Source organism: Desulfosalsimonas sp. (assembly GCF_055149105.1).
The window spans coordinates 1-57671 of sequence record NZ_JBSRLA010000011.1 but is presented as its reverse complement, the minus strand read 5'-3'; the positions used below and the strand labels follow the sequence as shown (position 1 = coordinate 57671).

The window sequence follows — 57671 nt, the reverse complement described above, 5'->3', positions numbered from 1 at the left end:
GCAGCAGTTAAACTGCCTGATATCTGCCAGTTCCACTCCGAATTTTTTTAAAACAGCCCTGGCGGCTGTTTCATACTGGGGCACCCGTGAAGGAATCTGACAGCCGATAAAAAAACTGTAGCGCATCATAATTATCTTAAACCTCCGGCCTGATCATGATTTTGCCTTCCCTCATCCACACCGGCCACTGCCATGTATTTCAGCTCATAGAGGATGTCGGTGACTTTCACATTTTGCGGGCAATGCTCCTGGCACTGGTAGCATGTCAGGCAATCCCATATCATTTTTGCGCCCATGGCTGTTTCGGTCAGTCCCAGTCCGAGGCTGCACATGATCTGGTGGGGCAGCAGTCCGAGCTGCACCTGGGGATCTTCGTAATTGCCCACCACCGGGCATACAGTGGAGCAGTTCTGGCATCCGAAACAATAGGAAAACGTATTTTCAAAGCCGCTGGCCTGCTGCCGGTCGGCCGCAGGCGGGGTCAGGTCAATGGAGCGCTCCGGATCCAGCAGGGGCCGGTATTTTACAGAAACCGCATTGTCGGCTTTTTCCAGCGGCAGGGGATAACTGTCAGCCGGGGTCTTTTTACGGTTCAGCCCCCTGACAAATGAAAGCTGGGAAAGCACCAGCGGTTCTGCAGGGCCCTGCTGCAGCAGTTTTTCCCTGGCATTGAGCCACAGCTGCCGCAGGTTGATGCCCGAGGGGCAGACCACGGTGCACCGGTCGCAGTTGGTGCACAGATAAATGCCTTCCAAAATGGCCCGGGTTTCGGCTTCATCCAGGTCCCTGCCGGCTGCCAGGGCCTTTAGAGGCGCAATTTTTTCTGATGGCAGAATATAGGTGTTCTGCCTTGCTTCATAGCCCATCATGGCAGAGCAGTACAGGCTGCAGGTGCAGCAGTGGGTGCAGGCGTCCAGTTCTATGATCTGCCGGGTGGCCACATTTTCCGGTTTTGATTTTTTTTCATCCATCACCGCATTGGCCATGATGGTGACGGGCGTTGAAAAAATATGCAGCATTTTGCTGAAAGGCAGGTATGCCAGCCCGATAAAACAGGACAGAAAATGAATATACCACAATATGCCCACAAAGCCGGCCCGGTCCATGGCGCCGGCGGCCGGACTGAGGACCTTTCCGGTGGAATAGCTTGCAAAGGCCGATTGCGCCGGAGCATGGCAGTAAGCACAATAGCTTTCATGGGCCTGTTTGCCCTGCTGCAATACATCGGCTTCAAACGGCCGGGTCACATCCGAAGACACAAGCCCGTGATCGCTTACCCAGTAGCTTTCCAGGGCCTGGAGTTCTTCGTCGCTGAGCCAGCCGGCGTATTCATCCGCCATATTGGAAAATTCAGTTTTGGATGTAATTTTTAACCCTGCCAGCAAAAACCCCGACAGGATGATCACTGCCAGGATACCGATGGCATACTTGTCCATGCTGTTTGTCATCAGTCTCGGTATCTTGAGGAAAAAACGCCGGATCACGGCAACAACGACCCCGGCAAGAACCATGAGGCCAAACATGTCCCGAAGAAAGAAATAGGGATTCAGGGTGGGTTCATAATTGCTGAAAAGCGCATCTGTGACAATGCGGCCCAGGGCGTGCATGAACAAAAGCAGGATAAAACCCCAGAAGATGAGCATGTGCATGGCCCACCGAAGGACGCTTTCCTTTAAGATCTTTCGCTGGAGCAGCACATCAAGGACAAACGCCTGAAGCAGCCTGACAATCTTTGCGCTGAAGATAACCGCGAGCATTGACTTCAGCGCTGAAAAAAATCTTTCCGAAGCGCTCATCTTCTGCCCGTAAAACCCGGCCTCCCGTTGAAACCAGGTACCGCCCCTGTATATAAGCCCCAAAAAAAATATGATTAAAGAGGCATATAGGGATACCGTGAAAACCATACCAGAACCTCCGCAATGACATGTTAATCAAAAATTTGTATTCAGACCGGCTAACCTATATCGATTGTCGGAACAAGTCAAGCATAAGCTCACAACAACAGCCGTTGCCGGTGAAAGATTGCTGAAGTAAATGGGCTGGTTTTCCGCTATGGTCAGGGCGGTTTTATGTTCATCTTGTCCAGGCGCTTTTATCTGTTTAGCAGGATTTTGAGATGGGCTATGGGTTTATGTCGGAGCTCTCCCGCACGATCAAGGACCGTCTAAAGGTGAAAAACATCCGGTATCTGAATATTTAGAAGTAACGCCGCAGCCGGGAAAACCTGGCAGAAGCCGGTTAAAACGTCTTGCCGATGCCCACCCCGAAGTGGAAACGGGGAAAACTGTTTTCCCTGGGTTCAAACACCCAGAAATCACCTTTGACAACCGGGTGCGCGTACTCATATTCTCCGATCATGCGCTTTTCAGCGCCGGCAAGGCGGCCTGCGGCCGTCACCAGTTTGCCGGGCGAATAAATTTCCGGATCAATAAAGGCCTTGGATCGGATCAGAAACCGCCCGCCTGAGGGCTTTTCCGGCTGCGGGCGGTTTGAAGCATCCAGGGGAAACTGCAGCACCGTGATTTCTGATTTGTCCGGGAAATTTTTCGTGGTGATAATCCTGCCGCCAACCATCACAAACTCTCCGGCATGGGTTTCGGCCTCGGCCTGCAGGGTTTTAAAATCCCCGGTCCAGGTGACCTGCCGGGCAACTTCCCGGGGCACTTTCTGCCCGCATCCGCAGCCCAGCATTACCGGCAAAATCAATGCACACAAAAATATAAAAAACCGTTTGACTGACACGACACAGCTCCTGTTTTCCGGCCGGGGCCTTGAAACAATCCCGACCCGTGTATATTTTCAATATAACATGAATATTTATTTTGAAAAGGAAAACAGTCTTCTCCGCCATCCTGACGAACAGACTGTTTTCCGGCAATCTTTTGAAAATCCGGATACGGCAATGACAACAAATTATCGACCTTCAGCCAAAATCATTGCAATTTTGTTCTCCGCCTTGCTGGTGCTGTTTTTTTCCGGATGTTCGGTTGTTTCCAGAGACGTCCGCACCAGTGCCGCAACAGGGGTAGACTTTGCAGCCCTGAAACAAAATCCGGGCGCACACATTGACAAAACCGTGATTCTGGGCGGCTATATCCTGGAAACCCGCAACCTGGCCGATCAAACCAGGCTTATAATACTTCAGGCGCCTCTGGATTTTGTTGATGAGCCCAAATCCAGAGACTTGTCGTGCGGCCGTTTTATACTGATTCATGAGGGTTTTCTGGATCCTGAAATTTATGAAAAAGACCGAAAAATCACCGTGGCCGGCCGGGTTACAGGATCAGAAAAAACCCGAATCAGCAAACATGACTACACCCTGCCCGTGATCCGTGCCGTGGAAATCCATCTCTGGCAAAAACCCCGGCAGCGGAGAGATCTCTATTACCATGACCCGTTTTACGACCCGTTCTATGACCCCTTTTACCCGTGGTACGGCCCAAGGCTTCGTTACTGGTATCATCCCTATTATTACCGGTAGGCTCACGCTTACCCGTAGTGGACAGCCAGCCAGATGGTTTCAACGCCCGGATCCGTCCATGTCACCTTATGCCGGGTGCGGGCTGAAAAGATCAATCCGGTCAACCCGCCGCATGCAGGGCTCATTCCGGGTTGCCAGATTTTGCGCTTTATGCTAAACACAGCCAAAACAGGTAACCGAAAAAAACCACCCGAATATGATCATCAGATAACAAAATGCATCTTTTTGATACAGATATTTCAGTTGCCGCAAACCCGCAGGACGGTTTTCAGGCTGCGGTTTCAGAAAACTGGTCAATCAACGGCAACCCCAACGGCGGATATCTGCTGGCCATTCTGGCCAGCGCCATGATCGGCTGCAGTGACAAATCCGCCACCCCGATACTTACGGTCAACTATATGTCAAAAACGGTTCCGGGCCCGGCAGAAATTGCCGTTGAAACAATGAACCGCTCCAGGCAGTTTACCCGCCTCCAGGCCCGGCTCATCCAATCGGGAACCGAAACCGCCCGGGCCTTTGGCACTTTTGCCGTGGCCCCGGAAGAATGCGACATCCGGCGATATGAGACCGGCCCTCCGGAATTTGCCCCGCCGGAGCGCTGCATCCGGATTCCCGCAATGCCCGGATACACTGTATATGAGCACATGGATATCCGCCTGGATCCCCGCTGTGCCGGATGGATGGAAAACCGGCTCTCAGAGCGCTCAGAGCAAAAGGGCTGGCTGCGGTTTGAAGACAAACGCCCGTTTGACGTTTTTGCAGCCGCCCTGGCAGCAGACGCCTTTCCCCCGGCCGTGCTGGCCAGCCAGGGCATGGTGGCATGGGTGCCCACCCTTGAATTGAGTGTCAGTATCCGCAATACAGCCGAAACCCAATGGCTCAAATGCCGGTTCTCCACCCGGTTTATCAATTGCGGCCTGCTTGAGGAAGACGGTGAGATCTGGGATGAAAACAACGAACTAATCGCCGTATCCCGCCAGATCGCCCAGTTCAGAAACCTTTCCCCATAGCCCCGGGACCGGCTGTTCCGGGGTTTCTCATCACCCTATTAAAAACTGCCGTTATTTTTACTGCAAATTGCAATTCCCACAGATGCCGTTACCTTTTCCTGCAAAGATCCGGCCTTTTATGCCAGGCGGGCTTTATTCAAATCCATTGCAGGAAAGGAGATTGGAAATGAAAAAACTGATTTTACCGGCCGTGTTGCTGTTTTTGGCAATGGCATCCATTGGATCCGTGCGGGCGCAGGCCAGTGGCTGGCAGATTGACAAGGCGCATTCCAACATTTATTTCGACATCCGGCACACCTTTGCCACAGTCCGGGGACAGTTTGACGATTTTACCACCACCATCGACTTTGATCCCCAAAACATCAAAGACGGCCGGGTTGAATTCAAAGTGGATGTGACAAGCATCAACACCAACATTGTCAAGCGTGATGCGCATCTGCGCACGGCGGATTTTTTCGATGCGGAAAAATTCGCGTTCATGACGTTTAAAAGCAGCCAAATCCGGCATGTCAACGACGATGCGTACATCCTTGAAGGTGAACTGACCATAAAGGACGTATCAAAGCAGGTTGAAATACCGTTTGCCTATCTGGGCATGCGGGAAAACCCCATGGAACAAAATCAGATGGTGGCCGGCTTTGAAGCGGATTTTCACATCAACCGCCTGGATTACAAGGTGGGCTCAGGCAAGTTTGCCGACATGGGGGTTGTGGGCAAAACCGTGGATATCACCGTCACCATAGAGATGCTAAAGGACAAATAACCAAAAAAACGGCTGCCGGCCGGCTTATTATAAGCCGGCCAGGGGATCGTGTTTGAAAAACGGCTTTAGCATATAAATGATATCGCTCTCCCGGGTGGGATACGGGGCCATGACATGCTCCCAGTAAAGCTGGCCGACATCCTGGTGATGAATCATGGCCTGTTTGAAAATATTGATCAGGCCGGCGGCATTATCGGAAATAATATGCGCCCCGGCAATCCGGTTGTTGTGATCCACCAGCACCTTGTAAGCGGCATGCTTCATCCCGGTGCGCCGGTAGGTGGGCCAGGACAGGTTGGTGGCCATTGCCCTGGAATACCGGATGCCTTCTGACTTCAGGGCCTCTTCTGTGGCTCCTACCATGGCGTACTGGGGCAGGGTAAACAAAACCGAAGGCACGGCCCGATAGTCCATGACAGCTTCCTGTCCGCCGCGGAGTTCGGCCAGGATGTTTTTTGCCGCCACAAAGGCCTCATAGTCGGCCACCCGCGCCAGCTGAACCGTATCCGCGCAGTCGCCCACGGCAAAGACCCGGGCATTGGCGGTGCGCATTTTTTCATCCACAACAATGCCGCGGCGGGTAAAATCCACAGCGCCCTTTTCCAGCTCCAGATCCGTGATGGCAGGTGCGCGCCCGGCGCCGTGAACCACCATGTCCGCGTAAAGATCCTTTTTGCCCGGGGTTTTGACCACATACCCGCGTTTGTTTTTCTCAATACCGGTGATTTCCGTATCCGTATGAATATCAATACCCTCTGCCCGGGAAGCATCCATGAGATGGGCCGTCATTTCTCCATCAAAAGGGCCCAGGGGGCGGGGGCCGGCTTCAAGAATATGAATCTGCCGGGCCGGACCCAGACGCGCGGCAAAATGGGCAAACTCAAAAGAGATAAACCCGCCGCCCACAAAGGCGATTCTGGGCGGAAGCCCGCCGAGTTCCAGAAACTGGCTGCTGCTGACCAGGTACCGGGCGCCTTCAAACGGCAAAGGGGCCGGACGGGCGCCGGTTGCCAGAACAATAAATTTTGCCTGTACCGGCTGTCCGTCCACTGTCAGGGTTTCAGGATCGCGGAATGCTGCAGTACCGACGATAAAATCAATGCCTGCGGCGTCAAGGCTTTTTCGGGTGGAATCCGGGACAGCGCCGGTAAAGGCCCGTTTTTGATCCCGAACCGATTTCCAGTCCATCTCCGGGAGCGCAACCACGCCTTTTCCAGACAGGTCACGGGCCCGGGCCATTGTTTCTGAAGCCTCATAATACCATTTCTTGGCCTGGCAACCGGCCAGGGCGCAAACCCCGCCGGGCGTGGAACTGTTTTCCACCACAGCAACAGAAACTCCGTATTGGCTCAGGCTATGGGCTGCGGTCTGCCCGCCGGTGCCGGAACCCACAACCACCACATCATATGATTTCACCCCGCACCTCCTTTGCCGATTTTTGCTCCAGGATCATTTTTATTGAGCCGTTTAAGGTCATTATTACCATTTCCCCCTGCAGTTGCAAATATCCCGGCAACAACAGAAATAAACGGTTTTTGAAAACACTCAAAAAATCAATTAAAATTCAAATTCTATAATAACTATAATAATTATAAAAAATAAAAAGAAACTTTAAATCTTAATTCTTAAATAAAAATTTAAACCTATAAATAAAGCATGTTAAAATTTTTTTAAAAAAATTTAATTTTTTTCTTGACACGCCTAAATTCTATAATTAATATAAAACTTAAAAAGTCAACCCTTTTTCCCAAGGGAGGAGGCCCGCCATGGACGAAGTTTTCACCGTATTCAAAGCCAGCAAACACTGCAACGTCTCTCCCAAAACCATTATCAACTGGATTGACGCCGGCCACATAAAGGCCTACCGCACCCCCGGCGGCCACCGCCGCATCAACCGCAGGGATCTCGAAGAATTCATGCGCAAGCAGGGAATACCCATCCCGGAAACCGTGGAGGAAGACGACCGCAGACGGATCCTGGTGGTCGATGATGACCCCATCATTGTTGAAAGCATTGTTCAGTCCCTTGAAGAAGACGAGCATGACTACGAGGTCATATCCGCGGCAGACGGCTTTGAAGCCGGTCTTCAGGTCAACCACTTCAAACCCCACCTGCTGATTCTCGACATCATGATGCCGGATATCAAAGGATATGATGTCTGCCAGAAACTCAAAAGCAGCAGGGAAACCAGTGATACCAAGATCATTGTGCTTTCAGCTTACCTGGATGAGGAAAAATTCCAGCAGATGAAAGAATACGGTGCGGATGCCTGCTTTTCCAAGCCGCTTCCCCTCTCCCAGCTCAAGGAGGAAGTGGCGCGGCTGCTGGGCCCTGCATAAATCCGGCGCTCTGCCGCCGGAACCCCTAATTTCAAGGAGGCATTCATGAAATTAAAACAAGCCCTTGAAAAAAAACAATTTGCAGTCACCACCGAAGTTCAGGCACCCATTGAACAAGAACCCGAGGATCTGGTCAAAAGCTTAAACCTCATCCGGGGGCGGGTCGACGGGGTGTCGCTTTCTGAAGTGGAATTCCAGGGCATCGTGGGCGATACCATCAAAACCTGCCAGACCCTCAAGGAAAACCGCTTTGAATCCATCTACCAGACCACCACCCGGGACAAAAACCGGATCCAGCTCCAGAAGGACCTGATCAACGCACATCATGCCGGCATTGAAAACCTGCTGGTATTTACCGAGGACTATCGGATCACCGGCGACAGTCTCCAGGAAATGATGTTTTTCCATGTGGATGCCGGAAAACTCCAGTCCGTGCTCGAGCATTTCAGAGACGGCCGCAGTGTTGACGGCCAGGAGATCGAGGTGCAGCCCAACTTCTGCCTTGGCTCCGGGGTGGAAGCCTCCTGGGGCAAAAACGTGCCCGACCTGGAGTTAAAGGAAATGGAGGAGATGACAAAGATGGGGGCCGGTTATTTTCTGACCACCCCGGTCTTTGATGTGGAGCGGTTTGACAAATTTATGTCGCGCACCAACACATTCGGCGTGCCTGTAATTGCAGAGGTGCTGATTTTACGGACTGCCGGAATGGCCCGCTTTTTAAACCGGCATCTCAAATCCGGCCTGGTGCCTGACTGGGCCATCCAGAAACTGGCCAAGGCCACAGACAAGGACAGAGCCAGCATCGAGCTGTTTGCCGATACCGTCAAGGGTCTCAAGGATCTGTGCGACGGCATCCATATCATCACCATCGGAGGCGAGGACAAACTCCGGCATTACCTGGATGCCGCCAAGCTCAGGTAAGGCGTTGCCGGCCGGCGTGTAAATACGGCGATGCTTTTTCAACGGCCCTTTCAAAACATCAGAAGCAAAAGGAGCCGCCCCGTGGAATCAATTGCCCTGACCATCAACGGAAAAAAGGTGACCTGCCGCACAGGCGAAACCCTTCTTTCTGTTGCGGAAAAAAACAACATCTTTATCCCCACCCTGTGCCATCACCCGGAATTAAAGCCCTACGGCGCCTGCCGCATGTGCCTGGTGGAAGATGAAAAATCCGGCCGCCTCATGGCCGCCTGCGTCACCCCGGCGGCAAAGGACATGGCCGTGCTCACTGACACCGAGCGAATCATTGATCACCGGAAAAACATCGTGCGCCTGATGATGGCCGAGCATCCGGAATCGTGCATTGTCTGTTCCAAGGGCAACCGGTGCGAGCTGCGGGCACTGGCCGCACGCCTCGGCATTGCCGAAACCCGCCTCTATCCCATGCCCAACTACAAGCCCTATGAGGAATTAAACCCCTTTATCGTACGGGATCTGAGCAAATGCATTTTATGCGGCAAATGCATCCGCGCCGACCACGAACTGGTGGCCACAGGAGCCATTGACTACAATGACCGGGGCTTTTGCTCCAGGCCGGCCACCCTCATGGAAAGGCCCCTGGAAGACTCCATCTGCACATTTTGCGGTACCTGCGTGTCCATGTGCCCCACAGGAGCCCTTTCTGCCAAGCATGCGGGCTATGTCGGCACCCCGGAAAAGCAAAAGGACTCTATCTGCGGTTTCTGCGGGGCCGGCTGCAGCCTGGCCATGGGCACCTCCGGCGGCCGGGTGGTTGAGGTCAATCCATTAAAACTCAGGGGCAGCGTCAATGGTTCCACCCTTTGCGTGCGCGGCCATTTTGCCCATGATTTTTTAAACAATGCCGGCCGGCTGCACCAGCCCTTGATCCGCACCCGGGACGAAAACGGTGATGAAAAATTTGAACCTGCGGAATGGAACAAGGCGGTTTCCCGGGCCGCAGAATCTTTGGCGGAAATCAAGCGCACTCACGGACCCGGAAGCATTGCCTTTATCGGCTCGCCCAAGTGCAGTACAGAAGAAAATTATCTTTTCCAGAAAATCGCACGGGTGATGTTCGGCACCAACAACGTCACCAGCACCGGCACGATCAACGGCCAGGCGCTGTTGCGCCGCATGGAGGAAAAAACCATGGGTGCAGCCCGCACCATGCCCTTGTCCGAACTGGAAAAGGCAGAGGCCATTGTAACTGTATGCTTTGACCCGGACAACACCGTGCCGGTTGCCGGCTATCACGTCAAGCGGGCCGCCCGGGCGGGCACGCCCCTGGTGACAATCGATGCCCGCAAAACGCGCCTTGCCGGATTTGCCGGAGCGCGAATCCGGCCGGAATCCGGAATGGAGCCAAACGCGCGAATCCCGGCACTCATATACGCCCTTGCCGACAAAATCGCTGATCCCGGGGCAAGCAGCAGCGATTTTATACAACAATACACCAGCGGCTGGGAGGAGTGCAAAGCCGCCATTGATTCCCTTTTGTCCGCTCAGCCCCTTTCAGCCGCAGAGGAAAGGGAGATAAAACGGGCGGCTCAAATGCTTTCAGGCCGCAAAATCGGCCTTGTTCTGGGCGCGGATGTGATGGAACAGGCTCACGGCACACAGATCGCTGATGCCGCCTTTGACCTGATCCTTGCAGCGGGCAGCATCGGCGCCTCCAACGCCGGCATTTTCATCCCGGCTCCGGAAAGCAACACCGTCGGCGCCATGGACATGGGAATGGCCCCGGATCTGCTGCCCGGCAGACATCCCCTTTCCGACCCGGACGCCAGAAAGCACCTGGAGCGGCTCTGGAACACCAAACTATCCCCGGATCCGGGACTGGATCTTTGCGGCATTGTCGAAGCCGCGGAATCCGGCCACTTAAAGGGCCTCTACATCATGGGCGAAAACCTGGTGCGCACCCTGCCCGATCCGGAGCGGGTAAGCAAGGCCTTGAAAAAACTTGATTTTATAGCAACACAGGACCTTTTTGAAAACCGCACCACCCGGCTTGCCCACGTGGTACTGCCAGGTTCCGCCTTTGCCGAGAAAGCCGGATCATTTACCAACATGGAAGGCCGGATTCAATCCTTTTCCCAGGCAGCGGCCCCGCCCGGACAAGCCCTTGCCGACTGGCGCATTCTCGGTCTGCTGGCCCAGAACATGGGATATCCCGAACAATACACCACCATTGAAAAAATCCGCCAGGAAATCAGAAAAACCGTGCCCATGTATGCAGCCATCGGCAACCACCGCCAGGAATGGATCAAAAATGCGGATGCAGACACGCCTTTTTCCGGAAACAGCCACAGGTTCACATTTGCGGCCGTTGAACCACCGCCGCAGACAAGCGGCCAAAAAGGCTTTACAGCCGTACTCGGCCCCCTGCGCTGGCACCTGGCCGGCGGCACCCGCACCAGCCGGTCGGCCCGGATCAGCTCCTGGAACCGTGACAATCTTGCCCGGTTGTCTGCCGCTGACATCGGGTCCCTGGCCATACCAGAAGGCGGAAAAATCCGCATTGTATCGGATCACGGCGCCATTGAACGCCGCTTTGTGGCCGATCCGGCAGTGTTGCCCGGACAGGTGTTTGTTCCCACGGGATTTTCCGGAAACGAAGCCGCCGCCCTGGCCGGCATAGAGGCAATCCGGACGCCGGCACCGGCATGGCGCACCTGCAGGGTCAGCATTGAGAAAATTTAGATGCCAAGGAGCAAAAGCCAATGGATCCCACGCAATTTGACCGAAGCAGACTCCATGAAATCATCGAGGATTACCGGGACCGCAAATGGGCCTTAATCCCCCTTCTTCAGGAAATCCAGGAAGAATTCGGATTTATCCCCCCCGAATCCATCGAGCCCGTTGCCGAGGCCCTCAACATGTTTGCCTCACAGGTTCAGGGGGTGATCACGTTTTATTCCGGTTTTTCCTTAAAACCCAAGGGCCGCTGCGTGCTGCGGGTCTGCCGGGGTACGGCATGCCATGTCAAGGGAAGCCGGAGCATTCTGCGGCTGGTCAAAAAGGAACTGGAGCTCGAGGAAGGCGAGACCAGCTCCGACTACCAGTTCACCCTGGAAACCGTGGCATGCCTGGGAGCCTGCTTTCTGGCGCCGACCATGATGGTCAACAAGGACTACTTCGGCAGGCTCAACCCCACCAAGGTGGTCAGCGTGCTGGGCGAATACCGGAAAGACAAGGAGGATGATTGAGCGCCATGAAAAAACTCACATCCATCGGACAGATCGAATGGCTCAGAAACAAGATTCTTGCGGATTCTGGCAAAAAAAAGACCGAAGTCCATGTCTGCATGACCGGATGCCGGGCCTACGGGGCTGCAGCCGTTCGTGACGCCCTGGCTGACGCTGTCACCCGCCAGGGACTGGACAAGGAAGTGGAAATCCGCTCCACCGGATGCCACGGGTTCTGCGCCAAGGCCCCGGTGGTGGCAATTGAACCGCTGGGCGTCCAGTACCAGGAAGTGGATCCGGAAGATGCCGCGGAAATTGTGGACAAAACCATCAAGGACCAGCAGTTAATCGAACGCCTTGCCTACCAGGACCCAAGAACCGGCCGGTTTGTTTACTACAGAAACCAGATCCCCTTTTACCAGAAACAGGTGCGCCGGGTGCTGGCCAACTGCGGCCGGATCGACCCGACCCAAATCGAGCACTACATTGCCGCAGGCGGTTACAGGGCGTTTGTCAAGGCCTTGTCCAAAATGACCCCGGAGACGGTCATTGAAGAAGTGGTTTCCGCAAAACTGCGGGGACGCGGCGGCGCGGGCTTTCCCACGGGCATCAAGTGGCGGTTTGCCAGACAGTCGCCCACCACGCCCAAGTACGTGGTCTGCAATGCAGACGAAGGCGATCCCGGGGCTTTCATGGACCGGGCCCTTCTGGAAGGCGATCCCCATGCGGTGATCGAAGGCATGATGATCGGCGGCTATGCCATGGGCGCGGAATACGGCATCATTTACGTGCGCGAGGAATATCCCATTGCAGTGGAGCATCTGACTTTGGCCATTGAGCAGGGAAAACAGCTGGGCCTTCTGGGCGAAAACATCCTGGGTACCGGCTTTAATTTTGATCTTTCCCTGAAAATGGGTGCCGGCGCCTTTGTCTGCGGCGAGGAAACCGCCCTGATGGCCTCCATTGAGGGCAAACGGGGCATGCCCCGGCCCAGGCCCCCCTTTCCGGCCCAGGCCGGAATTGACCAAAAGCCCACAAACATCAACAACGTTGAAACCCTGGCCAACATTCCGCTGATCATCAAAAACGGCGCTGAATGGTACGGTGAAATGGGAACCGATTCATCCAAGGGAACCAAAATTTTTTCCCTGGCCGGAAAGGTCAACAACACCGGCCTTGTGGAAGTGCCCATCGGTACCACCATCCGGGAGGTGGTCTATGATATCGGCGGCGGCATTCCCAAGGGAAGGCAGTTTAAGGCCGTGCAGATGGGCGGGCCGGCGGGCGGATGCGTACCGGCCAGATTTTTAAACCTGCCCATTGACTATGACACCATCCAGCGCATCGGCGCCATCATGGGTTCGGGCGGTCTTGTGGTTCTGGATGAAAACAACTGCATGGTGGAAATCGCCCGGTTCTTTTTAAATTTCACCCAGTCCGAGTCCTGCGGCAAATGCGCCCCGTGCCGGCTTGGCACCACCCAGCTGTTGGAGACCTTAACCCGCATCACCCTGGGCCAGGGCCACATCCAGGACATTGACACCATCAAATCCATCGGCCACACCATGGCCGATGCCTCGCTGTGCGGCCTGGGCCAGGCCAGCCCCAAGCCGGCCCTGTCCACCCTGCGCTATTTTGAGCAGGAATACCGCGATCATATCCACGAGCACAGATGCGCCGGTGCAGTGTGCGATTCCATGGTGATATCGGCCTGCCAGCATGCCTGCCCTGCCGGCATTGACGTGCCCAATTACGTGGCGGCAATCGGCAGCGGCAACTACGAGGATGCAGTGGAGATCATCCGGGAGAAAAATCCCTTTCCGGCCGTGTGCGGCCGGGTCTGCATCAATCCCTGCGAATACAAGTGCCGCCGGGGCGAGCTCGACGAACCCGTGGCCATCCGGACCCTGAAACGGTTTGCATCGGATTATTACTATGAAAAATACGGTGCCGAGCGCGAACCCTTCCCGGTGACCCGGTCTGAAAAAGTGGCCATTGTGGGCGCCGGGCCCGCGGGCCTGACCTGCGCCTATTTTCTGGCCAAGCTCGGCTACGAGACCAAGGTGTTTGAAGCCCAGCCCGTTGGCGGGGGAATGTTAAACATCGCACTGCCCGAGTTCCGTCTGCCCAGAAATGTCATTGACATGGAAATCAAGTGGATCGAAAACGCCGGGGTGACAATCGAGTACAATTCGCCCATTGACGCCAACCACACCCTCACCGACCTGAAAAAGGAAGGATTTGATGCGGTGTTTTTGTCCGCCGGTGCCCAGGCCAGCAAGCGCATCGGACTTCCAGGCGAGGAAGAAGGCCTGGAGGGGCTTTACTACGGCTTAAACTTTCTGCGCGACGTGCGCCTTGGCCACGATATGAAACTTTCGGGCAAAACCGTGGTCATCGGCGGAGGCAATGTGGCCATGGACGTGGCCCGCACCGCCCTTCGCGCCGGTTCCGACGATGTTCAGGTCTTCTGCCTGGAAACCCGGGAAGAGATGCCGGCCTGGGACAAGGACGTGGAGGAAACCGAGGATGAAGGCGCCATTTTAAATCTGCAGTGGTCGCCGGAGCAAATCTTTGAGGAAAACGGAAAAGTCAAGGGAATCAGTTTCTCCCGCTGCCTTGCGGTATTTGACCAGGAGGGCAACTTCCGGCCGGAATGCGACATGTCCGATACCCAGTACATCGAAGCCGACAATATCATCATCTCCATCGGTCAGGCGCCGGACACCTCGTTTCTACCTGAAGACTCCCAGCTGGAGCGGGCCTTGTGGGGTTCTCTGGCAGTGGATGAAAACACCCTGGCCACCAATGTTCCCGGGGTGTTTGCCGGCGGCGATTTCACCACCGGCCCGACCTTTGTGATCCGGGCCATTGCCTCGGGCCGGCGTGCGGCTTTGGCCATCCACAAATACCTTTCAGGCGATCAGACCCCGATTTTCATGCCGGATGAAAAGACCCGCCTGGCCCAGGAAACCGGACTGGCCCTGGAATCGGAAAGCACAGAGGATCAGCCGCGGGTTCAAATCGAAATCGAAAAACCCGAGGACCGCGTCTGCGACTTCAGGGAAGTTGAAAGGGGCTTTACCGCCGAACAGGCCCATTTTGAAGCCAGGCGGTGCCTCAGGTGCGATCTTGAAAAAGAGAGGAGCTAACCACCATGATTCGATCCATTACCCAGCAGAAACCAATGGAGGAAATCGAGCACCTGCTCGAAGGCATGGACAGGATATTTGTCATCGGATGCGGCACCTGCACCACCCTGACCCGGACCGGCGGCGTGGAACAGGTGGCGGCCATGGCCGAAGACCTGTCTGCCAGGGGCAAGGTGATCACCGGCACCACAGTGGTCCCAGTGGCTTGTGACAATCTCGCCGCCGATATCCTCTCGGAGTTCGGCGCGCGCATGAACCAGGCAGACGCGCTACTGGTGATGTCATGCGCCTATGGTGTGCAGACCATGGCCAGCCAGCTCGGCCAGATGGTGGTGCCGGCCCAGAACACCCTGTTTATCGGCAAGGAAAACACCGCCGGCCAGTTCAACGAAATCTGCACCCAGTGCGGCACCTGCGTAATCGGCGAAACCGGCGGCATCTGCCCGGTGACCACCTGCCACAAGGGGCTTGTCAACGGCCCCTGCGGGGGTACCAACAACGGCAAATGCGAAATCGATTCCAACAAGGACTGCGCCTGGACCATGATCTACAACCGTCTAAAGGAGCTGGACCGGCTCGATTCCATGCGCACCTACAAAAAGCCGCGCAATCACCTGGGCGAACCCAGCCCGGGCAAGTTCAACATCCCGGCGGAGTGATAAACCATAAGGCATCACCACTGAACACTTAACACTTAACACTTAACACTTAACACTATTTATAAGGATACTTCCCATGCCATCCGCATTTAAAAAAGCCCTTGATTCCGGAAAATTCGTGGTCACCTCCGAGGTCGCCCCCTCCAAGGGGACCAACCTGGAAAAAATGGCACACCACGTGGAATTGTTAAAAGACAAGGTGGATGCCATGAATGTCACCGATCACCAGAGCTCTGTGATGCGCTTTCCATCCCTGGGCGGCGCGCTTCTGGTCAAAGAAAACGGCGGTGAGCCGATTCTGCAGATGACCTGCCGGGACCGAAACCGCCTGGCCCTGCAGGCCGATCTCATGTTTGCCGCCAGCCGGGGGATCAACAATGTGCTGTGTTTAACCGGTGATTCAGTGATGCTCGGCGATCACAAGGAGGCCAAGGCCGTGTTTGATCTCGATTCCAGCCAGCTTGTGGCCGCGGTGCGCACCATGGAGCGGGGAAAGGACATGGCCGGAAACGAGCTGGACGGTGCCGTCAAGTTCTGCGCCGGGGCTATTGTCACTCCCGAGGCCAACCCCATCGAGCCCCAGCTGATCAAATTTGAGAAAAAAATCGAGGCCGGCGCGGAATTCATCCAGACCCAGGCGGTCTATGACATGGACAATTTCAAAAAATTCATGGATTACGCCCGGCAATTTGACGTCAAGATCCTGGCCGGGGTGATCCTGCTGACATCTGCGGGCATGGCCCGGTTCATGAACAAAAACGTGGCCGGCGTCATGGTGCCCCAGAACCTGATTGATGAAATGGCGGCCGCCCCCAAGGGCGGAGCCCTGAAAAAGGGCATCGAGATTGCCGGCCGCATGATCGCGCAGATCAAGGAAGAACAAATCTGCGACGGGGTCCACATCATGGCCATCGGCAAGGAGGAGGTGGTCCCGGACATCATGTCCGCAGCCGGGCTGTTGTAGGGATTATCCCGACCATAGAATGGAGCTGTCCACGGACCGCACCGAGGCCGTGCCGGTGAGCACCATGGTCTGAACCAACTCCCGGCGAATTTGGGCCAGGTAGGCGGATGCCCCGTCTTTGCCCCCGCCGAGCACGGCAACCGAAAACGGCCGGCCGATCATCACCGCATCCGCGCCCAGGGCCAGCATGCGAAGCACATCTCCGCCGGAGCGCACCCCGCCGTCGGCCAGCACAGCGATCTGGCCCTGAACGGCTGCGGCCACATCGCGCAGTACCCGCGCGGTTCCGGGCACGCCGTCTAACACCCTTCCGCCGTGGTTGGACACCACAATCCCGGCAGCACCGGCATCCACACACATTTTTGCCTCGTCTGCGGTCATCACCCCCTTGACCACGAATCTGGCCGGTATTCGTTCAATGATCTCAGCAAGCCTTGCCGCCGGCTTGGGCGATACCGGCCGGCCCATCTTGCGCAGGGTTACCAGGCCGGCTGCATCCACATCCATGCCGATTACCGAAGCACCGGCTTCCAGGGCCTTTTCCGCCTTGGAAAACAACTCCTGGTCCTCCCATGGCTTGATAAACGGAATGCCCCGGCCATCGAGTTCTTTGACGGCGGCAAACCCGCTTTCGTGGATGAAATCCGGCACGCCGTCGCCGGTGCATCCAAGGCAGCCCTCATCTGCGCATGCCGAAAGCTTGGCCAGGATATAGTCCTGCTCCTGCATGCCGCCGCCCATGTTAAACGACACCCCGCCAATGGGGGCGGCGATCACCGGCATGGACAGGTCAAAGCCCAGCAGGGAAAGATCCGTGTCCGGCTCTGCGGCATCATGGAGACAGCGCATGTTAAACCGGATTTCAGAAAGCGCCCGGACATTGTCCTGAAAGCCTGACCCCGTGCCCAGACCGCCCATTCCCGGCACCTGGCCGGCACAGGCCCGGCCGTCGCACACCGGGCAGACCCGGCAGTATCCCTTCATCAGGGTGCGTGCTTTTTCGCGTATTTCCTCCATTGATTTATTCCTTTCACCGTTTGCCCGTCAGATTAAAAAAAATACCTTGTGCCCGTCAACCCGACAAAGTTATTGTGCAATTATAGTAAATTGCCGGATAATGTTCAACCCCGCTGCCTGCTTCGCTTTTTCGGTCAGGGACAGACGGATCCCGGAATGGAAAAAAACCCGGCAAACACCTGATTGCCACCGCATGCAGATGCCACGGTGTTATCACGCCGGTATTTGCGAAGGCATAACAGGCCGCAGATTTTTTTTATATCCCGCCTGTGGCGGCAAATTTGTCCATAACCAGCCAGGTTTTCACATCCACCTTTAGATCCGGATCAGCGCACAGATCTGCGGCCTCTTTTGGGGACAAAAAAACGGTTTCAATGTCTTCTGCGCTTCCGGTATTGCTGTCAGACGGCCGGCCCTCACAGTCGAGATACACCATGACAATGGATTCGTCTGTAAGGCCTGATGAGACATATATGGGCGGGCTGGTGCGGCGGATGCCGGTGGCCTTGAGGCCGGTTTCCTCCTCGAGTTCCCGGACTGCACTTTGCTCCGGGCTTTCCCCCGGATCCACAAGCCCGGCGGGAAATCCGTACTGGTAGTCGTTTAACGGCATGCGGAACTCCCGGATCACAACCAGCTTGCCGCTGGGCACGTGCCAGGCCACGATAATCACCGCATCCACAATATCAAATCCGCCGGATTCAATCTTGGGGGGGTTCTGCCGGGAGACAAAATCCCAGCGCCTTTCATTGCCGTTTTTGTCCGAATACCGGATTTCAAACAGGTTGACAAACCTGCGGTCTGTCAAAGCGGTCTGGCCGAAAATCCGGATTTTTTGATTGCCTGCACTCATTATTGATCCTTGTTTAGGGTGACAGCAAAAAACGGAAATAAGGCCAAAAACATTACGCTGCTGTTTAGGAAACAGGTTGCCGGACTGAATACAGGCTTTTATTTTGATCACGCTGCCGGCGGTTATGATAAACTTTTACAAATGCAACAACAGCCTTTGTATGTTGTTCTTCAGAGCCTTTGAATTCAATCCCGGTTAAATGGCAGCCCGGCGTATCCGATTTCCGGGTATTTGCCACCCGGCCTTTGACTTTTACCTTTTTTCCATTCAAATCAAGGGTGATCAGCATAATGCAGGAGCCATTCAATGGTTTTTCTGTTTCCAAAAGTATGGCCGTTTTGACTCAGGTCCAGGGCTTTTGCCCTGCCTTGATCCGCTACTTCCCTGTTGGCATCAAAAAGAATGTAGCCGACATCGTTTTCGGTCTGTATCCGAGTGCTTTTTCGTCTGTCCGCAATCGTTTTTGCGTTTTGTTGGTTATCCATTTAATGCACTTTTACACTGAATTCCAGGGATATAAAAAAATTTGATAAATTTTGGTTGAACTCAATATCATTTAATTTAACCCTGTTCAAGCATTATGATCATTTTTTCAACAACAGGCAGGCGGCACAGGCGGTTTCGCTAAACGCTGACCGAAGAGCTCTGGCTTCCAAGCGCTATTCCCATGTGCAGGGCCTTGAGGTTGGCTTCCCGGAATCGTTCATCAAAGCGGCCGGCCACGGCTGATTCCAGGCTGGGGATGGAAACGATTTGGGTCAGGGCGGCCACGGCACCGAGCACGCAGATATTCAGACCCCGGGTATTGCCCATCTCCTGTTTGACCTGATCCTGAAACGCCAGCTGCGCCAGACGGGCTTCAGCGCTTTTGTCCACTTTTACCAGGGCGGTATCAGTGATCAGCAGGCCGCCGGGGCGGATGGTGGGATGGTATTTGTTGTATGCGGTCTGGGTCAGGCAGACCAGGACATTGGGCTGGACCACCTTGGGGTAGTAAACGGGCTTGTCCCAGATGATCACATCGCTTCGGGCAGCCCCGCCCCGGGCCTGGGCCCCGTAGCTCTGGGACTGGACCGCATTTAACCCTTCGTGGAGGACAGCGGCTTCTGCCAGCAGGATCGCCGCGGTGATGACGCCCTGCCCCCCGGAACCGGAAAAAACCAGCCTGCACTTTTCCATCATGCCTTCTTTTACGTCTGCTTTTGTTGGTTTTTTTCGATGACTTTTTCATACTCCCGGCAATATTCCGGAAGCTCTTTTTTCACAAACACGCCCCGCTCGATCAGATCCGGGTCCTGGTTCTTTTTTTCAGAACCCACGGCAACAGTGCGGTTCTTATAGGTCTCCATCATTTCCGGGGCATCCCCGGCCCGGTTGTAGCGTCCAAAATACGTGGGACACTGGGTGAGCACCTCAAGCACGGAAAATCCTTCATGCAAAATGGCATCCCGGATCAGCCGGGAAAGTTCATGAACATGATAGGTTGTGGTCCGGGCCACGAACGTCGCCCCTGCCGCCTCGGAGAGCTTTGCAATGTCAAAGCCGTGGTCAATGTTGCCATAGGGCGCAGTGGAGGCCGCAGCCGCATAACCCGACAGCGGGGAGAACTGCCCGCCGGTCATCCCGTAAATCCGGTTGTTCATGACAATGGCCGTCATTTCGATATTGCGCCGGGCGGCATGCAGAAAATGATTGCCCCCGATGGCCAGCGCATCTCCGTCGCCCATGGGAACGATCACATTTAGCTCCGGCCGGCTCATCTTGATGCCCGTGGCAAAAGCCAGGGCCCGGCCGTGGATGGTGTGCATGGAGTGGAAATCCACATACCCGGAAATCCGCGCCGAACAGCCGATGCCCGAAACCATGACGATTTCGTTTTTGCTCATGCCCAGCGATTCAATGGCCCGGATCATGGCGTTTAACACCACCCCGTGGCCGCAGCCCGGACACCACATGTGCGGGAAAAACCGTTCGCGGATATAGTCTTTGACAGACATCAAATCACCTTAAAATTATACGCCTTTGCCATGCAGCAGCCGCAGGATGTTCTGGATATCCGTGGGGGAAATCAACTGGCCGTCAATGCGGTTGGCCAGATACACCCGCTCGGGCCGGTCCACGGCCAGTTTTACCTCCCGGATCACCTGGCCGGCGTTTAATTCCACCACCACGATGTAATCGGCATTTTTGCAAACCTTGCGAACCACATCCCCGGGAAACGGCCAAAGCGTCTGCAGTTCCAGCAGACCCAGCCTTTCGCCGCGCTTGCGGCGGTTTTCCACCAGATGCCGGGCCGAGCGGGCGGCCGCACCGTAGGAAACCAGAACCGTGTGGGCATCTTCGATGTGATCCTGCCGAAAAAAAGTCATGTTGCCGGCATAATTCTGGATTTTATCCATGAGGTGCCGGATCAGGCCATAGACAATTTTGGGGTCATCTGAAGGAAAGCCCCACATATCATGATACAACCCGGTGACATTGTAGCGGTGCACCCCGCCGAAATCCGACATGGGCAGCCGCCCGTCTTCCCGGGGCAGATAGGGGTGATAGTCCACCCCGCTTTCAACAGATGTCCTGAGCCGCTCCACCAGTGCGATTTCACCCTTTTCGGGAATCACCACCTTTTCGCGCATGTGGCCGGTGACCTCGTCAAACAGCAGAATCACCGGGGTGCGGAAAGTCTCGGCAATATTGAAGGCCTCCACGGTGATGGCAAACATGTCCTGGTGATTGGAGGCGGTCAGGGCGACAATTGCATGATCGCCATGGGTGCCGTAGCGGGCCTGATTGACATCGCCCTGCCCCACATGGGTGGGAAGACCGGTGGACGGACCCCCGCGCTGCACATCCACGATCACGCAGGGAATTTCGGTCATCACGGCATAGCCAAGGGCTTCCTGCATCAGGGAAAAACCGGGGCCGCTGGTGGCGGTCATGGCCTTGCGGCCGGTCAAGGAGGCCCCGATAATGGCGCAGATGGAGGCAATCTCGTCTTCCATCTGCAAAAACCGGCCCCCGATCTGCGGCAGGCGGGCGGACATGGCTTCGGCAATCTCGGTGGAGGGCGTGATGGGATAGCCGGCAAAAAACGCCAGGCCCGCATAAAGGGCAGCCTCCACGCAGACCTCGTTTCCCTGGATGAATTTCACTTTGCCCTGCATCAGTTCAAGTCTCCTGACATTCGACTTCAATGGCGAGGTCCGGGCACCTGTATTCGCACATGCGGCAGCAGATACAGGCTTCCGGATCGGCAGGATAGGCAATGTTGTGCTCATCGAGCGCCAGTACCTGCTTGGGGCAGAAATGCACGCAAATTCCGCACCCCTTGCACCAGGTGCGTTCAATGTGATGGGCTTTTAATTTCTTTTTTGCCATTTTCCAAGCTCCGCGATTCATGAAACTGCATTGTGCCTGTGTCAGCCCGAAAAATCAAGCCTGATTTCACCGCCTGTCATACCGGGACTCGGTCATCCCCCCACGCTTCCCTTGTTTGACGCAGATGCCGCAGATTTGGCTCAGATATATCATTTTCATAAAATATATCATTTTTATGAACTATTTTTATTGACAAAACTATCTTGATGTTGTCAACTGGTTTCAAACACGCTTTCAGAAAAAGGCAGGGCAATGATTCAGGATCTTTTTACAAACATCGCCAGATTAAGCATCAAAATGCGCATTTACCGGGCCATTGAGGCTGCGGGAAGCGAGGCCGGAGAGCTCAAGGACCGGGAAATGCTGATTCTTGAAATCCTCAGCACCCAGGGCCCCATGAGCATGAGCGACCTGCTGCGCTTTTTTCCCGGAGTCAGGCAGAGCACCCTGTCCACGGATGTCAAACGGCTCAGATCAGAACTGGAAATGGTGGACATGAAAGTGGACCGAAACGACATGCGGGTGCACTTAATTGAGCTGTCGCAGAAAGGCCGTGAAAAGGTTGCGGAGATCAAGGCCCGGCAGGCCAGAAGCTATAAGCCCCTGGCCGCCGCTATTGGCGATGAGCCGGACGAAATTGCCGTACTGCAGCGTGTGGTGGACCGGGCAATCGAACTGGTGGACCGGGAAATCACCCGGCACGCGGAATCCCGGGATTAACCGGCACCACATCCCGCGTGGACTGAAAGCACGAAAAAAAGGAGGCAAAAAATGAAAAAGATATTGACTGTACTTCTCGTTGCGGTCTGCCTGGTGGCTTTTGCCGGCACATCCGCATCTGCCGGAGACAAACAGCGCCACCGGTGGGAAGGCGTTGCCATCGGGGTGGGCGCGGCCATTGTCGGCCATGCCATTATCAGCAGCTACAACAACAGCGGCCCGGACCATGTCACGGTGATCCACCAAAACCGGGGTTACCGGGCATACCCGCCGCCGCGCTACAGCCGGAGTCACTCAAGGGCCCGGGGCCACTGGAAGGCCCGGAGCCACAGCCGTTACCAGAAAAAAGGCCCGGTTTATTATGAAGAAAGACACGTGAAGATCATCCGGAAGGGTTTCGGTCAACAGAGATCCCGAGCTTCTGCATACGGTGCCTCAAGGTACTGTAATGAAGGCCCAAAATCTCGGCGGCACCACCGGGACCGCTGATCTTGCCGTTTGTGGCCTTCAGCACCCTACGGATATGTTCGGCCATCACCTCATCTAAAGTCGGCATCGGGCCGAATTCCCGCACTTCGTCCGTATCCTGCAAAAACGACGAATTTTTCCGGAAAAATCCGGAAAAGGAAATCCGGCCCCCCTGGTATTGAATCAGGGCCCTTTCCACGAGATTTTCCAGTTCCCGCACATTGCCGGGCCAGTCATGGGCCAGCAGCTGGCGCAAAGCCCCGCCCTGCAGTTCAGGAGGCTGCTTGATTTTCAACTCCTGTGCTTTTTTTTGCATGAAAAAATTCACCAGCTCGGGGATATCTTCCTTTCGCTCGCGCAGGGGCGGGATGGAAATGGGAAACACATTGAGCCGGAACCACAAATCCTGCCGGAAGCGTCCGTCTGCCACCATGTCCTGAAGGTTTCGGTGGGTGGCGGATAAAATGCGGACATTGACGGCAATCTCCCTGGATCCGCCTACCCTTTCAATGACTTTTTCCTGCAGCACCCGCAGCAGCCGAACCTGTGCCTGGGGGGAAAGCTCTCCGATTTCATCCAGAAAAATGGTGCCCCGGTCAGCCCTTTCAAAGCGTCCTTTTTTTCTTTCAACAGCACCGGTAAACGCCCCTTTTTCATGCCCGAACAATTCACTGTCCATGAGGCCTTCTGCAATAGCCCCGCAGTTGACCTTGATTAACGGTCCGTTTCGCCTGTGGGAATGGTCATGAATAAAATTGGCGATCACTTCCTTGCCCACCCCGGTTTCGCCCAGAATCAAAACCGGGCTGTCCAGCCCGGCCACCTGCCGGGCCATTTCCGTAACCTGATGCAATCCCTGGTCTGCACCAATGATTTCAGTGTCCGTCTTTTCATGCAGCCGCGCGTGAAGATGGCGGATATCATCTGTGAGCTGCCGGTTTAACTCCAGCACCTCCCGGTGCTGGAGCACATTGGACATGGCAATGGCCACGGGCTCATGGATAATCTGCAGCAATTCCGCCTGCTCTTTGGTGTATTGGTTACGGCCGGCCGTCGACACCCAGAGCCCCCCGATACGGTTTCCCTCCAGCTCCAGCCGGATCATAATAAAGGAAATGTCGGCATCCAGGCCCAGCCGGGTGAACAAGTCCAGCAGGTCCGGGTCCTGCTCCAGGTTATTGACCACCATATAGGCTTCCAGTTCCACCTGTTTTTGGATCCACCTGGCCCGCATCTCCCGGGTATCGGGCAGCGAGACTTCCCGGCCGTATTTTTCCGCGGTTTTTGAAATTTTTCCCGCGATATTGCGGATCACGTTTTTCTGCGGATCAAACAGCACCAGGGATATGAAACCGGCGGGCAAAAACCGGTTTGCATATTGCTGCATCCGTTTCAGGGCCACTTCAATATCCAAACTGCTGCATATCCGGACAGTTGCCTGCCGGAAAAATTCATTGCCATCCACCTGCATAATATCTCCCGGATGTTTAGTCATATATAACTAATTTGTCATATCCAACCAAACCGCTTTGTTCATATATGACAAATAAAATACTTTTTATTTTATAAATAATTGAAATAATTAAATTTATCATTTTGGCACAGATCTGGCATTATCACAAATAAAAGCTTTTTACGCTTCTGCCGAATTTCAAAAATGATGGCACCGTAAAAAGTCTGATTTCAGATGGTGCCGTAAAAAGTTCAAGATCAAGGCTTGCGCAATTTCGAAGAATACAGCGTACTTAGCCGTACGTGAAATTCTGAGAAATTGCGCGTAACGCAGATATTGGACTTTTACGGCGCCATCAAAATGGCATGAATTATTATAACATACAATAGAGTAAAGGAGAGATGACAATGAAACAATTGAAAACGGGTCTGTACGTGATTCTGATGGGAGCCCTGATCTGCTCTTTGACCGCCTGTGCAGCCACCGGCAGCCGCATGGCAGCGTCAACTGCCGGCGACTGCGGAATGCAGCCGGGCCAAAAACTGATGATCACCGGCGTCTCCGATAACGATCAAGCAAGAAAACAATTTGAAGACGCCTTGTGTCGTGAGCTCAAGAATCAGGGAGTGGAGGCGGTTGCAAGCTATTCGGCAATCCCGGAGGCTTCCGGACTCGACCGCGAAGCACTTCTGAAACAAGCCGGTAACCGGGGAATCGATTTCGTATTTCTGGCCCGGGTGGCCGGCATGGAGGAAACATATGCGTTCTCCTCCTATGATCCGGTGTTGTTCTACCTGGGCCCTGGCGATACCGGGGGTAACTGGTCTGCGCATCAGCAGCAGTATATCCGTCAAAACGCCACGGCATGGAAACATGTGATGGTTGAAGCCCGGCTCTACGATACCAAAACCGGAAACGCCTTGTGGTCCGACACCCTGGATATCGCCAGGCCGGCAAAAAACCTTTCCGTCCAAAAGGTCATCAACAAGGCGGTAAAACAGATTCCCGGGGCCATTTCCGGGCACTGCCCGACCAACAGTTAGGCCCGGACCGGATTTTGGCACCATCGATAAAAAGCTGCAGGAAGGGTATATATACCCCTCCTGCAGCCTGTCGGGCATGATCTCCTTTTGACAATTTCCGAACCAGGGTTGTTTCCCCGGCCCCGGCTCTGCTATAGAAGAGGAAATATGAAAAGGAGTCCTTGTCCATGAATGATAAAACCCTTTATACACAATGCGCTTATTGCGATGGGGGAACCTGTTATCCGGCTGCAAACCTCAACGACCCCCTGCCCGCCATTGAAAAAGCGCCCACTGCGTGCCCCATGCGCCGGTATGAGCAAGTCGTCCGCGAGGGAATCACCCACTATCACCGAAGCAACATTCAGGAATTCGCCCGCCGGGCCTCAATCCAGGAAGCCCAGTGTTATGAGTTTGACGGCCGGAACCTAAGAACCCGGATTCCGCGAATTGAAGAGACCATGCAGTTTGCCGCCAAGTGCAATTATACCACCCTGGGTTTGGCCTTTTGCATCGGCCTGCGCAGGGAGGCACGGGAGGTTTCAAAAATTTTCGAAGCCGGTGGATTTGATGTGGCCTCGGTCTGTTGCAAGGTGGGCAGAACCCCAAAGGAATCCATCGGTTTGACAGGAGACGAAAAAATTCGGGGCCCGGAGGCCATGGAATCCATGTGCAATCCCATTGTTCAGGCCGAGCTGTTAAACCGCCAGGAGGTGGACCTGGCCGTCATGCTGGGCCTGTGCGTGGGGCATGACACCCTGTTTCTCAAATACTGCAAAGTACCTTGCACGGTATTGGCAGTCAAAGACCGGGTGCTGGGCCACAATCCCCTGGCGGCCATTTATCTGTCTGCAACCCCCTATTACGGACGCCTCAAAAATCCGGCCGGGCTCACCAGAGCAAAAGGGGAATGGGAAAAAATCGACATCATGACAGAGGACCCACCTGAAAAAAACGAAAAATAAGACCACCGGAGCGGCTTTCGCCCCGGCCTGTAACTGCAGGGGTGGTTTATGGACGCCGCAAAAGGCGCAGCAATTCTGAAAGAGACCGGGTGTTGACCACATCATTGCGGGTCAGCCATCCCCGGCGCGCCGCGGCAATACCGTTTTCCATCAATTCGAGATTTTCCACGCTGTGGGCATCCGTGGAAACCGCTATGCGCACCCCGGATTCTGCAGCCATCTTGCAGTAGGGGCTGGGCAAATCCAGCCGATCCGGCTGGGCGTTTAACTCCAGGATCACACCCCGGTCTTTTGCCGCCAGGATGATCTTTTCCAGGTCAATTTCCATTGGATCCCGGGTATTGATCAGCCGGGCTGTGGGATGGCCCAGAATATGACAATAGGGGTTGTCCATGGCCCGGATAATCCGTTCGGTCTGCTTTTTTTCATCCATGCGCTGCTGGTAGTGCACCGAACAGACCACCAGATCCAGTTTGGCCAGCACGGAATCAGCCAGGTCCAGGCGTCCGTCGGCCAGAATATCAACTTCCATTCCCTTGAGCAACCGGAAGCCGGAAAACTGCTCATTAATGGCATCGATTTTCTCCATGTACTGGAGGACCTGCTTTTCATTGAGCCCCCCGGCCATGGCCACTTTCTGGGAATGCTCGGTAACGGCCAAATATTGATATCCCATGGAAATAGCGCCCCGGGCCATTTCCTCAAGACTGCCGTGGCCGTCTGTGCGGCGGGTGTGGCAGTGCAGGTCTCCCCGGATGTCACTTCTTTTGAGCAGGGCAGGCAGGCGGTTTTCTGCAGCGGCCTCGATTTCACCCAGATTTTCGCGCAGTTCCGGCGGGATATAAGTCAGGCCCACTGAAGCATAAACTTCTTTTTCAGTTTTTCCGGCAACCCGCTTTTCCCCCTGATACACACCGTACTCGTTAATTTTGTACCCCTTGTCCTGGGCCAGTTTGCGAACGGCGATGTTATGGGCTCTGGAACCGGTAAAATAATGCAGGGCAGCCCCGTAGCTGACCTGGGCGACGATGCGCAGATCCACCTGAAGTCCCGGACGCAGGATCACACTGCTTTTGGTTTTGCCGTGGGACAAAATATTTTTCACCCCTTCAAAGGAAACAAAGGATTCCATGACATCCTTTTCCCGACCCCGGGCGCAGGTGACCAGAACATCGAGATCCCCCACGGTTTCCTTTCCCCTGCGGAAGCTGCCGGCCACCCTGACCCGGCGCACACCTTCGATATCCATGAGATACTGTTCCAGAGCCCTGGCATGGACGGCCGCATCGCTCCAAAGCAGGCGTTTTTCCCCGGATTTTTTCACCCGGCCCAGGGATTTAATAATATGCTTCTGGCTTTTTTCCCCGAAACCGCTTAAATCAGCGATCTGCCCTCGCCGGGCGGCCCGTTCCAGATCTTCGAGACTGGCCACGCCCAGGTGCTTGTAAAGCTGGGCGGTTTTTTTGGGCCCGAGAGAAGGCACCTGCATCAAGTCCAGCAGGGATAAGGGCAACTCCTGGCGCAGCTGGCGCAGTTGCTCAAGCCCCCCGGTTTCCACAATTTCCCGGATCTTTGCAGCCAGATCCCGGCCGATGCCCCGATACTGGCTCAGATCTTTGTTGGCCTTGACCAGGGAGGCCACAGGTTCAGACATCTGCTCGATAACCCGGGCCGCCTCCCTGTAGGCCCGGACCCGGAACGGATTGTCGTCCCGGATCTCCAGCAGATCCGCCACCTGATTGAGAAGATCCCGGATTTCATTGTTCTGCAGAAACATTGCACTTCTCCCCCGGGCATGATCCGCACCCGTTTGCCAATTGCTGTTATACCGCCTGCCGGTCGCATGGCTTAAAACCCTAAGTATCGATGCTTGAAACGGTCGTCAAGGATTTTTAACATTACAAATTCACTGCCGATTCAACTGAAGCCAATAATATGCACGGAATTTCCTTTTGCATCGCCCGGGCGCCTCTGGTATAGAAAAATGGTTTAAACGTAAACAGCCCAAAACACACAGGAGACCATACCCATGGCCATCAGCCAGGAATTGCTGGAAGTTCTGGTATGCCCCCAATGCAAAGGGACCATATATCTCAACAACCGCGGCGACGCCCTGATCTGTGACAACTGCAGTCTTGAATTTGAGATCCGGGACGATATTCCGGTGATGCTCGTTGACGAGGCCCGGCCGGTTGGCGATTAACCGCCTGAATCCGAATACAAACCACGGCAACAGACAGTGTTTTCCATGAGCCAGCCATCTGCGCCCGCACCCGCAAAGCTTGTCATCGGCGCCTTTATGGCGGACAAGGAATTGATCATGCCAGTTGCCGCGCGGCTTTCTGAGGCCTTCGGGCCTGTGGACATGATCAGCCGCTGGCTTGCCTTTGACTACACCCGGTATTACGAGCGTGAAATGGGAACCGGGTTGTTTCGGCGCATGCTTGCATTTCAAAACATGATAAACCAGGATGCGCTGTCGCAAATCAAACATACCACCAACGCAATTGAAGCCGAATTTGCAGATAATGACAAGCGCCGGGTCAATATTGACCCGGGCTATCTGCTGCGGGAGCGTTTCGTACTGGCCACCGGGAAAAACTTTTCCCACCGGATCTATATCGGCGAAGGGATTTATGCGGATTTGACCCTGATTTACCAAAAGGGCGATTTCCAAACCCTGCCCTGGACCTATCCGGATTACGCAGCCGGGGAAATGTCGGAATTTCTCCACCAGGTGCGCCGCAAGTATGTTTTTGACATAAAGGAGGCAGCAGCGAAGGCCAATGATTAAAAGCATGACCGCTTTTGCCGGTATCGAACACAGCATAGACAACATCACCGTCACCGTGGAAATGCGCGGCTACAACAGCCGTTACCTGGACTTGGCCGTGAAACTGCCCTCTTCCTACGGCTGGCTCGAAGATATGGTCAAGCAGGCGGTTGGCCGTTGCATCAGCCGGGGCCGCACTGAAGTCCGCATCCAAATCCGGGTTGATGAACAGACCTGCTGGAACTTTGCAGTCAACCCGCAACTGGCAGACGCCTATTACGCGGCCTTGGATGAACTCAAACACCGTTTTGGCATCACCGAAGCCATTGGCATTTCGCATTTGGCGGGGATCAGCGGCATTGTTGAAACCGTGGAAAATCAAGCAGACGCAGAGACCCTGTCCCTGGCAACGGAGCAGGCCATGCAAAAGGCCCTGGAAGCCTTTGAGGCCATGCGCGCAGATGAAGGACAGGCCATGGCACGGGACATGGAAGCGCGCCTGGCATTTATCGAAAACTGCATTGAACGCATTGACAATCTGCGCCAGGGCCTGGTAGAAGCCTGCCATCAGAGAATTCAGGCCCGAGTCCGGGAACTGACCGCCGACCATGTGGAAATTGAGCCCACGCGCATTGCCCAGGAAGCCGCCATGCTGGCGGACAAAAGCGATATTTCCGAGGAATTGACCCGGGCCGCAAGCCATGTCCGGCAGTTCCGGCAGATTATGGAAGCGGATGCACCTGCTGGAAAACCGCTGAATTTTTTATTGCAGGAGTTGAACCGGGAAGTCAACACCATAGGGGTGAAAGCCGGCAGTGCGGATATTTCCCATATTGTTGTTTCCGTGAAAACCGAACTGGAAAAGCTCCGGGAGCAGGTCCAGAACATCGAATAACATTGACCCTCAACCCAACCAGTCCCAGGAGAGCCCATGGACTACAATTTGCTAAACATCGGCTTCGGCGGATCCATTGTCGCCGAAGAGGTCATTGCCATCCTGTCTCCCAACTCCGCGCCCATGAAACGGCTCAGAGATGATGCCAGGGATCAGAACCGTTTAATTGACGCAACCCACGGACGGCGCACCCGTTCCATCATCATTACCAAAACCAACCATATCATTCTTTCAGCCATGCAGGCGGAAACCATTTCCCAGCGGTTTTCAATGCTGAAAGAAAAACAGCGGGACAAACAGACCGGCAAGGGATAACCGGAAAATGACCGATATGGACAAAACCACATCCGGCCGCCAAAGAACCGGACGCCTATTTGTCTTATCCGCCCCCTCGGGCACCGGCAAAACCACCCTGTGCCGCCGCATCCTGCCGCAACTGGAAAACATGGTCTTCTCCGTCTCCTACACCACCCGCGCCCCCAGGGCCGGGGAAACCGATGGCAAGGACTATCATTTCATCTCCGCAGCCCGATTTGAGCAGATGATCCGGGAAAACCGGTGGGCGGAATGGGCCAGGGTCCATGACAATTATTACGGCACCAGCGCAGACGATCTGGCCCGGGACATGGCTGCCGGCTATGATGTTTTATTAGACATTGATGTCAGGGGCGCGCGCCAGATCGTTGAACGATTTGCCGGAAGTGTTACCATTTTTATTATGCCCCCGTCTTTGCAGGATTTGCGAAAGCGCCTGGAAAAAAGGGGCAGCGATGATGCGCAGATCATTGAAAAGCGCTTGCGCGCAGCCGCCGAGGAGATGGCATGCCGCCATGAATACCGTTATATTATTGTCAATGACCGGATCGAGCGGGCTGCACAGGAGCTGCTGACCGTCATTGAAAACAACCGCCAGCCCGTTGGCTGCCATTTCAACCCTGACTCCGGAACCGGATTGTGAAACCCGATCATATGACCAAGGAAGAAATCATCTATGGCATCCACCCGGTCACGGAGGCCTTAAAAGCCGGCCGGCGAAAGGTCTTGCGCGTCTACATCAGCCGTGAAAATCCCGGCAAACGTGTCAACAAGCTTGCGGAAAAAATCCGGAAAAGCGACATTTACGTGGAAGCCGTCAGCGGCGAGCAGTTAAACAAACTCAGCCGGAGTGATTATCACCAGGATATTGCCGCCCGGGTCAGCCCGCTTCCCACAATGGCCGGATCACGGCTCCTGGAGGCAAAATCCGGAATCGGACCTGATGCCTTTTTCCTGGTGCTCGACAGCGTGGTGGACCCGCAAAACTTCGGTGCCCTGGTCCGAACGGCCGTGTGCATGGGCGCAGATGCAGTCATCATTGCCCGGGACCGGTCTGCCGGCCCCGGGCCCGCCGCATCCCGGGCTTCAGCCGGCGCCATGGAGCATGCCCGTATCTGCGTGGTCACCAACCTGGCCAATTACATGAAAGACTTGAAAAAAAACGGATTCTGGATTATCGGTCTGGATCATATGGCGCACCAATCCATTGCCGAAACCGATATGACCGGAAAATGCGCTCTTATCATCGGCGGGGAAGACACGGGCATCCGCCCCCTGGTTAAGCGCCGGTGCGATTTTCTGTGCGCCATTGCCCAATCCGGGCCGGTCAATTCACTCAATGCGTCCGTGGCCGGGGGCATGGCTGTGTACGAAGCAATGCGCCAGCGGCGTACGGCCGCCTTGAAAAAAAAATAATGCAAAAACCCGTTGATTTCTTTTTTTTACAGGAAAGGATCCGCATATCATGAGTACAGCAGCGTCCATCACCATTGATAAAAACGGAAAGCTTTCCGTTCCCGGCCATGTCATCATCCCCTTTATCGAAGGCGACGGAATCGGCCCCGACATCTGGCGCGCCACTCAACCCGTCCTTGATGCAGCTGTTGAATATGCATACAAGGGAAATCGCAAAATCGAGTGGAAGGAAATCAACGCCGGTGAAAAAGGATATCAGAAGACCGGCCAATGGCTCCCGCAAGAATCCCTGGAAGCCATCCGGCAGCACGTGGTGGCCATAAAGGGCCCTTTGACCACACCGGTGGGAAAGGGCATCCGCAGCCTAAACGTGACCATCCGCCAGGTGCTGGACCTGTATGCCTGCGTTCGGCCGGTAAAATACGTCCCCGGGGTGCCCAGCCCCATGAAACATCCGGAAAACATCAACATGGTGGTGTTCCGGGAAAACACCGAGGACTTGTATGCCGGCGTGGAATTTCAGGCCGGGAGCCCGGAGTCGGAAAAACTCATCTCGTTTTTAAAAGACGAGTTGAACCAAACCATTGCCGCAGGCTCCGGCATCGGGATCAAGCCCATGAGTGCAAAAAACACCAAGCGCCTGATGGCCAGCGCCATTGTCTATGCAAGAGACAACGGGTATCCGAGCGTGACCCTGATGCACAAGGGCAATATCATGAAATACACAGAAGGCGCCTTTGCCACCTGGGGCTATGAAGCCGCCCGGGAACAATTCGGGGATATTACCGTCACCGAAGATGAGGTGTATGAAAAACACAACGGCACTGCCCCGGAAGGCAAAATCGTGATCAAGGACCGGATCGCGGACATGCTGTTTCAGCAGGTGCTTCTGCGCCCCGAAGAATTCGGGGTCATTGCCACGCCCAACTTAAACGGCGATTTTATCTCCGACGCCCTGGCCGCCCAGGTGGGCGGACTGGGCATGGCGCCCGGGGCCAATATCGGAGATCAGTGCGCGGTATTTGAAGCCACCCACGGCACCGCCCCCAAGTATGCCGGCCGCAACAAGGTCAATCCCAGCTCCCTGATTTTATCCGGGGCCATGATGCTCGATCACATGGGATGGACAGAAGCTGCCGGACGCATCCGCAGCTGCCTGGCTGAAACCGTTAAAAGCGGCAATGTAACCTATGACCTGGCCCGTCAGATTAAAGGCAGCTGCAAGCTCTGCTGCTCGGAGTTTGGAGAGGCCATTGTGGAAAACATCTGCAGCTACCCGGAAAAATGCTGATCTTCAGGCCCGCATTGGCCGGGCCCTGATCAAAGCGGTTTTCCCGGAAATCTGCCATGGCTGCGGCCGCTTTATGCCGGAGCGCGCCAAACAGACGGGCACCCGGCCGGACCCGACGGGACAGTCCGACAAGCGCGACGTTGTCCGCCGGGTGCTGGAACCGGTCCTGTGCCCCGGCTGCCTGGCCGATATCCCCATTGTGGACTCCCCCATATGCCCCTGCTGCGGCCGGCCGTTTAAAAGCCGGCACGATGGGGATCACATGTGCGGCCGGTGCATCACAGAAAAGCGCAGTTTTTCAAAGGCCCGCTCGGCACTGATTTATGACGGCGCCGTACTTTCACTGATTCATTCCTATAAGTACAACAGCCGCACCTGCCTGGCAAAACCATTGGGCGGGCTGCTTTATGAAGAATTTATCCGGCAGTTTGATCCGGAGGAAATCGACGCGGTCATGGCCGTGCCCCTTCACACCAGGCGGATGCGGCATCGGGGATACAACCAGGCGCTTCTGATGATCCGGCACTGGCCCGAAATGGCCGCAGAACGCGGCCATTTGCAAAACTGGGAAGTTATTTGCCATGACCGGGCCCTTTGCCGCAAAACTCACACCCGGCCCCAGACCGGCCTGGACCGAAAGGCAAGGGCAAAAAACATCAAAGGCGCTTTTGATGTCTCTGCGCCCGGGTTTTGCAAGGACCGAAGCCTGCTTTTGGTCGATGACGTGATGACCACCGGCGCAACCCTGGACGAATGCGCAAAAGCCCTGTACCGGGCCGGGGCGGCCAGGGTCAGCGTGCTTACCCTGGCCCGGGCCCTGTAAACATTTCAACCCGAAGCCTGAACTCAGCGCAATACAGGGGAAAAAGCCATGATCCATGACCCTGCAAGCCCATCCGGAACCCGGCTGACAGCTGCGGTATGCCAGTTTGACGTTGCTGTGGGCGATGTGGACAAAAACGTTGAAACCGGCCTGGCCGCCGCTGAAAACACCTGCAAAAGCGGGGCGCAGCTGGTGGTGATGCCCGAGCTGTGGTCCTGCGGCTATGACGGGGAAAAAACACCGGCGCATGCCCGAAAAACCCCGGAAATCATTGGTTTTCTGGCCGGACTGGCAAAAACTTACGGCGCGGTCATTGCAGGCTCCCTTCCGGAAGAAGCAAACGGCCGTGTTTACAACACCATGTTTGTGATCAACACCACCGGGCAGACTGCTGCAGCCTACCGCAAAATCCATCTGTTTCCCCTGCTGGATGAGGACAAATGGTTTGCCCCGGGCCGGCAAAGCATGGTATTTGACTGCCATGGAATCCCGGCCGGATGCATGATCTGCTATGATCTTCGGTTTGCGGAAATGGGCGTGCATCTGGCCGCAGGCGGGGCGCGCATGATCGTGGTCTGCGCCCAGTGGCCGGCCGTTCGCATTGATCACTGGGATGCCCTGCTCATGGCCCGGGCCATTGAAAACCAGGTATTTGTGGTGGCTGCCAACAGATGCGGGGATGCAGGCTCCGGGTTCAACGGTCATTCCCGGATCATTGCCCCGGACGGTGTCATTCTGGCCGATGCCGGGCAAATTCCGGCACATGTTTCCGCCGAACTGGACTTTTCCGTAATTGACAACCTGCGCACCCGGTTCTGCCCGGTTGCCCAACGCATGCCAGCGGCATATCCGCCGGCTTAAACACAAAAAGAAAACCCCATGTTTTTCACGCGGCACCTGGGCCTGACATATGCCTGTTTTTCAAATCTTTCCGACTGTCCGGGCGTGTTTCACGCATTTTTTACACGCCTGGGCCACCGGTCGCAGACAGGTTCAAAAGAAACGGATTTCAGCACAGCAGAGAGCACCCGTCAAAACCGCACCCGGGCGGCCCGGTGCACGGGGGCCGCTGATCTGGTTTTTCTCAACCAGGTCCACGGCACCAGTGCATCGGTTATATCCTCCCCGGCGGATCTCCATGAAGCCGTGGCAAACCCGCCGGAAGCCGATGCAATCATCTCCGGCCTGGCCGGTGCCGGCCTGACCGTTCGCACAGCAGACTGCCAGGCCGTGTTGCTTCATGATCCGGTCGGCCATACAACAGCCGCCATTCATTCGGGCTGGCGCGGAAGCATTGCCGACATCATTGGCCGGTGCATTCACACCATGAGGGAAAAATTCGGCACTGATCCCGAAAACCTGATCGCGGGCATCGGCCCGTCGCTGGGCCCGTGCTGTGCCGAATTTGTCCATTATGAAACCGAAATTCCGGAAAAATTCTGGAAATACAAAAACGATCAGCACCGGTTTGATTTCTGGCAGATCAGCGTGGATCAGCTCCGGGCCGCGGGGGTCAGAAAGTCGCAAATCGAGCTGTCCCATATGTGCACCAGGTGCAATCCCCGGCTGTTTTTCTCCTACCGGGGGGAAAAAGCAACCGGGCGCATGGCTGCAGTCATTGGTCTGAAAAAAGAAAAAAACAGGACACAATATGAATGAAAATACCGGCGGCCGGGTTGTGCAGGAAACCATTGAACTAACTGAAAACAAAAGGATTTCAGACAGCTATTTCCGGCTGCGGACCCGATGCAGCGCCCATTACGCCGGTGCCGGCGCCGGACAGTTTGTCACCCTCAGGCTTCTGGATCAGACAGAGCCGCTTTTGCGGCGGCCCTTTTCCATCCACCAGGTAACCATCGGCTCAAACGGGATCCCGGAAATCGAGATTCTTTACCGGGTGGTGGGGGGATTTACGTCAAAACTGAGCCGGCAGCCCGCTGGCAGCCGCCTGGATCTTCTGGGTCCGCTCGGCCATGGGTTTACTGTAACTGCCCACACCAGGCCCGCAGCTGTTGTGGCCGGCGGCATTGGTGTGGCCCCGCTTGTTTTTCTGGTATGGCAGTTAAAACTGGCAGGAATGGATCCGGATCTGATCACTGTGTTTCTGGGCGGGCAAACCAAAAACGATATTTTGTGCAAAGACCGGTTTGACCAGATGGGCGTGCGGACCAAAACCGCCACGGAAGACGGCAGCCATGGCTTCCACGGGCTGATCACCGCACCCCTGGAAACCTGGATGAAAACCGCCGATCCGGCCATGATCTATGCGTGCGGACCCCATGGAATGCTTATGGCTGTTGGAAAAATCGCCCGGTCGGCCAACATCGCCTGCGAGCTTTCCATTGAGACCCTGATGGCTTGCGGTCTGGGCGTATGCATGGGCTGTGCGGTCCAAACCCGCGAAAACAGCGAAGGCTACCAGCATGTGTGCAAGCATGGCCCTGTTTTTGATGCAGCAGTCCTGACCTAACCCATCCAGCGCGGCCGGGTCACATAAAGCCGGGAGTCGATCAGCCCCTCGGTTCTGTACTTGGTCGCCTCCAGGTATTCCGGGTCCGTGACCATTTGGACGAATGCCGAGCGCGACGGATACTGCACCAGCAGCACCGCATCCCAGTAATCATCACCGATAAAGGTCATCACACCGGTGCCGTAATACAACACCCGGCCCCCGATTTTGGTAAGAATCGGGTAAATGAGCTGGGAATATTTGTTATACTGCGCTTCTCCCCCCTCGGGTTTGAAGCGCAGCATGTTGACCATCACCAGTTCCCCGTCATCAGAGACAGCGCTGATATTTTCAAACTGTTCGGCAGCCGGCAGGATCGTTGGCACGTAAAAACCTCCTGTAATGAATTTTGACGGACACGCTTGGACTGTCCTGCCTTTTTAAACACAGCTAACGCACGAAAGTCAAAACAAAACCGCGCCGATTGCCCCTGATGCATTGCGAAACCGGGGTTTGGGTTATTCTTTTCTTTTCCCTGCCAAGGCCGGTTATCCCTGTTTTACGCCTTTGGCAATGCGCTCGCCAATCTCTTGGTCAATATTTTTCCAGTAATCCAGGGCCCGCTCCAGCACCGGCCCGGATACGCCTTTTTTGAGGTGTCCCACCACATTGGACACCAGCCGGTCGCGCTGGGCATCGTCCATGACCTCGCGCACCAGGGTGCCGGGCTGGATGAAATCGTCATCATCCTTGCGCAGGGTGTCGGCCGCGCGGATAAAATCCCCGCTGGCGCTCCACACGGCATCTTCCGGGTAACGTTTGGGGTCGGCCTGGGGGCCGCCCTTGGAGTTGGGCGCATATACCGGATCAGAGACATTTTCAATGCGCATTCTGCCGCCCTTGCTGTAGCTGTTGACCTGGCTTTTGGGCCGGTTGACCGGAATCTGCTTGTAGTTGCCGCCCAGGCGGGCCCGGTGGGCATCAGCGTAGGAAATCAGGCGGGCCAGGAGCATTTTGTCGGGACTCGGTCCGATGCCGGGGACAAAGCTGTTGGGCTCAAAGGCCGCCTGCTCGATTTCTGTGTGAAAATCAGACGGATTCCGGTTTAACGTCAGGCGGCCCACCTCGTGGAGAGGGTAATCGCTGTGCGGCCAGACCTTTGTCAGGTCAAACGGATTAAACCGGTAGTTTTCTGCATCCTTAAACGGCATGATCTGGACCTTGAGGGTCCAGCTCGGATAATCGCCGCGCTTGATGGCCTCATGCAGATCCCGCCGGTGAAGATCCGGGTCGGTTCCGGCCATGCGGTCGGCCTCTTCATCTGTGAGAAAATCAATTCCCTGATCGGTTTTAAAATGGTATTTCACCCAGAAACGCTCACCTTTGGCGTTGACCCACATATAGGTGTGGCTCGTGTAGCCGTTCATGTGCCGGTAGCTTTTGGGCACCCCGCGATCGCTCATCAGAATGGTGACCTGATGGGCGGTTTCAGGCGACAGGGTCCAGAAGTCCCACTGCATATCATGGTCGCGCAGACCGGAATCGGCACGGCGCTTCTGGGAGTGGATGAAATGCTGGAATTTCATCGGGTCGCGCACAAAGAAAACCGGGGTGTTGTTGCCCACCATATCATAGTTGCCCTCGTCGGTATAAAACTTCAGGGCAAAGCCCCGCACGTCCCGCCATGTGTCAGGACTGCCGGACTCGCCGGCCACGGTGGAAAACCGTGCCAGAACATCGGTTTTGGCGCCCGGCTGAAAAAGACAGGCCCGGGTGTAGTCGCTGACGTCCTGAGTCACCTCAAAATGTCCGAAAGCGCCAGAGCCCTTGGCGTGCGGCTGGCGGTCCGGGATCATCTCCCGGTTGAAATTGGCCATCTGCTCCATGAGGTAATGGTCCTGGAGCAGAATCGGCCCGTCCGGGCCGACAGTCAGGGAAAACTCGTCGCTGGCAACGGGGTTGCCGGCATCGTTTGTCGTGGGTTTGGGATCATCTTTTGCCATTGTTGTGATACCTCCTTTGTGTCATCTGTACCAATTGGCGGAAAATTTGCGAAAACTGCTCTTTTTTTGAAAATGGCATATTTGCAGCCTGTGCCAACACAGGGCAAAATGTTCTATTCCCTAAAACATATTGGCATACACCCAAATGTCAAACCGATTTCCGGGTTTTTGCATGAGATGAGGCCGGCCGATTTTTCATTTTTGCATCATGGCCGCATCCGGGTTATGTTTCCCAAAACTGCGCCTTTACATTCTCTATCCAACCGCCAAGCGCTGAAAGGAAAAGTTTCATGCCCGCAGATCCCGTCCTGTTCGCATTCGGACTGACCCTGCTGGCCGGACTGGCCACGGGCGTGGGCAGTGCTCTGGCCTTTTTTGCCAAACAGACCAACACCCGCTTTCTTTCAGTGGCCCTGGGGTTTTCAGCCGGGGTGATGATCTATGTCTCCATGATCGAAATCTTTTTCAAGGCCCGGGAGTCGCTGGCCGAAATTCTGGGCAAAACAGCCGGCTACCAAATGACCACCCTGGCCTTTTTTGCCGGCATTCTGCTCATTGCCGTGATCGACAAACTGGTTCCCTCATTTGAAAACCCCCATGAAGTGCGAAACGTGGAGGATCTCGAGGAAGTGGCGGCCGTGGCTGAAAAAAACGCCCTGCTGCGCATGGGCATGCTTTCAGCCGTGGCCATCGGGATCCACAACTTCCCGGAGGGACTGGCCACGTTCACCACGGCCCTTCGCGATCCCACCCTGGGCGTGAGCATTGCCGTTGCCATTGCCATCCATAACATCCCCGAGGGCATTGCCGTTTCCGTGCCGATCTATTATGCAACAGGAAGCAGGAAAAAAGCGTTTACCCTGTCGTTTCTTTCAGGCTTATCCGAACCCCTGGGCGCCCTGGTGGGATATCTGATACTCCTGCCGTTTTTCAATGACCTGGTCTACGGGATGCTTTTCGCCTCTGTGGCCGGAATCATGGTGTTTATTTCCATTGACGAACTGCTGCCGACCGCGGAAAAATACGGGGAGCACCACCTGTCAATCTACGGCCTTATCGTGGGCATGGCAGTGATGGCGGCAAGCCTGGTCCTTTTTGCATGACCGTGGGGACAGCTGCATTTTAACGTAAGCGTTAATTTTGATGGCACCGTAAAAAGCCTGATTTCAGATGGTGCCGTAAAAAGTTCAAGATCAAGGCTTGCGCAATTTCGAAAAATGGAGCGTACTTAGCCGTACGTGAAATTCTGAGAAGTTGCGCGTAACGCAGATATTGGACTTTTTACGGCGCCATCAATTTTACCCTTTATTTTTCTTAAAACATTGTTTATATATTCATTCATTGCTTAAAGCACAAACCGGTCATCAAAATTGCAACCTTCAATGTGCATCCAGGAGGTAGCCGACTTATGTCATCCATGGAAATTCCCGCTTCCCTGCCCCGCATCGGAGACATCGTAGACGCCAATGCCAAAAACCGCAAAGACCAGACTGCCCTTGCCTACTATGAGTATGGATTTGAAAACAGCTTTTCCGAATTCAGAGACATTTGCCGGCAGGTGGCAAAGGGCCTGATGGCACTTGGGGTCAAACGCGGCGACCATATCGCCGTATGGGCCAACAATTTACCCGAGTGGGTCTACACCCAGTTTGGCAGCGCCATGGCCGGAGCGGTACTGGTCACGGTCAACACAAACTTCCGGGCTTATGAACTCGAATATCTTTTGGAGCAATCCGACAGCACCACGCTGATTCTCTCCCATGGGGTGCGTGAGCCTGATGAATATCTGCGGATCCTGCGCCGGGTCTGCCCTGAGGTGAACAGTTGCGAACCCGGCAGGCTTGAAACCCAAAACCTGCCGTTTCTCAAAAATATCGTGCACCTTGGCAAAAACGATATTCCCGGCATGTTTACCTGGTCCCGGATGCTGGAGCTGGGCAGCCGCATCCCGGATGCCGAACTCGACCAGCGGGCCCAAAGCCTGGACCCCGATGATGTCATCATGATGCAGTACACTTCCGGCACCACCGGTTATCCAAAGGGCGTGATGCTCACCCACCGCAACCTGATCGGCAACGCCCGGAGCATGGCCGAAATCATGGCCCTGGGCCCTGATGACACCCTGTGCATTCCCGTGCCTTTTTTCCACTGCTTCGGCTGTGTCATCGGCACCATGTGCTGCACGGTTTCCGGGGCCGCCATGGCACCTGTGACCGGATTTGATCCGAAACTGGTACTTGAAACCATTGAAGCTCTGAAATGCACGGCATTACACGGTGTTCCCACCATGTTTATCGCTGAACTCGAAGCCATGGAAAACAGGGGATATGACACGGCTCAGCTGCGCACCGGTGTCATGGCCGGCTCCACCTGTCCGGTGGAGGTAATGAAAGGGGTGATGGAAAAAATGGGGGCAAGGGAGCTGACCATTGTCTACGGCCAGACCGAAAGCTCGCCGGGCATCACCCAGACCCGGCGCGATGATTCCCTAAAAGTCTGCACCGAGACCGTCGGCCGTGCCCTGCCCAACGTGGAGGTCAAAATCGTGGACACGGTCACCGGCCAGACCCTGCCGCCCGGAGAAACCGGGGAACTTTGCAGCCGGGGCTATCACATCATGAAAGGCTATTACAAAATGCCGGAGAAAACCAAGGAAGCCATTGATCCGGACGGATGGCTGCACACCGGAGACCTGGCCAGCATGGACGAGCACGGCAACTGCACAATCCAGGGCCGGTTAAAGGACATGATCATCCGCGGCGGGGAAAACATTTATCCCCGGGAAATCGAGGAATTTCTCTACACCCATCCGGGGATCCAGGATGTCCAGGTCGTTGGCATCACGGATCAAAAATACGGCGAGGAAGTCGCCGCTTTTATCCGGCAAAAAAACGGCAGCAGCCTTTCGGCCGAAGAAATCCGAAACTTTTGCAAGGACCGGATCTCCTTTCACAAAATCCCGCGCTATATCTATTTTGTTGATGAATTTCCCACCACAGCCTCAGGCAAGATCCAAAAGTACAAACTCAGGGAAATGGCCCTGAATCAATCTGCTGATGCGTGAACCGCACCTGACCGCACCGCTGCCCGTCTTATAAAAAATCAACAAGGAGTCCCTGATGCAGACAGACCCAAAAGACGAAAAAGCCTGCTTTGAATCATTAACCCGGCAAAACGTGGAATTTCTGGTCAACCGCTACAACCGCGTCAACCGCTGGGTCATTGCGGACATGATCCGCAGAAGCGCCTATCATCATCCGGACAAAACCGCCCTGATCTTCCAGGACCGGAAGATGAACTACACGGAACTGGAGGCGGCCTGCAACCAGACTGCCAATGCCCTTCTGGATCTGGGTGTGAAAAAATACGACCGGGTGGCGATTCTGGCCCACAACACCCTGCATCACGTTCTGACATGGCTGGGCTGCTGCAAGGCCGGGGCCGTGTATCTGGCCATCAATTATCTGCTGCGCGGCCCGGATATCCAGTATTGCATCAATCACAGCGAAAGCACGGTTTTTATCGTGGAAGACAGCCTCTATGACCTGGTCAAAGAGGTTCTCCCGGAGATGCCCACGGTCAAAACCCTGATCTGGTCCGGACAGGGCGCAGGACAAAACCCGCCGGATGAAAAATTTCTGGAGTTTGACAACTGGTATCAGAAATACCCGGAGACCGAACCCGACACGCTCCTGCGCATTGAGGATCCCTGTCAGATGACTTATACCAGCGGCACCGAATCCCGGCCCAAGGGGGTGATCATCAACCATCAGGCCCTGCTTTCCCAGTACATGGGATGCATTTTTGACGGCGGCTACGAAAGCGCCGACATCAACATCAACGCCCTGCCCATCTACCACTGCGCCCAGCGCGACGTGTTTTTAAATCCCATATTTTACATCGGCGGCACAAATATCCTGATGGGCCCGGATATCGGCCAGATCCTCAAAAACGTGGAAAAATACAGGGCCACCATGCTCTTTGCCCCGCCAACGGTCTGGATCGGCATCCTGCGCCACCCGGAGTTTGACAGCCATGACCTGTCAAGCCTGAAAAAACTCTATTACGGCGCATCCATCATGCCGGTGGAAGTTCTCCGGGAGTTGCTCGAACGCCTGCCCGGAACAAAAATCTACAACTATTACGGCCAGACCGAGCTGGCACCGTATCATACCATTTTAAAGGCCGAGGACGCCTGGGACAAACTGGGGTCAGCCGGCCGGGCCGGGCTCAACATGGAAACCCGGCTTGAGGCCGATACCGGTGAAATTGTCCACGAACCCGGCCGGCCCGGGGAAATCTGCGGCAAAGGCCCCCATGCCATGATGATGTATTTCAAGGACATGGAAAAAACCGATGACGTGATGCGCGGCGGATGGTTTCATTCCGGTGATCTGGGCGAGCTCGATGAGGACGGCTATATCACGGTGGTGGACCGCAAAAAGGACATGGTCAAAACCGGGGGTGAAAACGTGGCCTCCAGGGAAGTGGAGGAAGCCGTCTATACAGACAGCCGGGTGGAGGAAGTGGCGGTCATCGGCGTTCCCCATCCCAAGTGGGTGGAAGCTGTCGCGGCCGTGGTGGTTCCCAGGCAGGGAGAAAGCATCAGTGAAGAGGAAATTCTGGAGATCTGCCGCCAAAAGCTTGCACCGTTTAAGGTTCCCAAAAAAATCATTTTTGTGGACCAGCTGCCCAAAACACCCACGGGAAAACTTTTGAAACGGGATATGCGGGACACATACAAAGATGCATTCGGCGCAGACTGACAAGCCGGATGTGATCATCCGGGAAGTGGCCTTAAGAGACGGACTGCAGTCAGAGTCCGGCTTTGTGGCCACCGGCGACAAGCTCCGTCTGATCCGGGCCCTGGCCGCAGCCGGGGTGGTTTTCCTGGAAACCACCTCCTTTGTCAGTCCCAGGGCCATTCCCCAGCTCAAGGATGCCCTGGAATTGATGGACCGGGTGCCGCGGGGCTTGCTTTGCCACGAAGTCATGGTGCCCAACCTCAGGGGCGCCCGGGCAGCCGCAGATGCCGGTGCTGACCGGCTTATTATGTTTGTCTCCGCATCCGAGACCCACAACCGGAAAAACGTGGGCTGCAGCATTGAGCAATCCATGGCGGATCTCAGGGCCATATCCGGACTGGCCGCAGGCGGCAACATGGCCGTGGCCGCCGCCATTGCCACGGCCTTTGGCTGCCCTTATGAAGGCCGGGTGGACAAATCCGCTGTGCTGGCCATTGCCCGCGGCTTTGTCCGGGAAGGAGCCGACCGGATCACCCTGGCCGATACAACCGGCATGGCCAATCCCAAACAGATCACCGAAACAGTGGCCTTTTTCAAAGACCACCTGCCCAATACGCAAATCTGCCTGCATCTGCACAACAACCGGGGCATTGCCGCAGCCAATCTCTATGCCGGATATCTTGCCGGCATAGAGATGTTTGACACCTCCCTTGGCGGCATCGGCGGATGTCCCAATGTTCCCCTGGCCGCGGGCAACCTGGCCACAGAAGATGTGGCCAACATGTTTGAGGCCATGGGCGTACGCACGGGAATGGGCATTGACGGGCTCATCAGGGCCGCCTGCATCCTGGAAAACATCCTGGGCCGCGCCCTGCCCGGCCAGGTCATGAAAAGCGGCACCTCCGCGTAGCCGCCGGGCTGTTGCGTTTCCGCAAATATCCTGCTAAGGTGTTTTGTTACAAATCCTTACGAATCCTTACATTGTTGTGTTGATATCCGCGGCCATTGCCAAAAGACCGATGATACCTGCAAACAATTGCAAAGATGAATATATGCAGGAAAACCAGATGCACATCACCCTGTCAACAGGCCGCAAAATTGACACTCAGCATGATCTGACCGCCGTGGAGCGCCATATTGTCCAGAAACTTTATGCCTGGGCCGATGCGGTGGACACTGTCGAGGCTTTTAAAAACAAAAGAAAGCAGGCGTTACAAGCCGGCTGGAACGATTCCGGACAAGTGATTGAACGCAGTGTGCTGCGCCAGATCATAGATGACCTGGAAAAAAAAGTAAGAACAAAACTCCGGCACAAACCCGGCGCCGGATAAATGCAAAACCCGTATTACCGGCCTCCCGGACCCAGGATCCATTTCTTCAGCCCTGTGGTGATCCATTTTGCCGGCGCCCCGGATACGGCGTAACCGATGACCGCAAGCATCACAAACATCATGGCCCGGCCGGCGGTATCCATGTCCGGTTCTATCAGATGCGGGCCCAGCAAAGCGCCCAGGCCGATTCCCATGAGAATGCGCCATGAATCGGGCAGAAACAGAATATAAAAAATCACATATGCGGGGGTAACCGGGTGTTTGGGCAAAACCTGTTTTCCTTTGCAGTTTCTACATTGCGGTTGATCCGAAACACGAACTTCGGCTATAGATATGCCGAAACCGATATCATTAAATATTGCAAACCGCAAGTTTGCGATGCGGCCAAAAGGAGGCAAATTGCAGGCACTCAAGGGATTTCAGAAAACCTGGCTCAGGGGGCGGGCCCATGACATCAAGCCGGTGGTGTTCATCGGCCAGAAAGGCCTGTCCCCGTCGGTGATCGAGGCGGTTGCCGATGCCATTGACACCCATGAGCTCATCAAGGTCAAATTTCTGGATTTCAAGGATAAACAACAAAAGCAGGCCATTGCCCAAACCATCAGCGAACAGACCGGATCGGAACTGGTGGGGATGATCGGGCACATGGCCATATTTTTCCGCCAGCACCCGGAGCCGGAAAAACAAAAAATCCGGCTGCCGGATCGCGCCAAATAATGAAAAGCAAAAAACCCGGTGTTTACCCACACCGAATCTGCCAAAAGGTTATTTTACAGGTCACAAACCCATCATCTTTATATACCGGGCAACAGAAAGGATTTTTTCATGAGCCGGCAGCAGCCAGACAAAATTATCTGCTCAATGAACCGCGTGAGCAAGTATCACCATAAAAAACCAATTATTGAAGACATTTCCCTGTCGTATTTCTACGGCGCCAAAATCGGGGTGCTTGGATTAAACGGAGCGGGCAAAAGCACCCTGCTTCGCATCATGGCCGGAGCAGACACCCAGTACAACGGCGAAATGGCCATGAGCCCGGGCTACACTGTGGGCTTCCTGGAACAGGAACCGGTTCTGGATGACGAAAAAACCGTGCGCCAGGTTGTGGAGGAAGCGGTTGCCGGCACCATGGAACTGATGGACGAATACAACCGGATCAATGAACAGTTTGCCGAGCCCATGAGCGATGAGGCAATGGACAAGCTGATCGGCCGCCAGGCAGATGTTCAGGAAAAACTCGATGCCGCCGATGCCTGGGACATTGACGCGCGTCTGGAGATGGCCATGGACGCCCTGCGCTGCCCTGAGGGCGACACACCGGTAAAAATCCTTTCCGGCGGAGAACGCCGCAGGGTGGCCCTGTGCCGGATTCTGCTGGAAAAACCCGACATCCTGCTGCTCGACGAACCCACCAACCATCTGGATGCGGAAACCGTCGCCTGGCTGGAACGGCATCTGCAGCAATACGAAGGCACCATTATTGCAGTCACCCATGACCGGTATTTCCTCGACAACGTGGCCGGCTGGATCCTGGAACTGGACCGGGGCCGTGGCATTCCCTGGAAGGGCAACTACACCTCATGGCTGGAGCAGAAGCAGGAACGGCTCCGCCAGGAGGAAAAGGCCGAGTCCCAGCGCCAGAAAACACTGGAGCGGGAACTGGATTGGATCCGCATGTCTCCAAAGGCCCGGCAGAGCAAGTCCAAGGCGCGGATCAATGCCTACGAACAGCTGTTAAACGAGCAGTCTGCAGACCGGGCAAAAGAAATGCAGATCTACATCCCGCCCGGCCCCCGCCTGGGCAAGGTGGTGGTGGAGGCAGACAGCGTTTCCAAGGGCTACGGCGACCGGCTTTTGTTTGAAAACATGTCCTTTCACCTGCCGCCGGGCGGCATTGTTGGCGTTGTGGGCCCAAACGGGGCTGGCAAGACCACCCTGTTTCAAATGATCACCGGCAAAGAGCAGCCGGATACCGGCACCCTGCGCATCGGTGATACCGTGCGCCTGGCCTATGTGGAGCAAAGCCGCGCCAGCCTGGATCCGGAAAAAACCGTGTGGGAGGCCGTATCCGACGGCGAGGACATCATCCGGCTCGGCAGCGTGGAGGTCAAGTCCAGGGCCTATGTATCCAAATTCAATTTTTCCGGCGCTGACCAGCAGAAAAAAGTCGGGATGCTTTCCGGTGGTGAGCGCAACCGGGTGCACATGGCCCGGATGCTCAAGCAGGGGGCAAATATGATTTTGCTTGACGAGCCCACCAACGACCTTGATGTCAACACCATGCGCGCCCTGGAAACAGCCCTGGAAAACTTTGCCGGATGCGCGGTGGTCATCAGCCATGACCGGTGGTTTCTCGACCGGATCGCCACCCATATCCTTGCCTTTGAGGGCGACAGTCAGGTGATATGGGTGGAGGGCAATTATGCCGACTACGAGCAGGACCGCAAAAAGCGTCTGGGCGAAGCGGCGGAAAGGCCCCACCGAATCAAGTATCGGCGCCTGAGCCGGCAGTAGAAATGTTTGGATACCGCCTGGCTGCAAAATTGAATTCGCGTTTTTTATTGACTGGTATTTTTAGCTGTGTTAGAAATTTTACCTTTATCAAGCTGGTAAGTGTGCCGGCCCGTTGATGGCAATGCAAAATGAAGAAACAGAAACAAAGTGCTTTCAGGGACCTTGCTTACTATAGCGGCCTTGGATTTTCCATTGCACTTGCAATATTTATCGGGTTATTTATCGGCCTGGGAATCGACAGATTGTTTGACACCACGCCGGTATTCATGTTTATTTTCCTTTTTTTCGGCATCATTGCCGGTTTCAATAATATTTACAAGGTGATCAAACGCAGCAGCAAAAATTGAGGATTTAGATGGTCATACAACAGCGTCTGCTCAAATTCATCATGCGGACGAACTGGTGCCTGCTTGCAGCCGCCAGTATAGTCGGATTTGCCGCTACTCAGCTGCATTTTGCCCTGGGCATCGCTGCCGGCGGCCTGATTGTGACACTTAATTTTCATCTGCTGTACAGAAACCTGAAACGCTCTCTGACCCCGCCGCATCTTGCCTCTCACAACGTAGTTCTGCTTAAGTACTATATCCGGTTTATCCTGACCTGCTTTATCATCTTTCTGCTGATTGCAGGCGGATATGTTGAACCACTTGGCTTGGTTCTCGGCCTTTCGATTGTTGTGGCAAGCATAATGCTCGGCACCATCCGGGAATTTATAAAACTTATATACAAGGAGGCGGTCTGAAGTGGAACATCCATACCTATTTTTCGTAAAGCTGTTTGAGCTGATCGGTTTGGGGCATTTTGCGCATGAATATCCCCATGTGGTATACAGCTGGGCTGTAATGGTGCTGCTAATCATCGTCGGCGCTCTTGGCGCTAAGCATATCAGCATGATACCGGGCAAGGTCCAGAATGTATTTGAAATGATTATTTCCGGCCTTGAGGAATTCACCGTTAGTATGGCCGGTGAAGAAGGACGCCGGTTTTTCCCGTTTGTGGCAACCATTTTTCTCTACATCTTCTTTGCCAACCTTGCCGGCCTTGTACCGGGATGTTTTTCCCCAACTGCTGATCTGAACACCACCCTGTCGTGCGCCATACCGGTATTTTTCTTTACCCACTATGTTGGAATCAAAATGCACGGCGTTCATTACATCAAGCATTTCCTCGGCCCTGTCTGGTGGATGATTCCAATTATCCTGCCCATTGAGATCATAGGCCATCTTGCGCGTGTTTTATCCCTATCTTTCCGACTGTTTGGAAACATAATGGGAAAAGAACTTGTGCTCGGTATCCTTTTTATGTTAGCCGGTGCCTTTTTTGCGCCCCTGCCCATAATGGCCTTGGGAGTGTTTGTCTCTTTTGTGCAGGCCTTTATCTTCTATCTGCTGGCGGTTATGTATTTCACTCTGGCCATGGACGAGGCCCATTAAAAAAATAATATTATGCGGGGTTATATATACGGTTTTTGGAAGAAGCCGCAACATCAACTTATATCAAGGGAGGTTTGTAAATGGAAATTGAAGCTCTAAAGTTTTTTACCGCTTGTGTAACAGTAGCCGGTTTTGCCATCGCGATTGCGGCATTCGGCTGCGGCATCGCCCAGGGTATCGGTCTGAGATCCGCAGTGGAGGGAATCGCGCGGAACCCAGAATCCTCTGGTAAAGTTACCGTAACCCTTCTTATTGGTCTGGCACTTATCGAATCCCTTTGTATTTATGCATTGGTGGTGTCACTGATCATTATTTATGCAACCCCCATGGCAGGTACCGTTACCAAGCTGCTTGGCGCATAAACCCCTGATCTTGTTTGAAATACAAAAGGCCTTTTACCCGGCAATTGCTTGGTAAAAGGCCTTTTGTATCAAAACCCAAAAAAATTTACAGCACCTGCCGCAAAAACACACCGGTATGAGAATCGGAAACAATTGCCACATCCTCGGGCGTACCCTCTGCGATCACAAATCCCCCTGCATCTCCGCCTTCGGGCCCCAGGTCAATGATGTGATCGGCATACCGGATCACATCCAGATTGTGCTCGATGACCACAACCGTGTTGCCCGCCTCCACCAGCTGATTTAACACGCCCAGCAACTTTTTGATATCCTCCATGTGAAGCCCGGTGGTGGGCTCGTCGAGAATGTAGAAGGTACGGCCGGTATCCCGGCGGGCCAGTTCCCGGGAAAGTTTCACGCGCTGGGCCTCCCCGCCGGAAAGAGTTGTGGCCGGCTGGCCCAGGCGGATATAGCCCAGGCCCACGTCCACAAGGGTCTGGAGTCTGGATCGGATATGACCGATACTGGAGAAAAAGGCCATGGCCTGATTGACCGTCATATCCAGCACTTCTGCAATATTGAAGCCCTTGTACTTGACTTCCAGGGTCTCGCGATTGTAACGCCGGCCATGACATACATCACAGGGCACGAAGATATCGGGCAGAAAATGCATCTCGATCTTGATGATGCCGTCTCCGCTGCATGCCTCACACCGGCCGCCCTTGATGTTAAAGGAAAACCGTCCGGCCTTATAGCCCCGCATCCGGGCTTCGGGTGTCTTGGCAAACAGCTCCCGGATAAAGGTAAACACTCCTGTATAGGTCCCCGGGTTGGACCGGGGCGTACGGCCGATGGGCGATTGATTGATATTGATGACCTTGTCAATGTGCTCAAAACCCTCGGCAGCCGCATGCGTGCCCGGAGGAACGCCCGAGCGGTGCAGTCGCCGGGCCAGTATCCGGTACAGGGTTTCGAGGACCAGGGTGGATTTGCCGGATCCGGAAACACCGGTCACACACACAAAACAGCCCAGGGGAAAACGCGCGTCAATGTTTTTGAGATTGTTCTGCGCCGCCCCGCGGATCACAAAGCCGGCACCCGTGGCCGGTCGCCTTGATTCGGGGGTTTTAATTTGTCTTTTGCCGGCCAGATACTGACCGGTCAGGGAAGTTTCCGAGGCCTCCAGCTGATCCGGCGGGCCGGCAAACACCAGGTGCCCGCCTTTGACCCCGGCCTCCGGGCCCATATCCACCACAAAATCCGCTGACCGGATGGTTTCCTCGTCATGCTCCACCACCAGGACAGTATTGCCCAGATCCCGCATCTGCTTCAGGGTGGTCAGCAGCCGGAGATTATCTCGCTGGTGCAGGCCAATGCTGGGTTCATCAAGCACGTAAAGCACGCCCGTGAGCTTGGAGCCGATCTGAGTGGCCAGACGGATACGCTGGGCCTCTCCCCCGGACAGGGTCGCTGCGGCCCTGTCCAGGGTCAGGTAGGACAAGCCGACGTTTTGCAAAAACGCCATCCGGTCTGTGATTTCCCGGATAATCCGGTCTGCGATTTTCGCATTCTTGCCTTCAAGCTTCAGGTCCCGGAAAAAAGCGTATGCCTGCTCAACCGAAAAACCTGAAATTTCAGGAAGGGTCACCCGGGCCACGCGCACGGAACGGCTCACCGGGTTTAAGCGCGTGCCCCCGCATTCCGGGCACGGCTTAAAATTCATGTATTGCTTTATCTCTTCTCTGGCCGCGCTGGAATCGGTCTCCACATACCGGCGCTGCAAATTGGGAATCACCCCTTCAAAGGGCCGGGTAAAATCCATCCTGCGATTTCCCCGGCTCATGGAAAACGGAATCTCCTCATCACCTGAGCCGTAGAGAAGCACATGCCTGAACTGTTCCGGCAGTTCGCGGTAGGGGCGGTAAATGTCTGCGCCGTAATGGCAGGTCAGGGCTTCGATGAATTCGGCAAAATGCACGGAACTGCGATTGGCCCAGGGCCGGATGGCCCCTTCGCGGATGGACAATTCCGGATCAGCCACAACCAGATCCGGATCAAACTCCATGGTGGTGCCCAGCCCGTCACATTTGGGACACGCGCCCTGGGGGGAATTAAAGGAAAAGCTCGCCGGGGTCAGCTCGGGATAGCTGATCCCGCATTGCATACAGGCCGCGGTCTCCGAAAACACAATGGGACCGGCGTCCTTGTCATCCACAGCATCCACTGCAGCGGTGCCCTCGGAGTGGGACAAAGCCAGCTCCAGGGAATCGGCCAGGCGGTTTTTCATGTTGTCCTTGACCACCAGCCGGTCCACCACCACCTCAATGGTGTGTTTTCGTTTCTGATCCAGTTTGGCCAATCCGTCGAGTTCCCGGACCTGCCCGTCAACACGCACCCGGGCAAAGCCTTCCCGCCTGAGCCAGGCCAGCAGTTTTTCATGGGTGCCTTTCTGAGCGGCCACCAGGGGGGCCAGGATCAGAATCCGGGTGCCCGGCTGCATGGCCATGACCCGGTCGACCATCTCGTCAATGGTCTGAAAGGAAATGGGCCGGCCGCATTTGTGGCAGTGAGGGGTGCCTGCCCTGGCAAACAGCAGCCGGAGATAATCATATATCTCGGTAACCGTGCCCACGGTGGAGCGCGGGTTGTGGCCGCCGCTTTTCTGCTCGATTGCAATGGCCGGCGAAAGCCCTTCAATATGGTCCACATCCGGCTTTTCCATCCGCTCCAGAAACTGCCTGGCGTAAGTGGACAAAGATTCCACGTACCTGCGCTGGCCCTCGGCATACAGGGTATCAAAAGCCAGGGTGGACTTGCCCGAGCCAGACAGCCCGGTAATCACCACAAGGCGGTTTCTGGGCAGATCCAGATCAATGTCTTTGAGGTTATGCTGGCGCGCGCCCCGAATAATGATGTAATCAGATGAGATGGGCATGGCTGGCAAGCTGGCTTCAGGCCGGATGCTTGATTCTGCGGGCATGATCAGCGGCCATTTCAATGGCTGCCATGAGGCTGCCCGGATCGGCAATGCCTTTTCCGGCGATGTCATAGGCAGTGCCGTGATCCACGGAAGTCCGGATAATGGGCAACCCCAGGGTGGTATTGACCCCGTCGTGGAAATGCACCATCTTAAAAGGAATCAGGCCCTGGTCATGGTACATGCACACCACAGCGTCATATGCACCGTTAACAGATTGATAAAACACTGTATCAGCCGGATGCGGTCCCGTGGCCAAAATCCCTTGTGAGGCCGCAGCGGCAGTGGCCGGCCGGATCACACGGGCTTCTTCATGGCCAAACATTTCCGCTTCACCGGCATGGGGGTTTAAGCCGCATACGGCAATCCTGGGCCCGGCAATGCCGAACCGGGACCCAAGGGCCTGGTGGGTCAGCCGAATCACGGTGGCAATCCGGTTTTCATCCAGTGCAGCCGGCACTTCCCGCAGGGCCTTGTGAATGGTGACCAGCACCACACGAAGACGACTGCCGGCCATCATCATGGCATATTCCCGGGCGGCCGTTCGCTGTGCCAACATCTCGGTATGACCGGGATATGTCCCCCCGGCCAGCTTCATGGCCGCCTTGTTGATGGGGCATGTGACCAGGGCATCGATCTGGCCGCTTTTGGCCATATCGATGCCGGATTCAATATAGCCGATCATGGCCCGGCCGGTTTCCGCAGAAGGCTCCCCCCATTTGTGCGCATCACCGCAAAGCCCGGATGCCGGAAACAGATTGATAACTCCGGGTTCGTAAACAGCGGTTTGCAAATCATCCACGGCCCGGATTTTAAGCCCGGTGCGGGCAATGCCTGCAGCCATGTTCATGATCTCAGGATCGCCGATCACCACCGGACGTGCGGAATCATATATTTCCGTGTAATCCAGGGCCATGCAAAGAATTTCCGGTCCCACGCCCACGGGATCACCCATGGTGATACCGATCAGGGGCCGCTGATCACCTTCCATCCAGACCTCCGGGGTTTTTGAATTGTTTCAGGAATCGGGCCAAAAAAAACAATATAACAAAAACCCCGGAGCATCACAACAGGCAAAGCCATGGAACCGCTGCAACTAATTGGACCGGACCCTTGCATGGACGATTTCGCTTTCATCGGCCCGCTGGCGGTTTTGCTCAAACTCCCTGCGGCGGCGCTCAATGTTTTCGGGTGCCAGGCCGCAATGCTGCATCCACCTGGCAGCCCAATCTTTATAGCCTTCCTCCTGCCAGGCCCGGTCCATTACCTGCTGCACGCCCCTGGCGTATTGGGCCATTTCCGGAGCCAGACGGGTAAACATGACTTCCGCCCCTTCATGGGTGGGCTTTGCATTGTTTTCCCGAATAATGCGCCACATGGTCTGGGGATGGTCAATCATGGGACATGGCCGCAGGGTGTTGTAGCAAAAGGGCTGCTCTGATCGGATGGAACGAAAAAATGAGGAATTGAGCGCCTCTTTGAGGCTTTTTTCATGGATATTGTCTGTTGCAAAATGACAGAAAATGCACGGCTCCACATCGCCGCGGTGATTGACATGGAAATAGAGCCGTCCGCCGGCAATGCATCCGCCCGACAGCACACCGTCATTCCAGAAATCCACCAGCAGCACCGGCTTGCTGTCCCGGACATACTGCTGAAACCTCCGCATCTGGTTTCGCTGTTCAGGCGTGGGCATCAGGCTCATATCCGGATCATTTCCCACGGGCATAAACAAAAACATCCACCCGTACAAGGCCCCTTTTCCCACCAGAAAATCGATCCATTGATCCGAGCAGATGACATCCATATTCCGGCGGGTCACCAGGGAAGAAAACCCAAAGGCGCACCCGGTCTGCCGAAGCAGATCCATGGCCCGGATGCACTTGTCAAAGGAACCCTTGCCCCGAACCGCATCAGTGATTTCAGCCGGACCATTGATACTGATCTGGGGAGCCACGTTGCCGAGCTCCACAAGCTTGTCCGCTGTTTTTTCATCAATCAGCGAGGCATTGGTATAAACCTGATAAAAAGACTTGTCATGCTTTTCTATGACTTCGAGCAAATGGGGATAGATAAAGGGTTCTCCGCCCAGGATGGTAAAAAAATTAATGCCCATTTCCTCTGCTTGGCTCAGGACCCTGTCAAAGGTTTCCGGGTCCATGTCATCTTTTCGCTCATAGCTGCCGGCATAGCATCCCTGGCAGCGGTAATTGCAGCGCATGGTCGGGGATATGAGCATGGTGGGCGGGGGCTGGATGCCGAATTGTTTCCGGGCGCGCCGGGGTGCTTCGGGATCACGGAAAAACATGCTGGCCACCATTCGGGCCACGTACCGCTGGCGTACCCGGGGATGGGTGTTATCCACCACCCGCTTCAAGAACTGCCGGCCCGGGCCGTTTTCCCGCATCCAGTGGTGAAACCACTGGCGTATCATTTCCTGTTTTTCACCGCTTGCAATATGATCCACCGCCTTTAGCACATACCCGGCGTTTTTATCCGGATCATCGCCCAGATATTTCAGCGCCTGGCCCAGTGCCTTTTCCGCCAGGGTTCTGCGGGGCATCATGTCACGCCATCCTTTCAGATGTATAGCCATGGTCACCTCCAATGGTTGGGGTTATAAATCCAATATTGATGGCACCATCTGAAATCAGACTCTTCACGGTACCATCAATATTTGCGTATCCCCAAAAGGATATAGAACACCAAAGCGAATATGAAGGTGCTGTGTACAAGATCCGCTTGCACTGCGAAGGTAGATCTGCGCCGATTGAAACGTCTGATCGGAAAGAACCGCGCCGGCGAGGATGACTTCTGCTGAGTAACTTGTGATTTATATTCAAAATAAACAGTTTTCATGATTTGTCAATTGCTTCCGCCCCATGCCAAAGTCCGGTTCTCTGACGGCAATGCCCTCCGGTTTACACCAGAAATCCGGCCACTGCACCGGTCATGCAGGTGGCCAGGGTGCCGGCAATAATGGAGCGCAGCCCCAGGGAAGCAATTTCATGGCGGCGCTCCGGGGCCATGCCGCCGAGCCCGCCGATCATAATACCCAGACTGCCGGGATTGGCAAACCCGCACAGGGCATATGACATGATCAAAATGCTTTTGGGGCTTAAAACTTCCGGTGCCGTCCGGGTCATGTCCACATAGGCGATCATCTCGTTGAGCACGGTCTTGGTTCCCAGCAAAGCACCGGCCGCCTGGACTTCAGCCCAGGGAATGCCCATCATCCAGACCAGGGGGGAAAACAGCCAGCCGAAAATCCGCTGCAGGGTCAGGGGCTGGCCCGCAACGCCGGGAAACAGGCCCAGACCCGTGTTGATCAGGCTGACCATGGCCACCAGAACTATGATCATGGCAATAATGTTTAACAGCAGTTCCATGCCCTGCAGGGTCCCGCGGCTTAACGCATCCATGGCGCCGCAGGCTTTGGTTGGCTGTGTGAGACCGGCCCCGGTGATTTCACCGGTTTCCGGCACCATGATTTTTGCAATCACAATGGCCGCAGGCGCACTGATGATGGAAGCCGTCAGGATGTGGCCCATGACATTGGGCACCAGGTCAGAAAGAATGCTGGCATATACCACCATCATGGTCCCGGCGATGGTGGCCATGCCCGAGACCATCACAGCAAACAGCTCGCTTCGGGTCAATTTGGCCACGTATGGCCGAATCAAAAGCGGCGACTCCACCATGCCAACGAAAATATTGGCCGAAACCCCCAGGCTTTCAGCGCCCCCTAGCTGCATGGTTTTTTCAAAAATACGGGAAAACCCCCGGACAATTGCCTGAAGAATGCCCCAGTAAAAAAGCAGGGCAGACAGGGCGCTGATCACCAGCACCAGGGGCAGGGCCTGGAAGGCCAGGATAAATGTGGCCTGCGGGTCTGTGACCGCAAAAGGCGGATTTTCGCCGGCAAGGTATCCGAAAACAAATCCGGTGCCGTCCATGGTTGCCTCCTGCAAGGCCAACACCGCCCGGTTTAACCAGGCAAAAATCCGCGCACAATACGGAAATTTCAGCAGGGCCACGGCCAGAAGCACCTGCAGCCCCAGGCCGGCGGCCACGGTGCGCACGGGAAACCGGCGCCGGTTTTCACTCAGCAGCCAGGCAATGGCCACAAACAAAAAAAATCCCCCGATGCTTCTTAGAACCATGTTTGTCCTTTCGCCGTGATCAGAGCACGGCTTTGCGGATGCCGGCCCTGGGCATCAACACAAATACCAGCACCAGCTGAATGCCGAGTCCGGCCCCGCTCATGAGCAAAGCCGACAGATACGCGGCCCGGTAGGCCATCACCGATGCAAACCCCATAAACTCCATGATATCCACCACCGGTCCGGCAATCAGGGTGCCGGCCACTCCCCAGGACAGAAACAGGGTGGCATTAAAATATCCAAACCACCGCCCCCGCTGCTCCGGCGGGATTAAAATGGAGGCCATGGCATAGGAAGCCGCCAGAATAATCACCTCCCCTGCCCCACGCAGGAAACTGGCGGCAAAAATCAACCACAGCTGATCGGCAAATGCAAAAATCAACAGATATGCAATGGCAGCCAGGGCCCCTGCGCACACCGCCCGCCCGTTTCCGATCCGCCTTCCGATGTGGCCGGAAAAAACACCCAGCAGCACAATGGCCGCAGACTCGGTATTGACAATATGGCTGAGCATTTCACTGGAAACAGCAAAGCCGGATTCCAGGAAAAGATACTGGGACTGAATGATGGTCACGCAGTTGCGGCCGAAATTGATCAGGGTCATGGCAATGAGAAAAATGATATACAGGCGCAAAGAATCGGCCGCACACATTGGACCACAGTCCGGATCCGCAGGCGGATGCCGGCTTGTCCCCCCTTCGGGCAGAAACAAAACCGGCACCATGGCAATTAACATTACGGCTGCGGCCACGAAAAAAAGCACCCCGGATTCAAAGCCCCAGCCTTCGTACATCGCGCCCAGACCGTCATAGAGCTGGCCGCCGATCCAGATCCCCAGCAGCCGGCCCAGGCCGCCCACACTGGCCAGTCTGCCCTGAACCTCGTTTCGCTTTTGTTCCGGGTACAAATCCGATATCAGTGCGCTCCAGCCGATATTGCTCATTGACCAGAACATCTCCACCACGGCCAGACCCAGAATAATCACGTAGCCCGCCTGATACGGCGATGCCGCCATCACGTGGGCGGCCCAGATCAGCACGGTGCCCACGGCGCCTGAAAATTCCCCCCATAAAATCAGGGTGCGCCTGAGCTGAAGCCGGTCTGAAAGCCGGCCCCAAAAAAAGGTCTGGGCGATGATATTGGCCAGCATGGGAAGGGTTGCAAAAAGGGTGGTTTCTGTAACGGAAAGATCCAGGTAATAGCGAAGGTAAATCGACAGGTAGGAGTAAAAAAGGCCCCTGCGGAACATGGCCAGGGCCTGAAAAGAGCCGATACCCCAGAATATTGAAAAAGACGGCCGAATCTGCATTTCCTGCATCTCCGGGCGGTTACGTGAAACACACGTGCAATGAATCCGGCAGCGCCGGGCAGATCCGGGTCAGACGTGTCCACTTCAGGCTGGACATGAGGGTATCAACCTGTTTATAATCGGTTTATGACAACAAAGAAATCCAAAACAAGACAATTGCGCACAACCCTGCATTTTTATCTCATCCGGCTGCCTGCGGTGTTTGTGCTGGCCCCTCTGGGATTTATCCTTGAATTTGCAATGACCTTTCCCTGGAAACCGGTGGTCGCCCTTGACAGCCGACGGCCCGGGCACGGAAAAAAAGTTAACCGTACGTGAATTTCTGAGAAATTGCGCGCAACGCAGATATTAAACGTTTCCGGTGCCATTAAACTTGATGACACCGTAAAAAGTCTGATTTCAGATGGCGCCGTAAAAAGTTCAAGATCAAGGCTTGCGCAATTTCGAAGAATGCAGCGTAGTTATCCGTACGTGAAATTCTGAGAAATTGCGCGTAACGCAGATATT

General features: G+C 55.1%; 57 protein-coding genes (1 of these 57 running past the window's edge). 36 read left to right on the top strand and 21 right to left on the bottom strand.

Annotated features, from left to right (window positions below; genetic code table 11):
• From ACTCIA_RS04300 to ACTCIA_RS04290, 3 genes are all read right to left on the bottom strand, one after another.
• On the bottom strand, positions 1–129 hold the beginning of the coding sequence (locus ACTCIA_RS04300; RefSeq protein ID WP_463000570.1) for a CoB--CoM heterodisulfide reductase iron-sulfur subunit B family protein. Its footprint begins 756 nt before the window's first position; the window shows 129 of its 885 coding nt (coding positions 1–129); its start codon is at positions 127–129; its stop codon lies off the left edge, out of view.
• A gap of 2 nt (positions 130–131) precedes the next feature.
• A complete protein-coding gene (locus tag ACTCIA_RS04295; protein WP_463000569.1) occupies positions 132–1757 on the bottom strand; it encodes a 4Fe-4S dicluster domain-containing protein in 1626 nt (541 codons plus the stop codon).
• 481 nt (positions 1758–2238) lie between these two features.
• Positions 2239–2742, bottom strand: coding sequence for a Slp family lipoprotein (locus tag ACTCIA_RS04290; RefSeq protein WP_463000568.1), 504 nt, complete (start codon positions 2740–2742; stop codon positions 2239–2241).
• 160 nt (positions 2743–2902) lie between these two features.
• On the opposite strand from ACTCIA_RS04290, the gene ACTCIA_RS04285 reads away from it, so the two are divergent.
• From ACTCIA_RS04285 to ACTCIA_RS04275, 3 genes are all read left to right on the top strand, one after another.
• A complete protein-coding gene (locus ACTCIA_RS04285) occupies positions 2903–3481 on the top strand; it encodes a Slp family lipoprotein (protein WP_463000567.1) in 579 nt (192 codons plus the stop codon).
• Between the two features lie 215 nt (positions 3482–3696).
• A complete protein-coding gene (locus tag ACTCIA_RS04280; RefSeq protein ID WP_463000566.1) occupies positions 3697–4491 on the top strand; it encodes a thioesterase family protein in 795 nt (264 codons plus the stop codon).
• Positions 4492–4657: 166 nt separating this feature from the next.
• Positions 4658–5254, top strand: coding sequence for a YceI family protein (locus ACTCIA_RS04275; RefSeq protein ID WP_463000565.1), 597 nt, complete (start codon positions 4658–4660; stop codon positions 5252–5254).
• 27 nt (positions 5255–5281) lie between these two features.
• Here the strand turns inward: ACTCIA_RS04275 and ACTCIA_RS04270 are convergent, their stop codons facing one another.
• On the bottom strand, positions 5282–6670 hold the full coding sequence (locus ACTCIA_RS04270; protein ID WP_463000564.1) for a dihydrolipoyl dehydrogenase family protein: 1389 nt from the start codon (positions 6668–6670) through the stop codon (positions 5282–5284).
• 350 nt (positions 6671–7020) lie between these two features.
• Between ACTCIA_RS04270 and ACTCIA_RS04265 the strand changes: the two genes are divergently transcribed.
• The 7 genes from ACTCIA_RS04265 to ACTCIA_RS04235 all read left to right on the top strand — a co-directional run bounded on the left by ACTCIA_RS04265 (position 7021) and on the right by ACTCIA_RS04235 (position 16513).
• Positions 7021–7593, top strand: coding sequence for a response regulator (locus ACTCIA_RS04265; RefSeq protein ID WP_463000563.1), 573 nt, complete (start codon positions 7021–7023; stop codon positions 7591–7593).
• A gap of 45 nt (positions 7594–7638) precedes the next feature.
• Positions 7639–8514, top strand: a complete 876-nt coding sequence (locus ACTCIA_RS04260; protein ID WP_463000562.1) for a methylenetetrahydrofolate reductase — start codon at positions 7639–7641, stop codon at positions 8512–8514.
• A gap of 81 nt (positions 8515–8595) precedes the next feature.
• Positions 8596–11253: a molybdopterin-dependent oxidoreductase gene (locus ACTCIA_RS04255; RefSeq protein ID WP_463000561.1), complete on the top strand. Its 2658-nt coding sequence runs from the start codon at positions 8596–8598 to the stop codon at positions 11251–11253.
• 20 nt (positions 11254–11273) lie between these two features.
• Positions 11274–11759: an NADH-quinone oxidoreductase subunit NuoE gene (gene nuoE, locus ACTCIA_RS04250; RefSeq protein ID WP_463000560.1), complete on the top strand. Its 486-nt coding sequence runs from the start codon at positions 11274–11276 to the stop codon at positions 11757–11759.
• A gap of 5 nt (positions 11760–11764) precedes the next feature.
• Positions 11765–14890 carry an FAD-dependent oxidoreductase gene (locus ACTCIA_RS04245; protein WP_463000559.1) on the top strand — a complete coding sequence of 1042 codons (3126 nt, stop codon included), beginning with the start codon at positions 11765–11767 and terminating at the stop codon, positions 14888–14890.
• Positions 14891–14895: 5 nt separating this feature from the next.
• Positions 14896–15549: a methylenetetrahydrofolate reductase C-terminal domain-containing protein gene (locus tag ACTCIA_RS04240; protein ID WP_463000558.1), complete on the top strand. Its 654-nt coding sequence runs from the start codon at positions 14896–14898 to the stop codon at positions 15547–15549.
• Between the two features lie 76 nt (positions 15550–15625).
• On the top strand, positions 15626–16513 hold the full coding sequence (locus ACTCIA_RS04235; RefSeq protein WP_463000557.1) for a methylenetetrahydrofolate reductase: 888 nt from the start codon (positions 15626–15628) through the stop codon (positions 16511–16513).
• Between the two features lie 3 nt (positions 16514–16516).
• Here the strand turns inward: ACTCIA_RS04235 and ACTCIA_RS04230 are convergent, their stop codons facing one another.
• The 7 genes from ACTCIA_RS04230 to ACTCIA_RS04200 all read right to left on the bottom strand — a co-directional run bounded on the left by ACTCIA_RS04230 (position 16517) and on the right by ACTCIA_RS04200 (position 21758).
• Entirely contained in the window at positions 16517–17530 is a 1014-nt protein-coding gene (locus ACTCIA_RS04230) for an alpha-hydroxy-acid oxidizing protein (protein ID WP_463000556.1), read from the bottom strand.
• A gap of 256 nt (positions 17531–17786) precedes the next feature.
• Positions 17787–18383 (bottom strand): NUDIX hydrolase, encoded by a 597-nt coding sequence (locus ACTCIA_RS04225; protein WP_463000555.1) that lies wholly within the window; start codon positions 18381–18383, stop codon positions 17787–17789.
• 64 nt (positions 18384–18447) lie between these two features.
• Positions 18448–18708 (bottom strand): hypothetical protein, encoded by a 261-nt coding sequence (locus ACTCIA_RS04220; protein WP_463000554.1) that lies wholly within the window; start codon positions 18706–18708, stop codon positions 18448–18450.
• A gap of 299 nt (positions 18709–19007) precedes the next feature.
• Complete coding sequence (locus ACTCIA_RS04215) at positions 19008–19565, bottom strand: 2-oxoacid:acceptor oxidoreductase family protein (protein WP_463000553.1); 558 nt, start codon at positions 19563–19565, stop codon at positions 19008–19010.
• An 8-nt stretch (positions 19566–19573) separates the two neighbouring features.
• Positions 19574–20380 (bottom strand): 2-oxoacid:ferredoxin oxidoreductase subunit beta, encoded by an 807-nt coding sequence (locus ACTCIA_RS04210; protein WP_463000552.1) that lies wholly within the window; start codon positions 20378–20380, stop codon positions 19574–19576.
• Positions 20381–20395: 15 nt separating this feature from the next.
• On the bottom strand, positions 20396–21544 hold the full coding sequence (locus ACTCIA_RS04205) for a 2-oxoacid:acceptor oxidoreductase subunit alpha (RefSeq protein WP_463000551.1): 1149 nt from the start codon (positions 21542–21544) through the stop codon (positions 20396–20398).
• 4 nt (positions 21545–21548) lie between these two features.
• Positions 21549–21758 carry a 4Fe-4S dicluster domain-containing protein gene (locus ACTCIA_RS04200; protein ID WP_181551248.1) on the bottom strand — a complete coding sequence of 70 codons (210 nt, stop codon included), beginning with the start codon at positions 21756–21758 and terminating at the stop codon, positions 21549–21551.
• A gap of 252 nt (positions 21759–22010) precedes the next feature.
• Here ACTCIA_RS04200 and ACTCIA_RS04195 point away from each other — a divergent pair, with 252 nt between their 5' ends.
• Entirely contained in the window at positions 22011–22478 is a 468-nt protein-coding gene (locus ACTCIA_RS04195; protein WP_463000550.1) for a MarR family winged helix-turn-helix transcriptional regulator, read from the top strand.
• 51 nt (positions 22479–22529) lie between these two features.
• The gene (locus ACTCIA_RS04190; protein ID WP_463000549.1) at positions 22530–22967 is read left to right on the top strand and encodes a hypothetical protein; all 438 of its coding nucleotides are present in this window, start codon (positions 22530–22532) and stop codon (positions 22965–22967) included.
• On the opposite strand, the gene ACTCIA_RS04185 is transcribed toward ACTCIA_RS04190, so the two are convergent.
• Positions 22861–24417 carry a sigma-54 interaction domain-containing protein gene (locus ACTCIA_RS04185; protein ID WP_463000548.1) on the bottom strand — a complete coding sequence of 519 codons (1557 nt, stop codon included), beginning with the start codon at positions 24415–24417 and terminating at the stop codon, positions 22861–22863. The two genes, ACTCIA_RS04190 and ACTCIA_RS04185, sit on opposite strands and share 107 nt — an antisense overlap.
• A 389-nt stretch (positions 24418–24806) precedes the next feature.
• On the opposite strand from ACTCIA_RS04185, the gene ACTCIA_RS04180 reads away from it, so the two are divergent.
• Complete coding sequence (locus ACTCIA_RS04180; protein ID WP_463000547.1) at positions 24807–25442, top strand: hypothetical protein; 636 nt, start codon at positions 24807–24809, stop codon at positions 25440–25442.
• A 167-nt stretch (positions 25443–25609) separates the two neighbouring features.
• The gene (locus ACTCIA_RS04175) at positions 25610–26386 is read left to right on the top strand and encodes a DUF1847 domain-containing protein (protein WP_463000546.1); all 777 of its coding nucleotides are present in this window, start codon (positions 25610–25612) and stop codon (positions 26384–26386) included.
• 46 nt (positions 26387–26432) lie between these two features.
• Here the strand turns inward: ACTCIA_RS04175 and polX are convergent, their stop codons facing one another.
• A complete protein-coding gene (gene polX, locus ACTCIA_RS04170; protein ID WP_463000545.1) occupies positions 26433–28163 on the bottom strand; it encodes a DNA polymerase/3'-5' exonuclease PolX in 1731 nt (576 codons plus the stop codon).
• Between the two features lie 252 nt (positions 28164–28415).
• Here polX and ACTCIA_RS04165 point away from each other — a divergent pair, with 252 nt between their 5' ends.
• The 11 genes from ACTCIA_RS04165 to ACTCIA_RS04115 are packed head-to-tail and all read left to right on the top strand — an operon-like array spanning position 28416 to position 36369.
• Positions 28416–28589, top strand: a complete 174-nt coding sequence (locus tag ACTCIA_RS04165; protein WP_463000544.1) for a Trm112 family protein — start codon at positions 28416–28418, stop codon at positions 28587–28589.
• A gap of 45 nt (positions 28590–28634) precedes the next feature.
• Positions 28635–29180: a DUF4416 family protein gene (locus ACTCIA_RS04160; protein ID WP_463000543.1), complete on the top strand. Its 546-nt coding sequence runs from the start codon at positions 28635–28637 to the stop codon at positions 29178–29180.
• Positions 29173–30054 (top strand): YicC/YloC family endoribonuclease, encoded by an 882-nt coding sequence (locus ACTCIA_RS04155; RefSeq protein ID WP_463000542.1) that lies wholly within the window; start codon positions 29173–29175, stop codon positions 30052–30054. The genes ACTCIA_RS04160 and ACTCIA_RS04155 overlap by 8 nt, the downstream gene beginning before the upstream one ends.
• Positions 30055–30090: 36 nt before the next feature.
• The gene (locus ACTCIA_RS04150) at positions 30091–30369 is read left to right on the top strand and encodes a DUF370 domain-containing protein (protein ID WP_463000541.1); all 279 of its coding nucleotides are present in this window, start codon (positions 30091–30093) and stop codon (positions 30367–30369) included.
• A gap of 7 nt (positions 30370–30376) precedes the next feature.
• Entirely contained in the window at positions 30377–31012 is a 636-nt protein-coding gene (gmk, locus tag ACTCIA_RS04145) for a guanylate kinase (RefSeq protein ID WP_463000540.1), read from the top strand.
• Positions 31009–31785, top strand: coding sequence for a 23S rRNA (guanosine(2251)-2'-O)-methyltransferase RlmB (gene rlmB / locus ACTCIA_RS04140; RefSeq protein ID WP_463000539.1), 777 nt, complete (start codon positions 31009–31011; stop codon positions 31783–31785). Before gmk ends, rlmB begins: the two co-directional genes overlap by 4 nt.
• A gap of 49 nt (positions 31786–31834) precedes the next feature.
• Entirely contained in the window at positions 31835–33076 is a 1242-nt protein-coding gene (gene icd / locus ACTCIA_RS04135) for an isocitrate dehydrogenase (NADP(+)) (protein WP_463000538.1), read from the top strand.
• Positions 33039–33899, top strand: a complete 861-nt coding sequence (locus ACTCIA_RS04130; RefSeq protein WP_463000537.1) for a phosphoribosyltransferase family protein — start codon at positions 33039–33041, stop codon at positions 33897–33899. The genes icd and ACTCIA_RS04130 overlap by 38 nt, the downstream gene beginning before the upstream one ends.
• A gap of 48 nt (positions 33900–33947) precedes the next feature.
• Entirely contained in the window at positions 33948–34760 is an 813-nt protein-coding gene (locus ACTCIA_RS04125) for a carbon-nitrogen family hydrolase (protein ID WP_463000536.1), read from the top strand.
• Positions 34761–34778: 18 nt separating this feature from the next.
• Positions 34779–35558, top strand: a complete 780-nt coding sequence (gene pgeF, locus ACTCIA_RS04120) for a peptidoglycan editing factor PgeF (RefSeq protein WP_463000535.1) — start codon at positions 34779–34781, stop codon at positions 35556–35558.
• Complete coding sequence (locus ACTCIA_RS04115) at positions 35551–36369, top strand: dihydroorotate dehydrogenase electron transfer subunit (RefSeq protein ID WP_463000534.1); 819 nt, start codon at positions 35551–35553, stop codon at positions 36367–36369. The genes pgeF and ACTCIA_RS04115 overlap by 8 nt, the downstream gene beginning before the upstream one ends.
• On the opposite strand, the gene ACTCIA_RS04110 is transcribed toward ACTCIA_RS04115, so the two are convergent.
• Both ACTCIA_RS04110 and ACTCIA_RS04105 read right to left on the bottom strand, forming a co-directional pair.
• On the bottom strand, positions 36366–36734 hold the full coding sequence (locus ACTCIA_RS04110; protein WP_463000533.1) for a DUF1330 domain-containing protein: 369 nt from the start codon (positions 36732–36734) through the stop codon (positions 36366–36368). The genes ACTCIA_RS04115 and ACTCIA_RS04110 overlap by 4 nt on opposite strands.
• Before the next feature lie 162 nt (positions 36735–36896).
• Positions 36897–38351 carry a catalase gene (locus ACTCIA_RS04105; protein ID WP_463000532.1) on the bottom strand — a complete coding sequence of 485 codons (1455 nt, stop codon included), beginning with the start codon at positions 38349–38351 and terminating at the stop codon, positions 36897–36899.
• A gap of 290 nt (positions 38352–38641) precedes the next feature.
• On the opposite strand from ACTCIA_RS04105, the gene zupT reads away from it, so the two are divergent.
• The 5 genes from zupT (at position 38642) to ACTCIA_RS04080 (ending at position 44427) form a co-directional block, all read left to right on the top strand.
• A complete protein-coding gene (gene zupT, locus ACTCIA_RS04100; RefSeq protein ID WP_463000531.1) occupies positions 38642–39454 on the top strand; it encodes a zinc transporter ZupT in 813 nt (270 codons plus the stop codon).
• Between the two features lie 305 nt (positions 39455–39759).
• The gene (locus tag ACTCIA_RS04095) at positions 39760–41415 is read left to right on the top strand and encodes an AMP-binding protein (protein ID WP_463000530.1); all 1656 of its coding nucleotides are present in this window, start codon (positions 39760–39762) and stop codon (positions 41413–41415) included.
• A gap of 55 nt (positions 41416–41470) precedes the next feature.
• Positions 41471–43117: a fatty acyl-CoA synthetase gene (locus ACTCIA_RS04090; protein WP_463000529.1), complete on the top strand. Its 1647-nt coding sequence runs from the start codon at positions 41471–41473 to the stop codon at positions 43115–43117.
• Positions 43098–44006 (top strand): hydroxymethylglutaryl-CoA lyase, encoded by a 909-nt coding sequence (locus tag ACTCIA_RS04085; RefSeq protein ID WP_463000528.1) that lies wholly within the window; start codon positions 43098–43100, stop codon positions 44004–44006. Before ACTCIA_RS04090 ends, ACTCIA_RS04085 begins: the two co-directional genes overlap by 20 nt.
• A 142-nt stretch (positions 44007–44148) precedes the next feature.
• Complete coding sequence (locus ACTCIA_RS04080; RefSeq protein WP_463000527.1) at positions 44149–44427, top strand: hypothetical protein; 279 nt, start codon at positions 44149–44151, stop codon at positions 44425–44427.
• 14 nt (positions 44428–44441) lie between these two features.
• On the opposite strand, the gene ACTCIA_RS04075 is transcribed toward ACTCIA_RS04080, so the two are convergent.
• Positions 44442–44696, bottom strand: coding sequence for a hypothetical protein (locus tag ACTCIA_RS04075; RefSeq protein ID WP_463000526.1), 255 nt, complete (start codon positions 44694–44696; stop codon positions 44442–44444).
• Between the two features lie 130 nt (positions 44697–44826).
• Between ACTCIA_RS04075 and ACTCIA_RS04070 the strand changes: the two genes are divergently transcribed.
• From ACTCIA_RS04070 to atpE, 6 genes are all read left to right on the top strand, one after another.
• On the top strand, positions 44827–45144 hold the full coding sequence (locus ACTCIA_RS04070; protein ID WP_463000525.1) for a YhbY family RNA-binding protein: 318 nt from the start codon (positions 44827–44829) through the stop codon (positions 45142–45144).
• Positions 45145–45252: 108 nt separating this feature from the next.
• A complete protein-coding gene (gene ettA / locus ACTCIA_RS04065) occupies positions 45253–46941 on the top strand; it encodes an energy-dependent translational throttle protein EttA (protein WP_463000524.1) in 1689 nt (562 codons plus the stop codon).
• 128 nt (positions 46942–47069) lie between these two features.
• Positions 47070–47288: an AtpZ/AtpI family protein gene (locus ACTCIA_RS04060; RefSeq protein ID WP_463000523.1), complete on the top strand. Its 219-nt coding sequence runs from the start codon at positions 47070–47072 to the stop codon at positions 47286–47288.
• Positions 47289–47296: 8 nt separating this feature from the next.
• On the top strand, positions 47297–47683 hold the full coding sequence (locus ACTCIA_RS04055; protein WP_463000522.1) for an ATP synthase subunit I: 387 nt from the start codon (positions 47297–47299) through the stop codon (positions 47681–47683).
• 1 nt (position 47684) lies between these two features.
• On the top strand, positions 47685–48374 hold the full coding sequence (gene atpB, locus ACTCIA_RS04050) for a F0F1 ATP synthase subunit A (protein ID WP_463000521.1): 690 nt from the start codon (positions 47685–47687) through the stop codon (positions 48372–48374).
• 80 nt (positions 48375–48454) lie between these two features.
• Positions 48455–48736, top strand: coding sequence for an ATP synthase F0 subunit C (atpE, locus tag ACTCIA_RS04045; RefSeq protein WP_410268720.1), 282 nt, complete (start codon positions 48455–48457; stop codon positions 48734–48736).
• Between the two features lie 85 nt (positions 48737–48821).
• Here atpE and uvrA read toward each other — a convergent pair whose 3' ends face one another.
• The 5 genes from uvrA to ACTCIA_RS04020 all read right to left on the bottom strand — a co-directional run bounded on the left by uvrA (position 48822) and on the right by ACTCIA_RS04020 (position 57164).
• A complete protein-coding gene (gene uvrA / locus ACTCIA_RS04040) occupies positions 48822–51644 on the bottom strand; it encodes an excinuclease ABC subunit UvrA (protein WP_463000584.1) in 2823 nt (940 codons plus the stop codon).
• Between the two features lie 22 nt (positions 51645–51666).
• The gene (gene pdxA / locus ACTCIA_RS04035) at positions 51667–52683 is read right to left on the bottom strand and encodes a 4-hydroxythreonine-4-phosphate dehydrogenase PdxA (RefSeq protein WP_463000520.1); all 1017 of its coding nucleotides are present in this window, start codon (positions 52681–52683) and stop codon (positions 51667–51669) included.
• A 105-nt stretch (positions 52684–52788) separates the two neighbouring features.
• Positions 52789–54288 carry a radical SAM protein gene (locus ACTCIA_RS04030; RefSeq protein WP_463000519.1) on the bottom strand — a complete coding sequence of 500 codons (1500 nt, stop codon included), beginning with the start codon at positions 54286–54288 and terminating at the stop codon, positions 52789–52791.
• Between the two features lie 325 nt (positions 54289–54613).
• Positions 54614–55855 carry a NupC/NupG family nucleoside CNT transporter gene (locus ACTCIA_RS04025; protein ID WP_463000518.1) on the bottom strand — a complete coding sequence of 414 codons (1242 nt, stop codon included), beginning with the start codon at positions 55853–55855 and terminating at the stop codon, positions 54614–54616.
• A gap of 19 nt (positions 55856–55874) precedes the next feature.
• On the bottom strand, positions 55875–57164 hold the full coding sequence (locus ACTCIA_RS04020) for an MFS transporter (protein ID WP_463000517.1): 1290 nt from the start codon (positions 57162–57164) through the stop codon (positions 55875–55877).
• Positions 57165–57671: the final 507 nt, after the last annotated feature.

What these genes read in the sequence shown, in the direction of transcription:
- ACTCIA_RS04295 (WP_463000569.1), bottom strand. Translation starts at nt 1,757, where the DNA reads ATGCTCGCGGTTATCTTCAGCGCAAAGATTGTCAGGCTGCTTCAGGCG.
- ACTCIA_RS04285 (WP_463000567.1), top strand. Translation starts at nt 2,903, where the DNA reads ATGACAACAAATTATCGACCTTCAGCCAAAATCATTGCAATTTTGTTC.
- ACTCIA_RS04280 (WP_463000566.1), top strand. Translation starts at nt 3,697, where the DNA reads ATGCATCTTTTTGATACAGATATTTCAGTTGCCGCAAACCCGCAGGAC.
- ACTCIA_RS04275 (WP_463000565.1), top strand. Translation starts at nt 4,658, where the DNA reads ATGAAAAAACTGATTTTACCGGCCGTGTTGCTGTTTTTGGCAATGGCA.
- ACTCIA_RS04265 (WP_463000563.1), top strand. Translation starts at nt 7,021, where the DNA reads ATGGACGAAGTTTTCACCGTATTCAAAGCCAGCAAACACTGCAACGTC.
- ACTCIA_RS04260 (WP_463000562.1), top strand. Translation starts at nt 7,639, where the DNA reads ATGAAATTAAAACAAGCCCTTGAAAAAAAACAATTTGCAGTCACCACC.
- nuoE (WP_463000560.1), top strand. Translation starts at nt 11,274, where the DNA reads ATGGATCCCACGCAATTTGACCGAAGCAGACTCCATGAAATCATCGAG.
- ACTCIA_RS04245 (WP_463000559.1), top strand. Translation starts at nt 11,765, where the DNA reads ATGAAAAAACTCACATCCATCGGACAGATCGAATGGCTCAGAAACAAG.
- ACTCIA_RS04240 (WP_463000558.1), top strand. Translation starts at nt 14,896, where the DNA reads ATGATTCGATCCATTACCCAGCAGAAACCAATGGAGGAAATCGAGCAC.
- ACTCIA_RS04235 (WP_463000557.1), top strand. Translation starts at nt 15,626, where the DNA reads ATGCCATCCGCATTTAAAAAAGCCCTTGATTCCGGAAAATTCGTGGTC.
- ACTCIA_RS04230 (WP_463000556.1), bottom strand. Translation starts at nt 17,530, where the DNA reads ATGGAGGAAATACGCGAAAAAGCACGCACCCTGATGAAGGGATACTGC.
- ACTCIA_RS04225 (WP_463000555.1), bottom strand. Translation starts at nt 18,383, where the DNA reads ATGAGTGCAGGCAATCAAAAAATCCGGATTTTCGGCCAGACCGCTTTG.
- ACTCIA_RS04215 (WP_463000553.1), bottom strand. Translation starts at nt 19,565, where the DNA reads ATGATGGAAAAGTGCAGGCTGGTTTTTTCCGGTTCCGGGGGGCAGGGC.
- ACTCIA_RS04210 (WP_463000552.1), bottom strand. Translation starts at nt 20,380, where the DNA reads ATGTCTGTCAAAGACTATATCCGCGAACGGTTTTTCCCGCACATGTGG.
- ACTCIA_RS04205 (WP_463000551.1), bottom strand. Translation starts at nt 21,544, where the DNA reads ATGCAGGGCAAAGTGAAATTCATCCAGGGAAACGAGGTCTGCGTGGAG.
- ACTCIA_RS04200 (WP_181551248.1), bottom strand. Translation starts at nt 21,758, where the DNA reads ATGGCAAAAAAGAAATTAAAAGCCCATCACATTGAACGCACCTGGTGC.
- ACTCIA_RS04195 (WP_463000550.1), top strand. Translation starts at nt 22,011, where the DNA reads ATGATTCAGGATCTTTTTACAAACATCGCCAGATTAAGCATCAAAATG.
- ACTCIA_RS04190 (WP_463000549.1), top strand. Translation starts at nt 22,530, where the DNA reads ATGAAAAAGATATTGACTGTACTTCTCGTTGCGGTCTGCCTGGTGGCT.
- ACTCIA_RS04185 (WP_463000548.1), bottom strand. Translation starts at nt 24,417, where the DNA reads ATGCAGGTGGATGGCAATGAATTTTTCCGGCAGGCAACTGTCCGGATA.
- ACTCIA_RS04180 (WP_463000547.1), top strand. Translation starts at nt 24,807, where the DNA reads ATGAAACAATTGAAAACGGGTCTGTACGTGATTCTGATGGGAGCCCTG.
- ACTCIA_RS04175 (WP_463000546.1), top strand. Translation starts at nt 25,610, where the DNA reads ATGAATGATAAAACCCTTTATACACAATGCGCTTATTGCGATGGGGGA.
- polX (WP_463000545.1), bottom strand. Translation starts at nt 28,163, where the DNA reads ATGTTTCTGCAGAACAATGAAATCCGGGATCTTCTCAATCAGGTGGCG.
- ACTCIA_RS04165 (WP_463000544.1), top strand. Translation starts at nt 28,416, where the DNA reads ATGGCCATCAGCCAGGAATTGCTGGAAGTTCTGGTATGCCCCCAATGC.
- ACTCIA_RS04160 (WP_463000543.1), top strand. Translation starts at nt 28,635, where the DNA reads ATGAGCCAGCCATCTGCGCCCGCACCCGCAAAGCTTGTCATCGGCGCC.
- ACTCIA_RS04155 (WP_463000542.1), top strand. Translation starts at nt 29,173, where the DNA reads ATGATTAAAAGCATGACCGCTTTTGCCGGTATCGAACACAGCATAGAC.
- ACTCIA_RS04150 (WP_463000541.1), top strand. Translation starts at nt 30,091, where the DNA reads ATGGACTACAATTTGCTAAACATCGGCTTCGGCGGATCCATTGTCGCC.
- gmk (WP_463000540.1), top strand. Translation starts at nt 30,377, where the DNA reads ATGACCGATATGGACAAAACCACATCCGGCCGCCAAAGAACCGGACGC.
- icd (WP_463000538.1), top strand. Translation starts at nt 31,835, where the DNA reads ATGAGTACAGCAGCGTCCATCACCATTGATAAAAACGGAAAGCTTTCC.
- ACTCIA_RS04125 (WP_463000536.1), top strand. Translation starts at nt 33,948, where the DNA reads ATGATCCATGACCCTGCAAGCCCATCCGGAACCCGGCTGACAGCTGCG.
- pgeF (WP_463000535.1), top strand. Translation starts at nt 34,779, where the DNA reads ATGTTTTTCACGCGGCACCTGGGCCTGACATATGCCTGTTTTTCAAAT.
- ACTCIA_RS04115 (WP_463000534.1), top strand. Translation starts at nt 35,551, where the DNA reads ATGAATGAAAATACCGGCGGCCGGGTTGTGCAGGAAACCATTGAACTA.
- ACTCIA_RS04105 (WP_463000532.1), bottom strand. Translation starts at nt 38,351, where the DNA reads ATGGCAAAAGATGATCCCAAACCCACGACAAACGATGCCGGCAACCCC.
- zupT (WP_463000531.1), top strand. Translation starts at nt 38,642, where the DNA reads ATGCCCGCAGATCCCGTCCTGTTCGCATTCGGACTGACCCTGCTGGCC.
- ACTCIA_RS04095 (WP_463000530.1), top strand. Translation starts at nt 39,760, where the DNA reads ATGTCATCCATGGAAATTCCCGCTTCCCTGCCCCGCATCGGAGACATC.
- ACTCIA_RS04090 (WP_463000529.1), top strand. Translation starts at nt 41,471, where the DNA reads ATGCAGACAGACCCAAAAGACGAAAAAGCCTGCTTTGAATCATTAACC.
- ACTCIA_RS04085 (WP_463000528.1), top strand. Translation starts at nt 43,098, where the DNA reads ATGCATTCGGCGCAGACTGACAAGCCGGATGTGATCATCCGGGAAGTG.
- ACTCIA_RS04080 (WP_463000527.1), top strand. Translation starts at nt 44,149, where the DNA reads ATGCAGGAAAACCAGATGCACATCACCCTGTCAACAGGCCGCAAAATT.
- ettA (WP_463000524.1), top strand. Translation starts at nt 45,253, where the DNA reads ATGAGCCGGCAGCAGCCAGACAAAATTATCTGCTCAATGAACCGCGTG.
- ACTCIA_RS04060 (WP_463000523.1), top strand. Translation starts at nt 47,070, where the DNA reads ATGAAGAAACAGAAACAAAGTGCTTTCAGGGACCTTGCTTACTATAGC.
- ACTCIA_RS04055 (WP_463000522.1), top strand. Translation starts at nt 47,297, where the DNA reads ATGGTCATACAACAGCGTCTGCTCAAATTCATCATGCGGACGAACTGG.
- atpE (WP_410268720.1), top strand. Translation starts at nt 48,455, where the DNA reads ATGGAAATTGAAGCTCTAAAGTTTTTTACCGCTTGTGTAACAGTAGCC.
- pdxA (WP_463000520.1), bottom strand. Translation starts at nt 52,683, where the DNA reads ATGGAAGGTGATCAGCGGCCCCTGATCGGTATCACCATGGGTGATCCC.
- ACTCIA_RS04030 (WP_463000519.1), bottom strand. Translation starts at nt 54,288, where the DNA reads ATGGCTATACATCTGAAAGGATGGCGTGACATGATGCCCCGCAGAACC.
- ACTCIA_RS04025 (WP_463000518.1), bottom strand. Translation starts at nt 55,855, where the DNA reads ATGGTTCTAAGAAGCATCGGGGGATTTTTTTTGTTTGTGGCCATTGCC.
- ACTCIA_RS04020 (WP_463000517.1), bottom strand. Translation starts at nt 57,164, where the DNA reads ATGCAGATTCGGCCGTCTTTTTCAATATTCTGGGGTATCGGCTCTTTT.